At 37.7% G+C, this 57,671-nt stretch carries 39 protein-coding genes (1 of these 39 running past the window's edge); 22 read left to right on the top strand and 17 right to left on the bottom strand.

What is annotated here, in order from left to right; translation table 11 throughout:
- The 15 genes in view from KSK37_RS10640 to KSK37_RS10570 are tightly spaced (at most 58 nt apart) and all read right to left on the bottom strand, a layout consistent with a single transcriptional unit that may run on beyond the window.
- A protein-coding gene (locus KSK37_RS10640) for an acyltransferase family protein (protein WP_217201428.1) crosses the window boundary here: on the bottom strand, positions 1-766 show its 5' portion. It extends 215 nt beyond the left edge of the window; 766 of the gene's 981 nt are visible here — the first part of the coding sequence; the start codon lies at positions 764-766; its stop codon lies off the left edge, out of view.
- 13 nt (positions 767-779) lie between these two features.
- Positions 780-1,721, bottom strand: a complete 942-nt coding sequence (locus KSK37_RS10635; RefSeq protein ID WP_217201426.1) for a glycosyltransferase family 2 protein — start codon at positions 1,719-1,721, stop codon at positions 780-782.
- 11 nt (positions 1,722-1,732) lie between these two features.
- Positions 1,733-3,529 (bottom strand): asparagine synthase (glutamine-hydrolyzing), encoded by a 1,797-nt coding sequence (gene asnB / locus KSK37_RS10630; RefSeq protein ID WP_217201411.1) that lies wholly within the window; start codon positions 3,527-3,529, stop codon positions 1,733-1,735.
- Positions 3,530-3,550: 21 nt separating this feature from the next.
- The gene (locus tag KSK37_RS10625; protein WP_217201409.1) at positions 3,551-4,474 is read right to left on the bottom strand and encodes a glycosyltransferase family 2 protein; all 924 of its coding nucleotides are present in this window, start codon (positions 4,472-4,474) and stop codon (positions 3,551-3,553) included.
- Positions 4,475-4,532: 58 nt separating this feature from the next.
- A complete protein-coding gene (locus KSK37_RS10620) occupies positions 4,533-5,318 on the bottom strand; it encodes an FkbM family methyltransferase (protein ID WP_217201407.1) in 786 nt (261 codons plus the stop codon).
- On the bottom strand, positions 5,315-6,139 hold the full coding sequence (locus tag KSK37_RS10615) for a glycosyltransferase (RefSeq protein WP_217201405.1): 825 nt from the start codon (positions 6,137-6,139) through the stop codon (positions 5,315-5,317). Before KSK37_RS10615 ends, KSK37_RS10620 begins: the two co-directional genes overlap by 4 nt.
- Complete coding sequence (locus KSK37_RS10610; RefSeq protein WP_217201402.1) at positions 6,139-6,942, bottom strand: glycosyltransferase; 804 nt, start codon at positions 6,940-6,942, stop codon at positions 6,139-6,141. The genes KSK37_RS10615 and KSK37_RS10610 overlap by 1 nt, the downstream gene beginning before the upstream one ends.
- Before the next feature lies 1 nt (position 6,943).
- Positions 6,944-7,864, bottom strand: coding sequence for a glycosyltransferase (locus tag KSK37_RS10605; RefSeq protein ID WP_217201400.1), 921 nt, complete (start codon positions 7,862-7,864; stop codon positions 6,944-6,946).
- A gap of 3 nt (positions 7,865-7,867) precedes the next feature.
- Positions 7,868-8,728, bottom strand: coding sequence for a glycosyltransferase family 2 protein (locus tag KSK37_RS10600; RefSeq protein WP_217201398.1), 861 nt, complete (start codon positions 8,726-8,728; stop codon positions 7,868-7,870).
- 3 nt (positions 8,729-8,731) lie between these two features.
- Entirely contained in the window at positions 8,732-9,628 is an 897-nt protein-coding gene (locus KSK37_RS10595; RefSeq protein WP_217201396.1) for a glycosyltransferase, read from the bottom strand.
- Positions 9,629-10,405: a class I SAM-dependent methyltransferase gene (locus tag KSK37_RS10590; RefSeq protein WP_217201394.1), complete on the bottom strand. Its 777-nt coding sequence runs from the start codon at positions 10,403-10,405 to the stop codon at positions 9,629-9,631.
- A 1-nt stretch (position 10,406) separates the two neighbouring features.
- Positions 10,407-11,639 (bottom strand): ABC transporter ATP-binding protein, encoded by a 1,233-nt coding sequence (locus KSK37_RS10585; protein WP_217201392.1) that lies wholly within the window; start codon positions 11,637-11,639, stop codon positions 10,407-10,409.
- A 23-nt stretch (positions 11,640-11,662) separates the two neighbouring features.
- Positions 11,663-12,511, bottom strand: coding sequence for an ABC transporter permease (locus tag KSK37_RS10580; protein ID WP_217201390.1), 849 nt, complete (start codon positions 12,509-12,511; stop codon positions 11,663-11,665).
- Between the two features lie 42 nt (positions 12,512-12,553).
- Positions 12,554-13,522: a hypothetical protein gene (locus KSK37_RS10575; RefSeq protein ID WP_217201388.1), complete on the bottom strand. Its 969-nt coding sequence runs from the start codon at positions 13,520-13,522 to the stop codon at positions 12,554-12,556.
- A 30-nt stretch (positions 13,523-13,552) separates the two neighbouring features.
- Positions 13,553-14,863, bottom strand: coding sequence for a UDP-glucose dehydrogenase family protein (locus tag KSK37_RS10570; protein WP_217201386.1), 1,311 nt, complete (start codon positions 14,861-14,863; stop codon positions 13,553-13,555).
- A 184-nt stretch (positions 14,864-15,047) separates the two neighbouring features.
- Between KSK37_RS10570 and rimP the strand changes: the two genes are divergently transcribed.
- The 14 genes from rimP (at position 15,048) to KSK37_RS10500 (ending at position 39,473) form a co-directional block, all read left to right on the top strand.
- Positions 15,048-15,515 (top strand): ribosome assembly cofactor RimP, encoded by a 468-nt coding sequence (rimP, locus tag KSK37_RS10565; RefSeq protein ID WP_217201384.1) that lies wholly within the window; start codon positions 15,048-15,050, stop codon positions 15,513-15,515.
- A 128-nt stretch (positions 15,516-15,643) separates the two neighbouring features.
- Entirely contained in the window at positions 15,644-16,891 is a 1,248-nt protein-coding gene (gene nusA / locus KSK37_RS10560) for a transcription termination factor NusA (RefSeq protein WP_088359332.1), read from the top strand.
- Positions 16,892-16,963: 72 nt separating this feature from the next.
- The gene (gene infB / locus KSK37_RS10555) at positions 16,964-19,834 is read left to right on the top strand and encodes a translation initiation factor IF-2 (protein WP_217201382.1); all 2,871 of its coding nucleotides are present in this window, start codon (positions 16,964-16,966) and stop codon (positions 19,832-19,834) included.
- A gap of 288 nt (positions 19,835-20,122) precedes the next feature.
- Positions 20,123-22,993 (top strand): SusC/RagA family TonB-linked outer membrane protein, encoded by a 2,871-nt coding sequence (locus KSK37_RS10550; protein WP_217201379.1) that lies wholly within the window; start codon positions 20,123-20,125, stop codon positions 22,991-22,993.
- 11 nt (positions 22,994-23,004) lie between these two features.
- Complete coding sequence (locus KSK37_RS10545) at positions 23,005-24,192, top strand: RagB/SusD family nutrient uptake outer membrane protein (RefSeq protein ID WP_217201377.1); 1,188 nt, start codon at positions 23,005-23,007, stop codon at positions 24,190-24,192.
- A gap of 644 nt (positions 24,193-24,836) precedes the next feature.
- The gene (locus KSK37_RS10540) at positions 24,837-27,680 is read left to right on the top strand and encodes a SusC/RagA family TonB-linked outer membrane protein (protein WP_217201375.1); all 2,844 of its coding nucleotides are present in this window, start codon (positions 24,837-24,839) and stop codon (positions 27,678-27,680) included.
- Positions 27,681-27,697: 17 nt separating this feature from the next.
- Entirely contained in the window at positions 27,698-29,122 is a 1,425-nt protein-coding gene (locus tag KSK37_RS10535; RefSeq protein ID WP_217201373.1) for a RagB/SusD family nutrient uptake outer membrane protein, read from the top strand.
- 169 nt (positions 29,123-29,291) lie between these two features.
- Complete coding sequence (locus KSK37_RS10530) at positions 29,292-31,220, top strand: putative porin (protein ID WP_217201371.1); 1,929 nt, start codon at positions 29,292-29,294, stop codon at positions 31,218-31,220.
- A 6-nt stretch (positions 31,221-31,226) separates the two neighbouring features.
- Positions 31,227-32,813 (top strand): bacillithiol biosynthesis cysteine-adding enzyme BshC, encoded by a 1,587-nt coding sequence (gene bshC / locus KSK37_RS10525; protein ID WP_217201368.1) that lies wholly within the window; start codon positions 31,227-31,229, stop codon positions 32,811-32,813.
- A gap of 38 nt (positions 32,814-32,851) precedes the next feature.
- Positions 32,852-34,801, top strand: a complete 1,950-nt coding sequence (locus KSK37_RS10520) for an amino acid ABC transporter substrate-binding protein (RefSeq protein WP_088359342.1) — start codon at positions 32,852-32,854, stop codon at positions 34,799-34,801.
- A gap of 94 nt (positions 34,802-34,895) precedes the next feature.
- The gene (gene fabD, locus KSK37_RS10515) at positions 34,896-35,771 is read left to right on the top strand and encodes an ACP S-malonyltransferase (protein WP_217201366.1); all 876 of its coding nucleotides are present in this window, start codon (positions 34,896-34,898) and stop codon (positions 35,769-35,771) included.
- 6 nt (positions 35,772-35,777) lie between these two features.
- The gene (locus KSK37_RS10510) at positions 35,778-36,683 is read left to right on the top strand and encodes a GYDIA family GHMP kinase (RefSeq protein WP_217201364.1); all 906 of its coding nucleotides are present in this window, start codon (positions 35,778-35,780) and stop codon (positions 36,681-36,683) included.
- 130 nt (positions 36,684-36,813) lie between these two features.
- Complete coding sequence (gene pckA / locus KSK37_RS10505; protein ID WP_217201363.1) at positions 36,814-38,418, top strand: phosphoenolpyruvate carboxykinase (ATP); 1,605 nt, start codon at positions 36,814-36,816, stop codon at positions 38,416-38,418.
- 293 nt (positions 38,419-38,711) lie between these two features.
- Complete coding sequence (locus KSK37_RS10500; RefSeq protein ID WP_217201361.1) at positions 38,712-39,473, top strand: hypothetical protein; 762 nt, start codon at positions 38,712-38,714, stop codon at positions 39,471-39,473.
- 538 nt (positions 39,474-40,011) lie between these two features.
- Here the strand turns inward: KSK37_RS10500 and KSK37_RS10495 are convergent.
- On the bottom strand, positions 40,012-41,106 hold the full coding sequence (locus KSK37_RS10495; RefSeq protein WP_217201359.1) for a hypothetical protein: 1,095 nt from the start codon (positions 41,104-41,106) through the stop codon (positions 40,012-40,014).
- A 1-nt stretch (position 41,107) separates the two neighbouring features.
- On the bottom strand, positions 41,108-41,923 hold the full coding sequence (locus KSK37_RS10490; protein WP_217201357.1) for an RNA polymerase sigma factor: 816 nt from the start codon (positions 41,921-41,923) through the stop codon (positions 41,108-41,110).
- A gap of 151 nt (positions 41,924-42,074) precedes the next feature.
- Between KSK37_RS10490 and KSK37_RS10485 the strand changes: the two genes are divergently transcribed.
- From KSK37_RS10485 to KSK37_RS10450, 8 genes are all read left to right on the top strand, one after another.
- Positions 42,075-42,503 (top strand): helix-turn-helix domain-containing protein, encoded by a 429-nt coding sequence (locus tag KSK37_RS10485; RefSeq protein WP_217201355.1) that lies wholly within the window; start codon positions 42,075-42,077, stop codon positions 42,501-42,503.
- 413 nt (positions 42,504-42,916) lie between these two features.
- Complete coding sequence (locus tag KSK37_RS10480; protein ID WP_246566519.1) at positions 42,917-46,036, top strand: Eco57I restriction-modification methylase domain-containing protein; 3,120 nt, start codon at positions 42,917-42,919, stop codon at positions 46,034-46,036.
- Complete coding sequence (locus KSK37_RS10475; RefSeq protein WP_217201353.1) at positions 46,033-46,749, top strand: hypothetical protein; 717 nt, start codon at positions 46,033-46,035, stop codon at positions 46,747-46,749. Before KSK37_RS10480 ends, KSK37_RS10475 begins: the two co-directional genes overlap by 4 nt.
- Before the next feature lie 858 nt (positions 46,750-47,607).
- Positions 47,608-47,775: a DUF4113 domain-containing protein gene (locus KSK37_RS14205; RefSeq protein WP_425514015.1), complete on the top strand. Its 168-nt coding sequence runs from the start codon at positions 47,608-47,610 to the stop codon at positions 47,773-47,775.
- Positions 47,776-48,169: 394 nt separating this feature from the next.
- Positions 48,170-49,891 carry a T9SS type A sorting domain-containing protein gene (locus KSK37_RS10465; RefSeq protein ID WP_217201350.1) on the top strand — a complete coding sequence of 574 codons (1,722 nt, stop codon included), beginning with the start codon at positions 48,170-48,172 and terminating at the stop codon, positions 49,889-49,891.
- Positions 49,888-53,550: a DUF5977 domain-containing protein gene (locus KSK37_RS10460; protein WP_217201348.1), complete on the top strand. Its 3,663-nt coding sequence runs from the start codon at positions 49,888-49,890 to the stop codon at positions 53,548-53,550. Before KSK37_RS10465 ends, KSK37_RS10460 begins: the two co-directional genes overlap by 4 nt.
- A 23-nt stretch (positions 53,551-53,573) precedes the next feature.
- On the top strand, positions 53,574-57,179 hold the full coding sequence (locus tag KSK37_RS10455; protein ID WP_217201346.1) for a DUF6443 domain-containing protein: 3,606 nt from the start codon (positions 53,574-53,576) through the stop codon (positions 57,177-57,179).
- Position 57,180: 1 nt separating this feature from the next.
- Positions 57,181-57,549, top strand: coding sequence for a hypothetical protein (locus KSK37_RS10450; RefSeq protein WP_217201344.1), 369 nt, complete (start codon positions 57,181-57,183; stop codon positions 57,547-57,549).
- Positions 57,550-57,671 lie beyond the last annotated feature (122 nt).

Here is a 57,671-nt window from a genome sequence, read left to right as displayed (position 1 = left end):
TACCCTTAAATTTTAGGCTGTAATCAAAAAGCAGAAATGAAAATACAAAAAGGGATACAATAAAAAGCATGATCAGTTCATGATTTACATTGATCAGGCCCAAAAGCATTAAAATAAAAAGAAGAATTCCTGAGACAGAAATGAATTCGGCAACTTTCTTCGGGATGTAGAATTCATTCAGGAAAAGGGCAAACAGAATTCCGATGACAAAATAAAGATTCAGTGTGTTCATTATCATCAGAAGAAATGCGTTTTCTGTCTTGATAAAATGTCCCAACAGGTAAGTGAGCAGAAAAAATACACCAATAAAAAAGTATGTCTTTTCCCTGAATAATAGGGAAATTCCAAAGATAAAATAGAAGAACATTTCGTAATTTAGTGACCAGCCGAGATATAAAACCGGAAAAACATCCTTCTGCGGAAAGAACAGTAACGAGTGTAAAAGCCGTGACAAACCTCCGCCGCCGAAGTAATAGAGCCAGGTTCCGCCCATTAGAATCCATGCAAATGTAAGGATGTAATAAAGCGGAACAATCCTAATGATTCTTTTTCTGTAAAAAAGACTTAGTTCGTTCAGGTTTTGCGATGATTCTCCAAACCTTATTTTTTTGGTCGTAAAAGCCATGATAAACCCGCTGATTACAAAGAAAACGGGTACGCCAACGCTTCCTTTTCCAAATAAAAAATTTCCGATAGATAAGTTTCCGAAATTAAGATCCTCACGCGAATGAAAACAGCACACCAGCAAAGCCGCGATTCCTCTCAATATTTGAATATTGTTAAGCTTCATGATGCGTGTAGGTAAAGCGGTAACGGGTTTTTAGTATTTTTGGGTTTCGGATAATCGCTGTAATTATTTTCGAGTATCTCAGCAATCCCTTTTCATTGGCCAGCGCGAAAGATCTCCGGTTTAAAAAAATATGTTCTCGATGTTCTTTTTTAATTTCTTTTCCCTGAGCCCAATCATCAACCGATTCCCATAAAAGCAACTGTCTTTGATTGTATTTTTCCGAATATAATTTGATCTTCGTAATCCGGTTATCGTCATGAACGCCGCGGACCGCTATTGCTGCTTCTATTTTTCCCGATTTCAGATAGCAGAGATAAGATAATTTAATAATAAAATCGGTATCCTGATGTACTGTGAGGTTTTCATTGAATTCCAAGTGATGTTTCCTGAGGCTTTCGTTTCTTACCGTCAAACCATTAAGATGGAAAAATGTACCAAAACGCTTATCCAGCCCCAGTAATCCGTAAAAAACATCTTTCCCTTCGGCAGGATGATTTACAGTGGTAAGTTGAGTATCCCGAAATTTTTCCTGAAACTCGGTTCTTCCTTTCTCAGTGAGAAATTCAGTTCCAATCGCTCCGAAAACGCCTTCAATATGCGGGTTTTTAAACAGTTCTTTTTCAGCATCAAAGCGGTTCGGAAGATAATAATCATCCGCATCCAGAAAAGCAATAAAATCCTGCGAAGCTTTTTCCAGACCGAGATTTCGGGTAGCTCCGGCGCCGTGGTTTCCTTTGTCGGGATGCTGATAAAAAAGGATCTTAGAATGTTCAGCAGTTAATTTTTTACAGATTTCCAGGGAATTATCGGTAGACTGATCTTCAATTAAAATAATTTCTTTTACCTCATCAAACTGCAAAGCAGATGCTACGGCTTTTTTTAGAAAAGCTTCTGCATTGTAAACAGGTATGATGACGCTAATCATTAACATCCACAGTACAATTAAATATATTTCCCGTAATTATCTGCCCAAAGTGCCAGCTGAAGCAGGTTCCAGTGTTTTTTGTCTTTCTTCAGAAATTTCTGCGCAGCATTAAAATCAATAAAATGAAAAATTTGCTGGGTTTTATCCTTGAGTAAAACATCTGAAAGATCATTAAGACTTTTTTCTTCAAACCAATTTTCAACAGAAGAGCCAAAGCCCTGTTTGTTGCGGGTTTTAATATTTTCCGTCCAGTAATTCTGCATGGCTTCCCGGAGGATAATTTTATCTCTTTCACCATCCAGTTTTAAATTTTCAGGAAGCTTAATGCAGAATTCGGCAAAATCTTTATCAAGAAACGGTGTCCTTACTTCCAGCGAATTTGCCATGGCCATTCGGTCAGACTTTACGAGCATATTTCCGGGAACATATTTTTCCAAATCAATCCGCATCATGTCGTTCAGCGAATCAGGATCGATGCTGAAACTGTATTCCTGATGATATCTCGTCTTAATGCCCAATGCAGCTATTTCTTTAGAAGAAAAGAAGTTGCGCACTTTATTCTGATGGAAATCAAGAATGTTTTTATGACTGATGCTTTCTTTGGTGATGTAAGAGGTTTCGCGGAATTTCCCGAATTGCTTTAAGCCAAATTTCACGAGGATATTATGGTAGCTAAAATGGTTTTTCAATTTATTTTCAATGCTGTAAAAATCGTAGCCACCGAAAAGTTCATCACCAGCGTCACCGGCTAGGACCACTTTGAGATGTCTTGCGGCAGCCTCGCAGATTTTATATTGCGGCGTGTAGCTCATGTCGGCAAACGGTTCATCGAAATAGGGGGAAATTTTTAAAAGTTCAGGGGCAATATTTCGCCGGTTTTCGTGAATTTCAATATGATTGGTGTGGTATTTTGCGGATATTTCATCAGCATATTTCAGTTCACTGGTTTCGCCGAGGTAACCAAAGCTGATGGTGGTCTGTTTAGGTTTAAATTCATTCACCATCGCAACGATTGTTGATGAATCCAAACCGCCGCTTAGAAAACTGCCCACTTCAACATCCGCAACCAATTGCTTCTTAACAGCAGTTTTCAGTAAATGACTGAAATTTTCCTTTGCCTCTGACAATGTAATATGTGTATTATTTTCCGGGATGCGGTAATATCTTTCCACTGAAATTTTTCCCTTTGAAAAAGTCAACTGATGAGCCGGCGGAAGAGTAAATATGTTCGAATAAATACTTTGATAAGCACTTACATAACCGTACTGCAGGTAGTGATAAAGTGCTTCGTTATTTACTTTCGGAGTCACTAATCCTGAAGCGAGAATGGCTTTTATTTCCGAAGCGAAGATAAATTCACCATTTTTTCCGGTTGCATAATAAAAAGGTTTTTCGCCGAAACGGTCGCGTGCGCAGAATAATTCCTGTTTTTCATCATCCCAGATGGCAAAAGCGAACATTCCGGGAAGTTCATTGAGTAATTCTTTCCCTTTTTTCTGATACATCGCCAGAATAACTTCGGTATCGGAAGTTCCGCGGTAAGGATAATCCGCATAATTTTTCTTTAAATCCTGATAGCCATAAATCTCACCGTTCAGCACAATGCATTCCCTTTTATAATCCGAAAACATTGGCTGTTTTCCTGTTTCTGAAAGGTCTATAATGGAAAGTCTCCGGTGTCCTACAGCGGCATTTTCATAAAATTCATGGTGTGAGGCATCCGGACCGCGGTGCGCAATAGCATCGGTCATTTTCTGAATTTCTTCAGCGTAATTTTTAGCATTATGAGAAATTATCCCGGCAATTCCGCACATAGAAATATTTTAAAGTTCAGATTAATTTTGAAGGTTCAAAAAAGGATGAGAATTTGAAGTTAAGAATTTTTTATTGTCCTGTAAAAGTTTTTTCTGGGAACTGATCCGGCGGAATAGTTTATACATTTTTTTTGCTGAATTAAAATCGGTCAAAACTAAATTCTTAACCGTACTTTTTAATAATGAACTCCTTATTTTTTGATATTCGTCAGTCAGGTTCGGATCTAAAATTCGCGTTTCTAAACTTAACTCTTCAAACCGCTGATAATCTACTTTCTCCAGGTCCTGTTTCCCGTCATGAACTGCTTTACTTCCGGAAACCAAGAATATCTTTTTCTTGTGATAATGAACGCGGTTAATATATTCGTTATCCTCACCGTAATGGAAAAAATAGGGATTAAAACCGCCCACTTTTTCTATGGTTTCTTTAGGAATCAGCCAGTGTGCGGCGTTTACAAAACTTATTTCGTAATAAGGTTTTGGCGAATTCAGGTAAAAATCGGAAATCATCCGGGTTTTGAAATTGATAGCAATGTATTTGTCAATGAAAATATCCAGTTTTTTTTCGGTTCCATCCAGATGCACCGGACTTAAAATCCCAATATCGCTTTTGTTGGGATAGCTGTTATAAACTTTTAAAAGTTCGGCAACCGAATTCTCAAAAACCCACGCATCCTGATTCATCAGATAGAAAAAATCTGCATTTTTTCTGTAGGCTGTTTCAATTCCGATATTGTTTGCTTTTCCAAATCCCAGGTTTTTATCATTCTGAATGAGTTCTACCTCAGTGAAATTTCTTTTGATAAAATTCTGTGTACCGTCGGTAGAGCCGTTATCCACCACGAGTACATTTATCGGAACAGATGATTTCCTCAGACTTGAAAAACATCTTTCTGCCCATTGCATGGCGTTGTAAGTAACGATAATGAAGTAAATGTTTGGCATAAGCTATTGTTGGCGGTAACAGAAAATATTGAGTTGCTGGTTGAAATTTTTAGGTTCTTCACGGCAGAACGGAAACCTTATTGTTTCCCCCCGCAACTCTAATATAATACTTAAATCCCGATCTTTTGAGTAAATTAAGGATTTCACCTAAATTCTGCGGTTCACCTTTAATACCGTGGTATTCCAGAAAAAGATTTTTCACGTTAACAAGCTGAGGTTCAATGTCAAAAATAACTGTATTTTCGGCTCCTTCAATATCAATTTTCAAGAAATCGACATTTTGGGTAAGGAATTTTTTCAGATCTATCGTTTCGACTTTTGTGGTGGTGTTGGTATTTGAAAAATCGAGAACGGTAGATCCGGAAAGACCTCCGTCGGAATAAAATTCGAGCGTTGTTTCTTCTGTCCACACCGCTTTGTCATAAACTGTGATGTCCTCCGAATGAAAATAGGTTTCTACATTTTTTTTGAGTAGCTTACAAATCCCTGGATCCGGTTCGAATGCAGTAATTTTCGCTTTCGGATACTGTCTTTTGAAATAAAGAACGCTTAAGCCCATATTCGCGCCGCAATCAATGATGTAGGGAGTTTCGGTGTCGGATTTGAATAAATATAGATCTTCCAGAAAAAGTTCGTCCAGGGAATGCAGCATTGCCGTAGCACTGGAATATGAAAAAGGTTTACCGAAAATTTGAGCGGTATGGTTTTCAATAAACTGAGGTTTTAAAATTCTTTCCCTTTCGGTATCGGAAATGCCGGTTTTGCCGTTTTCAAGATTGCTGTTGAATCTTTTTTTCAGCAGACGGTAATTCGTAAAAAGTAAATCCGAAACTAAATTTTTCATTGGTGTTTATTTGAAAGTATTTTCACCGCATTTTTCAACAAACGTTTTGTGTTAAATACAAAAGTAGTAATATCTGACAATAACAGTTCGTTTTCTTTGCTGATTCCAAAATCAGAATAATTGATTTTGGAGATTCTTTTGGAATTTTGAAATGTGTCATTCATCAGATTGTTTTTGTGGATGAACTGTATGAAAAGCGGTGTTTTGTCAGCCATCACGATATTGGGATAATTCCTGTAATTCAGATGGTTTTCTTTCGTCACGGTTCTGAAATCTGTAGTTTTTTCCACTAAACTCACGAATGGATTCGCAACCTGATAGTAGTAATTGGCAATCCCTTTATTTACGCCGGTTTTGGTTATCTGAAGTCCCAAGCGCAAATCAATAACCAGATTATGGACAGGCCTGAAGCTTTTTTGAACCTCGGCGACAAACGACCGGTGAATCATGTCATCATTATCAATGTCGGTAGTAATTATATATTCAGTTTTGTGATCAAAAAATTGAGGAATCATTTCTAAAAGTCGGGTACTCATTTCCTGAAAATCCTGAACAAAAACCGGGTGAAACTGTTTACATTCCTTCTCTATATCACTTATAATTCCGACGTATTTTTTTGGAGTATGGATATCAAAGAAAACCAGCCACACAAAATTTTTCTGGCTCTGATTTTTAAAGGAAGGAAGACAGTATTTGAGAAAAATCCCGAAACGGTCTTCCAGCCATTCGTCGCTGAGCGGTTTTTTTCCTTCACGGGTCGTCGTCCATATTTCCGTAGGAACATTAAAACGGGTTGATATGATGTGCTTAAAGGTTTCCATTATAAACTGCGCTGATGTTTTCTGTACTTGATAACCTGCAAATATGTTTTTAAAATCTGAAACTGATCCTTAAGCCTGGTTTTTGAAAACGGAAAAAATTTCAGTGTAAAACAAAGATTCTTGACTGTAACCGGATAATATTTAAAGTAAAACCTGACGAAACTTTTGAAAGCAGCTTTTTCTGTTGCTGAATTTGAAGGGTGATTGAAATTGCTTCCAAGGTTCAGCCGGATTTTAATATTGTTATCTATGAACAGTTTATCCGGATTTCCGCCGGAGAAATGTTCAATTTTAATATCATGAACGATATAATTTTGATATAACTTGGACATTCTTAAACTGAAATCGCAGTCGTAGCCATGAAATCCTTTAATGTGTTCTTCGTTAAATCTTACATGATCGAATTTGGCTTTTGTGCAGCTCAGAAAAACGCCGTCCAAAGCGATGGCGAGACTTTTATTTCCTGTTATTTCTTTCTGTTGTTTTCCGATAAACCATCCTGACGGCGCTGACGGAACATAGTTAGAACCTGCGACTCCCAAAACTCCGGTTTCAGGATCTTTTAAGTGCTGAATTAATAGCGGTCCCCAATTTTTTGTCTGAAACGAAACATCGTCGTGCAGAAAAAGCAGGTTTTCAAACTTTGCCTGTTCTGCTCCGGAATTGTATGCTTCGCAGATTCCCATTGTGCCAGGATTTTCAACCTTTATTATTTCAAACGTAATCCCTGCTGTCTCTGTGATATTCTGTTCCAGAGCAGTGAAATTGTGCGGTTTATATGTTGAAATAATAATGGAAAGCATTTTAAGTTTTGATTTGAAATTTATTGGTCAACGCCCAGTAGAAAGAAGTATAATTTCGCTCGATTAAAGTTAAACTTTGCAAATGTTTTCTTTTCAGAATATCCGTTTCTCTTTCTATAAACTTTATTATGTTTTTTTCGTCATCCGGATTCAGTTTACCTTTCCAATATTTCGATTTTGCCTCGTAATATTTAAGTTTTTCCAAATTACTGCTGTTGACAAAAGTGTCATAAATTTCTTTTCTTTTCTGCCTGTTATTCTGATCGGTTCCGACCTGCTGATTATCATGAAGACGGTAAACACCCAGCTTTTCATCAACAAATCCCAGTGTATTTGCCGCGGCAAAATGCATCGCCAATTGGTAATCGTGCAATAAAAGAACTGATGAAGCATTAAAATTCCATTTCTTTTTCGGATTTCTAAAGGCAAAAGAAGCGCCTGTAGCGATATTTCCAAATAGAAACAGATAATGCTGAACGCTTATTCCGTCCGTGTTTTCGGGAAGAAAATAAATGCTTTCCCAATTCGAGGATTTTAAGATGTTGTCGTTTTCTAAAAGCTCGAGATCATGAAAAACCGCTTCTTTATCCGGATTGTTTTTAAAATAACAGAGAACGGTTTCCACTTTGTTGGGTTTCCACAGGTCGTCCTGATCACACAAAAATATAATTTCGTTTTGGCACAGATTGACGGCTTTTTCAAAGTTTTTAATTACACCCAACGGTTTTTCATTGTAGTGAATTTTAAAAACTTCCGGAAGTTTCGAGTGATATTCGGCAAGAATTTCCTGGGTTTGATCAGTGGAATGATCGTCGCAAACGATAATTTCATCTACCTGAACGGTCTGTTCAAGAATACTGTCGAGCTGTTCTTTTATAAATTTTTCGCCGTTATATGTGCAGATTGCGATCGAAGTTTTCATGACTTAATTTTTAAAAATTTTTGAAAACCTCTCCCGGAATCGCAGATAATACTTCAGAATTTTTGTGCTTTGTAGTTTGAGTATATAGTTTTTCTGGTCTAAATTGGATGTGTTTAAAGTTAAATTCTGATTATTGATTTTTTGGAAAACTAAATATTTAGTTTTATCATCGTAATGATTGAATATAAATTGATTGGCATCAAAATTATCCTGAAAAACTGAAGAGAAGTTTTTCGAAGCTCCATCCGGGTTGTGTCTGTAGTAAGCGAGTTTTTCATTGATGAATTTAGATTTCACTTTTGGTTTTCGGAAAATTTCAAGCCAGAAAATCCAGTCTTCTTTCGCTTTAAGGTTGACAGGAAAACGAGTGTTTCCAATGATTTCTTTTTTAATTAAAACACAAAGTATGGGCAGATTAAAATCGATATCCCAACGTGAAACCAGATTTTCAAAAGTGATGTCATATCTTGAAAGATCGCAGAAAGGTTCTTTTATTTCAGTGCCGAAAATCATAGCGAAATTGGTAATCATCATATTTTCGCCGTTTTCATTTTCCAGAGATTTTTTTAGTTTGTTTTGATCCAGAATGTCATCCGCATCCAGAAACTGAATCCATTCTCCTTTTGCAATGTCGAGCCCGTAATTCCTTGTTTTGGTAACGCCCTCATTCTGTTTTTTATGATAAGAAAATCTGCTGTCTTTTTCAGTCCATCTTTTTGCGGTTTCTTCTGTGTCATCCGTGCTTCCGTCATCTATTAAAAGGCATTCCCAATCGGTAAAGGTTTGGTTCAAAACCGACTCTAGGCAAGCTTCCAGGAACGCCGACTGATTATAGCAGGGAATGATAACGGAGACTTTAGGCATCGCTTATTGGGAATAGAGGTGAAAATACGTTTTAGGTAAAGTTAGAATTTTTCTGTAATCCTTTAGATGCCAGTAGAGTTTCAACAGATTGATGTTTAAATCTGACGGTTTGTTAATGAAAGCATAATGAAGGTGCTGCTGAACTTTTTGTGCAACATAATTTTCCGGGAGTTTTCTGTAGTGGTTTTTCAGCAGATATTCTTCTAACTGGTGGACAGCCGCTTCTTTTTCTTTCATGTTATCAGTTTTACCGGAAATGTTTTCGCTGCTTATTCGTACATAAACTTTTGCTCCGTGAATAAATAAAATTTCTTTGCCTTCACTGAATTCCAGCACCGCAATGTCATCCGTTCCCCAAGCGAGAGGAAAATCGCGGAAGCCGTATTTTAAGTAAGAACTCTTCCGGAAAATATGCTCAGAAAGACTCGACTGATGGCCGTGAATGTATTTTTTCTCCCAGTTTTTTATGGGTGAAATTAATTGATCATATTGGGTGAAATCTCTTATTTTATAACCTTTTTCATTAATCCAGCATTGGGAAAATTTCACTACACTGCATTTATTTGTATTGATCTCAGGTAATTTTTCATAAAATTCTTCCACAAGATTATAGGATATTAAATCGTCGTCACCCAAAATCATGAACCATTCTCCCGCATCACTGTCTCCGATGCATCTTTTCCATTGATTAACAAGGTTTTTTGAGCCGTAATTCTCTTCATATCTTTTATAAGTAAACTGCGTTGTTTTCAGCGTTTCCCTGATGAGGTTTTCGGGGTTTTCCAAGCTTGCATCGTCTCCTATAAATAAGCTGAATTTTTTGCACGTCTGCTGTTCCAAAGATAACAGCGTTTCTTTAAAAAAGGTGATTTTGTAATATGGAATAATAATGGTGAGCAATTAAAATAAGGCTTTAAATTCCTGATATGAAATTAAGTTCAGACTTTCTTTCCTGTGTTGTGAAAAAACATTGAATTCGAAGAATTCATTTTCAACGGTAGATTGTTTACCTAAATTTTTGGTTTTAGAAATCACGCCAATTCCCCAGTCCGTATCGATACAGCAGCTTGAAATATCTTTCCTTTTTCTGGCGTTAAAAAAAGCTTTCCAGGTCGTTCCGTTCCAGTATCCGCCGGAAGGTGAAAGGCGGTAATAGTAATTTTCGGAAGCGTGAAATTCTGTCGGTGGATTGCAGTCGTGCATAACGATAAAACCTTCTTCCGAGATGAAGTCAAGCGAATTACTGATGTCTTTTTTTACCTGATCCGCGAGATGTGATCCGTCAATAAATATAATATCGAATTTAATTTCAGGATTTAAGAATTCCCCTTTTCTCAACCCGTCGAAAAACTCATCACTGGTCATTTTGAAATCCACATTATTGATCTCAGATTCGTAACCGGGATCAACGCTGTATTTTTTTGTCGCATTTATCAGATCAAAATTTTCCTCAGTATGACGGACGCCTATTTCCAAATAATGGGTTTCTTTTGCAAAAGTTGCCAGAAGAAAATTAATGATATCAGACCTTAACGGCGTTTTCGCAATTTCTGCATTGGACAGCGTTTCAGCATCAGTATGAAATTTATTGTTGAGGTATTCCTCAGCCAAAGCGATCTTTTTCAACTCTGCTGTCGGTAAAACTACCTGATCTTTTTTAAGCAAATGTATTTTCATATTATTTCCATTCAAATTTTCCGAAAACGACACCGTGATGATATCCGCCGTGAATAGCAAACTGAGACCCCGTATCAATCACATCAAAATGACACACATTTTCTAACTCGTCATACCTGAACAGTTGCGGAATGTGGATAAACGCAGTAATGTTGTACGATCCTGCAGATAAAAATCTGGGTTCAATAACAAGCTGATAATGATCTTTATTGGGATTCAATGCTGCTTCCGCAGAAAAAACTCTGTTCTGAAGCGCGTCCTGTATGGTTACAAATATATTGGCTTTTTCAATCCTTTTTTTATTTAAGATTTCAAAGCTGATGATGATTTCGTCATCATAATCAAAGGAGGATTCCGATTTCTCATTTTGGTCAAGGATTGATATTTTTTTGAAGAAAACGTCTTCATTTCTGTCTTCTTCAGAAGAAAAAATAGAACTTCCTTTATCGGAGTCTTTTAGATAAAGGTCTGTAATTTTTTTAATATTTCCCTGATGTAAAATTTCACCGTTTTTAAGATAAATCCCCGATTTGCAAAGCTGGGAAACTGCTGTCATATTGTGGCTTACGAACAAAACTGTCCTTCCTTCGCCTTTGGAAACATCACCCATTTTCCCGAGACATTTTTTCTGGAATTCCGCATCACCTACCGCTAAAACTTCATCTACAATGAGTATTTCCGATTCGAGATGTGCGGCAACAGCAAAAGCGAGCCGGACGTACATTCCTGAAGAATATCTTTTTACCGGCGTATCAATATATCTTTCAACGCCTGAGAAATCTACAATCTCTGCAAATTTCCGGGTAATTTCTTTTCTTGTCATTCCGAGAATCGCACCGTTAAGGTAAATGTTTTCGCGTCCTGTCATTTCAGGATGGAAACCGGTTCCCACTTCAAGTAATGAAGCGATTCTGCCGTTGGTATAAATTTTTCCGGTAGTGGGTTTGGTGACTTTGCTTAAAAGTTTCAGCAGCGTTGATTTTCCTGCGCCGTTTCTTCCAATGATTCCCACAGCGTCTCCCTTTTCGATTTCAAAATTGATATCACGCAGAGACCAAACGTAATCGGATTCGCCTTTTGAACTCCGGTCGTTTTCTTCCCCGATTTTTAAGTAGGGGTCTTCTTTTCCCCGGATTTGGTGCCAGAAGCGGTTCAGGTCATGCGAGAGCGTTCCTGTTCCCACCTGTCCGAGGCGGTATTGTTTTGAAATATTTTCTGCTTTTAATGCGAGCATTTTTTTAAGATTGCAGTTTTAATTTAAACAGTGTCCATAAAACTTTTTTCCACTTTATTAAAAACCAGTGTTCCGACCGCCAATAAAAACAAAATGATGGCGGTACTGATCAGAAGAAGTTCTGCGGAAAAATCTCCCGAACCCAGCCAGCCGTATTTGAAACATTCGAAAATTCCTGTAAGCGGATTATAATAAGCGAGTTTTTTCCAGATTCCCGACAATGCTGAAAGCGGATAAACGACTGGTGTTGCGTACATATAAAGACTGACGCCAAATCCTAAAAGCATCTGTAAATCCCGGTATTTAGTGGTAAGCGCTGAAAAAATCATCCCCACTCCCAGTGCAAATGCTCCCATTAAGAAAATTAAAAATGGGGTTGCCAAAATCCATAAGTTCGGCTGGATCTGATCTTTTGACAAAAAATAAAAGAATGCAATAAGGAAAAGCAAAAACTGAACGCCAAATTTCATCAGATTCGATATCACTACCGTTAGCGGCATCACCAGTCGCGGGAAATATACTTTCCCGAAAATATTTGAATTATTGGTGAAAACTCCGGAAGTTCCGGTTAAGCAGGACGAAAAGTAATTCCAAAGGGTAACTCCGGCAAGGTAAAATAAAATTTTCGGTGCGCCGTCGGTAGAAAGGTTCGCGATGCTTCCGAAAATTACAAGATAAACAATAGTGGTTAAAATGGGATTGATGAAAAACCAGACAGGCCCAAGAATGGTCTGCTTAAAACTGGATACAAAATCCCGTTTTACAAACATATAAACCAAATCCCGGTACCGCCAAACCTCGCTGAGTTTCAGATCGAAGAGGGAATGTTTAGATTCAATGGTTTCGGTCCATTGCTGTTGAGTTTCGCTCATTTTTCATCATAGTTTAATCAAAAATAAGTTAAATTATTGAAACTACGTGAGTTCTGTCCTGCTAATCGCTAAAGAAATTAGAAATATCGGAATGTAAAGCCTGATTTCGTAAATTATTCCTGTATAAAAGCACATCGCAATATAAGGCAGAGAAAGTAAATGGAAAACCAGAATATGATTAACGGCTTTTTTGTCCTTTGCTAAAACTAACGTAAAAACAAAGAATACGGCCCAGAACAGTAATCCAAGAATATTTTTGGGTTCCCGGAAATTCTGAATTAAAAGATTTCCGTCATTGGTGGAGAATTTTTCATTCATAATTCTCATTCCAAAATAGATGGCGGCGAATGCAATTCCTAAAACAGCTAACGGAAAGAGAGTTTCTTTTTTTGAGCCGTATTTAGAATACAGAAATGTTGCAGCCACAGAAATTGAAAGTGCGGAAGATTCTCTGTTCAGGGTAGAAATCAGTAGGGTTACAGCTAAAATTATTAAATTCAGGTTGGAGCTTTTTTCCAGGTATTTCATCAGAAAAAAGTAGAAAACGAGAAGGAAAAAATAGCCTGAAATGTCATAAGGAACAATGACAAACTGCGAGAATGAGATCACAAAAACAGCAACTGCGGTCAACAGAATTTTCTCAGCCTGAGTAGCGATAAAAGCTTTTGATTCCGTAATTAAAGTCAACATTACTGCACTCAATATCAGGAAAAATGTATTCAAAATGAAGAATGAGAGATACATTTTAGGTTCCGAGTTGTGGTCGAAAAATTTAAGTTTAAATATCTGATAATCAATATTCAGGTATGATAATGTTTCATAAATCCAGATCAGAAAATAACCGCTGAGAACCCGGTACTGATAAATTCCTGAATTGAACTGTTGCGTGAAACCGTTATAATTTAAAATTTTTGAAGAATAAATATTTCCGAAAGAAAAATAGACGAAACTGTTGACTACGAAGGCCAATAAAGCAACGAACACAATTCTGGAGAATAAATTAAATTTCAAATTGTTGTGTTTTTAATTAAGGCGGCGGATTTATTTTACCGTTTTCCGGCCAATTGATTTATAATAAAACCCTGAGTCTTCAACCTGCTCAAGCGCAAACATATTTCGGCCGTCGAAGATGGCTTTGTTGTTCATTTTCTCAGCCATCAGATTAAAATTGGGATTCTTAAACTCGCTCCATTCCGTGGCGATTAAAAGACAGTCCGCATTTTCAAGCGCTGAATACATGTCCTGCGCATAAGAAATCTGGTCATTTAAAATCCTTCTCACATTTTCTTCTGCAATGGAATCGTACGCGGTAATGGTCGCTCCTTTCTCGAGTAAAATTTTGATATTGTCGAGCGAAGATGCTTCCCGGATGTCGTCTGTATTTGCTTTGAAAGCCAAGCCCCACATCGCAATTTTCTTACCCTGAAGATTGCCGCCGAAATATTTTTCAATCTCCGAAACGAGAATCACTTTCTGTGCCTGATTCACATTTTCGGTTGCTTCAAGAATCTGAAAATCAAAATCTTCCTGCTTTCCGGATTTGATTAAAGCTTTTACATCCTTTGGAAAACAGCTTCCTCCGTAACCAATTCCCGGAAAAAGAAAACGGTGACCGATCCTGTCGTCAGAACCCATTCCAAGTCTTACTTTGTCTACATCGGCGCCTACTTTTTCGCAGTAGTTTGCAATTTCGTTCATGAAAGTAATTTTCACGGCAAGAAATGAATTTGCTGCATATTTGGTAAGTTCCGAAGATTTCTCGTCCATAAAAATAATGGGAATTCCCGTGTTGGTAAACGGCTGATAAATTTTTGCCATTATTTCTTTAGCTCTTTCAGATTCGCTTCCTACCACGACTCTCGCAGGATTCATCGAGTCTTCCACCGCGAAACCTTCACGCAAGAATTCAGGATTAGAAACCACGTCAAAAGGGATCTGTGTTTTTCCGGAAATGGTTGCTCTCACCGTATCTGCAGTTCCTACGGGAACGGTAGATTTGTTTACGATCACTTTATATTCCGTCATCAGTTCGCCGATATTGTTGGCGACGCTCAGCACATAGGAAAGATCTGCAGAGCCATCTTCTCCGGGCGGAGTAGGCAGTGCAAGATAAATGACTTCGCTTTTATCCAGCGCTTCCTTTAAATCGGTGGTGAAAAACAGTCGCTGGGCCTGAATGTTTCTTAAGAACATTTCCTCCAGTCCAGGTTCATAAATAGGCACAGTGCCCTGTTTCATGGTTTCTACTTTTTTTGCGTCGATATCCACGCAGTAAACCGTGTTTCCCAATTCTGCCAAAGTAGTTCCTGTAACCAGACCTACGTAACCTGTCCCAACTATAGTGATATTCAAAATTCTGAGTTTTATAAATCTGTGCAAATATAAATAAATTACAGCTTGTTGCCTGATTTTCAATAATTGATTATTCTGTGAATTTTGCAGTTTTATTTAAAAGATGTATATTTGCATCGGATTTACGGAAAACAATGAAAAGGCCTTCGCAAGAATGCCTTTTTTCGTAACTCAAATTAAGAATATGGAATTTAGAAAAAGAATAGAAGAGCTGCTTCATCAGTTTTTGGAGGAAAGAGAGGATTTGTTTCTGATCGATCTGAAGTTTTCATCGGGCGACGATATCACCGTGATACTTGATGGTGACAGCGGAGTTACTTTGCAGGACTGTCTGGACGCGAGCCGCGCAATCGAATTTAATATGGATCGTGAAGAGCATGATTTTTCCCTTCAGGTGATGAGTGCCGGTCTCAGCGAACCGCTTGTTACTCTAAGACAGTTTAATAAAAATATCGGCCGTGAACTTGATATTTTACTTACCGATTCCACCCAGATTGAAGGTGAGCTGGCAAAAGTGGATGAAGACAAAATCACTTTGGTTTTGAAATATAGAAAACCAAAAGATATCGGCAAAGGAAAAGTAGATGTAGTGGAAGAAAAGGAAATTCCTTATACCGACATCAAGAAAGCACTTGTTGCTATAAAATTTTAAATAACACTGGTAATCATTTTCAGATTATCAATGATCAAAAGAATATTAAATAAATTTTAGTTTAAGGGTTTCAGATCTTTAAACTTCTCCCGGATTAATTTGGGATATTAAAAACAAAACATGATATAATGGACGGTTTAGCATTGATTGAAGCATTTGGCGATTTCAAAGAAGATAAAAACATCAGCAAGATTGATCTGATGGCGATTATTGAAGATTCATTGAAAACTTTATTAAGAAAAAGATTTGATTCTGATGATCACTTTGATGTTATCGTAAACCCTGATAAAGGGGATTTTCAGATATTTTTAAATAAAACCATCGTTGAAGACGAGATGTCCGAAGATGATGATTTGGAAATTGAAATTTCTGAAGCTAAAAAAATTGACCCTACTTTTGAAGTAGGTGAAGATTTCACTGTTGAGATCCCGATTGAGAAGTTAGGAAGAAGAAGCATCCTTACCCTGAAACAAATTTTGGCAACAAAACTTCAGGAGCATAATAACGCAATGCTTTATGAAGAGTTCAAGGACAAAATCGGGGAGATCGTTGTAGGTGAAGTACACCACATCCGTCACAAACATGTAATTTTACTTGACGATGAGGATAACGAATTTATTCTTCCAAAGGAAAATCAGATCCCGTCCGATTTCTTCAAAAAAGGAGAAAATGTAAGAGCGATTGTAGAAAGTGTTGATTTCAAAGGATCAAAACCACAGATTATCGTTTCCAGAACGGCTCCGAAATTTTTGGAGAAACTTCTGGAACTTGAGATTCCTGAAATTCAGGACGGAACCATTATTCTTAAAAAAGTGGTGAGAATTCCGGGTGAAAAAGCGAAAATCGCTGTAGATGCTTATGATGACAGAATAGATCCTGTTGGAGCTTGTGTCGGAGTGAAAGGATCAAGAATTCACGGTGTTGTCCGTGAACTGAAGAATGAAAATATTGACGTGATTCAGTGGTCGAAAAACCCTGAAATCATGGTGAAGAGAGCTCTCGGAAACATTACCATCAATAAAATTGAAATCAATCCGGAAACGCAGTACGCCATGGTGTATACGCCGGTAGAAGAGATCTCAAGAGTGATTGGTAAGCAGGGACAGAACATCAGACTGGCTTCCTGGTTAAGCGGATATGAAATTGACGTTTACAGAGAATCCAATGAAGATGACGATGTTGAACTGAAAGAATTTGCAGGTAGCGAAGCCGGAGATATCGAAGAATGGATTATCGCTGAATTCGAAAAAGTTGGTCTTACTACTGCAAAAAGTATTTTAGACAAAGAAACAGACGCACTTTTGAAAATGGTTGATTTGGAAGAAGAAACTATTGAAGAAGTTAAACAGATTTTGAAGGAGGAATTCGAAGACTAATCCTTAAAAATATATACATTAAAGGAAAAGAGTTAACTTTACCGAAAATTAAAATAAAAGTATAAATTATACATGCCCAAAATTAGATTAAACAAAGCGGTTAAGGAATTTAATATTTCGATGACAAGACTGGTAGAATTTCTTCAGTCCAAAGGAATCGAGGTAGAAAGCAATCCGAACGCTCAATTGGAAGAATCGGCATATTCTGCATTGGAAGCTGAGTTCGCCAAAGATGGTGAACAGAGAAAAGCTTCTCATGAGGTAGTGATGATTAAAGTTCCGGAAGAAAAACTGGAAATTGAACCTTCAAAACCTGAGGTAATAAGAGCCAAAGCAAGCCTGAGACCTGAAACAAAAGTTTTGGGCAAGATAGATCTTGACCCGAAAAAACCTGAAGTTCAGGAGGAAGTAAAGCCGGAACCGGCACCAAAAGTAGAAACACCAGCTGCGGAAGTTGTAGAAGCACCGGTAACACTTTCTACACCGGAAAGACAGGAATTTAAGGTTTTGGATAAGATTGATCTTTCCCAGATTGAAGGCAACAAGCCGAAGTCTGCTAAAAAAGATCAGCCTAAAAAAGAGGAAGAAAAGCCTGCTCCGAAAGCAGAAGAAACTCCTGCTCCGAAAGTTGATGCTCCGGCACCCGTTGCTGAGGCGCCTGCTGCGGTTACTGAAGCACCTGCTGCTGAAGCTGGATCCGATAAAATTGAAACAGTTTATCAAAAATTGGAAGGGGTTAAGATTTTAAAGCAAACCGTTGACCTTTCTCAGTTCAATAAGCCCAAGCCTCAGGGCGGAGCCAACAGCGCTGCTGCTAAAAAGAAAAGAAAGCGTATTGAAAAACCGAATGCTCCGGGAACTAATGCTCCGGGTCAGGGTACTCAAGGAAACCGTCCTCCAGGACAGGGTGGAAACCGTCCTCCAGGACAAGGAGGAAACCGTCCGGGCCAGGGAGGAAACCGTCCTGGTTATCAGGGAGGAGGAAATGCCGGAAAAGGCGGAAGCAGAAGAGGAGCACCTACTATGCCTGTTGAGTTAACTGATGAGCAGGTAAAAAATCAGATTAAAGAAACTTTAGAAAAACTTACCAGCAAGGGAGGTAAAAATAAAGGAGCTAAATACAGAAAAGAGAAAAGAGTTTACAGAAGAGAGCAGGATGAACTCCAACAGGAAATTGATGCAGCTGACAGAACTTTAAAGGTAACGGAATTCATTACCGTTGGAGAGTTGGCGAGCTTAATGAACGTAAGCCCAACAGAAGTAATTTCTGCATGTTTCTCTTTAGGCGTTATGGTAACAATGAATCAGCGTTTAGAAGCTGATACTTTATTACTCGTAGCTGACGAATTTGGATATAAAATTGAATTTTCTGATGCTGATCTTGAAGAATCAGCGATCGAGGAAGATACCGATACAGCAGAAGATTTATTACCGCGTGCGCCAATCGTTACCGTAATGGGACATGTTGACCACGGTAAAACTTCCTTACTCGATTATATCAGAAAAACCAACGTAATTGCCGGTGAATCCGGAGGAATTACCCAGCACATTGGTGCTTATAACGTGAAACTTGAAAACGGTCAGAGAATTACATTCCTTGATACACCGGGTCACGAAGCGTTTACCGCAATGAGAGCCAGGGGTGCACAGATTACCGATATCGCAATTATTGTAATTGCAGCGGATGATGATGTGATGCCTCAGACGAAAGAAGCGATTTCCCACGCACAGGCAGCGGGAGTTCCGATGATTATCGCATTAAACAAAGTGGACAAGCCGAACTCGAACCCAGATAATATCCGCCAGCAGCTTTCTGCGATGAATGTTCTGGTAGAAGAATGGGGAGGTAATGTTCAGTGTCAGGAAGTTTCTGCGAAATTCGGTAACAATATGGATGCTTTGCTGGAAAAAGTATTGCTTCAGGCAGAAATGTTGGAATTAAAAGCCAATCCCAATAAAAATGCTCAGGGTGTTGTGATCGAGGCTTCTTTGGATAAAGGAAGAGGGTATATTTCTACCATTCTTGTTCAGAGCGGAACTCTTAAAGTAGGAGATTACATTCTTGCCGGAAAAAATCACGGTAAAGTGAAAGCAATGCTTGATGAAAGAGGGAAACCAATGGAGACTGCCGGTCCTTCAATTCCGGTTACTATTCTTGGTCTTGACGGCGCGCCTACTGCTGGAGACAAATTCAGAGTTTTTGAAGATGAAAGAGAGGCGAAAACAATCGCTACCAAACGTGAGCAGTTACAGAGAGAGCAATCGATCAGAACTAAAAAACACCTTACGCTGGATGAACTGGGCAGACGTATTGCTCTTGGAGATTTCAAAGAACTTAACATTATCCTTAAAGGTGACGTGGACGGTTCCGTGGAGGCGCTTTCAGATCAGTTACAAAGGCTTTCAACCGAAGAAATCAGCATCAATATTATTCATAAAGGAGTTGGTCAGATTACCGAATCCGATGTACTTTTGGCAGCTGCATCCGATGCGATTATGATTGGATTTAACGTAAGAGCTGGTGTCAATGCAAAAGATCTTGCAGACAAAGAAGAAATCGAGATCAGAACTTACTCCATTATCTATAAGGCAATCGATGAAGTGAAAGAAGCGATGGAAGGAATGCTTTCTCCGGAAATTCAGGAGCAGGTGATCGGTAACGTAGAAATACGTGAAACCTTTAAGATTACCAAAGTCGGTACTATTGCAGGCTGTATGGTTCTTACCGGAAAAGTGACCCGAAATTCAAAAATCCGATTACTGCGTGACGGTATCGTGAAGTTTGACGGAGAGCTTGAAAGTTTGAAGCGTTTCAAGGACGACGTAAAAGAAGTTACGAAAGGATATGAATGTGGACTGAACATTAAAGGATACAACGATATTGAAGTTGGGGACATCCTGGAAGTGTATGAAGAAGTTGCTGTAAAAAAGAAACTGAAGTAAAAAATCCTTCTATATATTATAAAAACCTGCTTTTTGCAGGTTTTTTTGTTGGCGCTAAATATTGAAATAAAAAAAAGTGAAGAAAAATCAAAATATTTTATTTTGAGCTTTTCGAGGCTTTTGGTAATGAAAAGGAAATTTATTTAAACAATTGTTTAGTTAACCTTATCGCCCTCTCGAAAACCTTATGAATAATGCATTTCTCCGTTTTTCGGAAAGCCGTTATGGGTTTGTTATTGTTAAATTTAATTAACATATTTGTGCTGATAATATTAAAAAAGTGTTAATATGAATGTAAAGTTAAAAGTTTTAACTGCAGGAGTTTTGTTTTTTACAGGACAGGCAGTTATGGCGCAAAAAGATTCGTTAAAAACGGAGAATATTGATGAGGTAATACTTGTTGGTTATGGAACCCAGAAAAAAGCAGATGTTACAGGAGCGATCGCAACAATCAAGAGTGAGGTTTTGCAGGAGCAGCCGGTTGCTTCTGTTGAGCTTGCACTACAAGGTAAGGCACCTGGAGTTCAGGTAGCAAGTACAGGAGGAAGAGCCGGTAATACTACCAAGATCAGTATTAGAGGTAACGGTTCACTGAGTGCTTCAAATAATCCACTGTATATTATAGATGGTGTTCCTCAGGAAAGTTTAGGAAATCTTTCCCCTGAAGATATTGTAAGTATGCAGATTCTTAAAGATGCTGCATCAAGTGCAATCTATGGATCACGCGCGTCCAATGGTGTAGTTTTGGTAGAAACGAAATCCGGTAAATACAACAGTAAACCAACTGTTACTTTCAATACCTCGTATGGTATACAGGAAATTATTAACAGACCAGACCTTTTGAACGGAGACCAATACAAGCAGATTCATGATGTTGCCAGACAGAATTATCTGAATGATATCGCAAAAGGAGTATTGGCTAATCCTAGCGCAACTTCCCCGGGCGGGATGGCTCTTAATAATCCCATGGTCGCTACAGGTGTCAATACCAATTGGATGGATCAGATTCTGAGAACCGGAGCTATTACAAATAATCAGTTAGGTTTTACTGCTGGTAACGAAAATTCCAAAGTATACTTTTCTGTTTCTCATGTGAGTCAGGAGGGGATCATCAAGCAGGATAAATATGAAGTTGCAAGAGTAAGACTTAATGTAGAACAAAAGATGACCGATAAATTTAAAATCGGGATTAACTCTTACTATACACAATCTGATGCAGTGCCAATCGTAGATGATAACAATACTTATCAGCCTTACAGCAATGCAATGGCAGCAGCTCCTAATAAAACTCCTTATGATGCTAACGGTAAAATCAACCGTAATTTGAGCACAAATAACCCTTTACACGCTTTTGAAAGAGTTGTTACTGATAAATGGCAGAGGTTAGGTGCAAATTTCTTTGCTGCCTATAATCCTATCAAAGATCTAACTTTAAAGACCTCGATCAGTGGAAATCTTTCTGTAAACAGATATAACCGCTTTGACGCACCTAATACAAGAAGAGGTGAGCTTGCAGGAAAACCATACGGTTATGGTTATTACAGTACTCAGAATAACAGAGATTACTTAATTGAAAATACGGCAACTTATAACAGCAAGTTTGTAGACGGGAAACTGAATGTTAATGCTGTTGTAGGACAGTCTTTTCAAAGGTGGGATTATGAAGATTCTTATTTACAAGGAGAGAACTTCCCGTCAAATGAATTGCAATGGTTGGTTTCTGCCGCCACAATTAACGCAGGTAGAGCATATCCTTCTTGGATGTCTCTTGCGTCTTTCTTTGGTAGAGTTCAGTTCAACTGGGACAATAAGTATAACTTGATGCTGTCTACCCGTTATGACGGTTCTTCAAAATTCACAAATGACTATAAATGGGGTAATTTCCCGGCAGCGTCAATTGGATGGACTGCTTCTAACGAATCATTCTTTAACGTTCCTGTTATTAATGAGCTTAAATTCAGAGCATCTTACGGTTTTACAGGTAACCAAACCGGTATTCCATTCTCTGCTGGACTAAATCTGATCAGCGCCGGACAAAACCATAACCAGAATCCGGGAATGGCTGTTACCGATCTGTTTAACCCTAACTTGCAATGGGAAAAAGGAGAATCGATGGATGTAGGTATGGATTTATCAATGTTCAAGCGAAGAGTGAACCTTAATGTTGATTTGTATGATAAAACAACAAATGAACTTTTATACAGAATTCCTGTAAACCAGGAAACAGGTTTCCTTAATATGCTTAGTAATGTAGGCTCTATTAATAACAAAGGAATTGAAGTTGCTTTGGATACTAAAGTGATCAAGGGCTCAAAATTCAGCTGGGATCTGGGAGCTAACTTCTCTTACAACGAAAATACTGTAGAAAAAATTGGTACAAAAGCCGGATTGTTTACGACTGGGTTTGCATCAATTGTTAAAGAAGGTGAATCCTTAGGTTCTTTCTATCTGATTGAAGCTTTAGGTGTTGCTAATGAGCGATATGAATATAAAAACGCAAGTGGAGCCGTTACTAAAGTTGTTCAGGCGGGTGATATGATTTATAAGGATGTGAACGGAGATGGTCTGATCGATTCTTCTGACCGTCAGATCTTCAATGGAGGTATCGCACCAATGTATGGTGGTATTAACACAAGAATTGCTTACGGAATTGTAGATTTATCAGCTAACGCACAGTATTCTATCGGGAAAAAAATCTACGCGATGTATAAAGAAGATCAAGTAGGTGGTGCAGCAATTGGTTACCCTTCATTCTCTGAGAATATGATCAGCGAGCAAATGAATTATTGGACTCCAGAAAATACCAACACTAACGTACCGAGACCTCATTACGCAAGTGCAATTTCTTCTTGGAATAATCAAAGATCGACAAGATTCTTAGAAGATGCAGATTATCTTAGAATCACTGATATTACTTTGGGAGTAAACCTTTCTAAAGAGCAACTGGGCTTTGTCAAATCAATGAGAATTTATGCTCAGGTTAGAAATCCATTTACATTCACAAAATATTCAGGTGTTGACCCGGAAACTTATTATGTAGATCAATCAGTCAATGCTACTCAATCCGTTGCTGATACCACAAAAATTGCATCCGGTGTAGATATGAACGGTATTCCGAACGTAAAAGTTTACAGTTTAGGAATGAACATTAACTTCTAAAAATTAAAAAAATGAAAAAATTAAGTATATTATTACTTGCATTTGGTATGCTTTTTACCTCATGTGACAGAGCGTTAGAGGCAGAATCGTTTGCGTCACTTGATGCTAATTCACCTCTATCGACCAGTGATGTAGATAAATTATTAACTGGGGCATACAAAAGAATTATGGAGCCTAGCGGTTACCCGTATTTTAACGTGATGGCTCCTGAAGTTATGGCTGACAACTTTAAGCCGGTTAAATTTCAGTTTGTCCAACTGCAGTATTTGTTCGAACACGTAGTTCCTCCGGGAGATATTTTGTTGAGTTACTACTACAAAGACTTCTATACAGCGATTTCCAGAGCGAACACCATTATGAAAGTGCCATCCGCCTCTGCTGCACAAGTAGGTAAGGCTAGATATGTGAGAGCACTTTCTTACCTGAGACTTTATGATTTATATGAAGGAGTTCCTTTGGTTGACGAGAATACTGCTCCTGGCCCAATCAAAGCAAGTACTGGCCCTGAAGTATTGGCATTTATCATTGCTGATTTAAAGGCTGCAAAAGCTGCTATTGAGCCTTTCGATGCATCGAATGCAGGTTTGGTTCAGTTAACCCCAACCAGAGAAGCTGCTCAGGCACTTTTAGCTAGAGTTCTAAGAATGAACGGCGATATCGCTGGTGCTGGTGTAGAAGCAGAAGCGCTTATTAACAGCGGGAAATTCAGTATCTCTGCTGATCCTAAAGATTATAAATCCGAAGTAATCCTGAAATTTGCTGGTAACAAAGCTGAAGAAAACGGATCTTGGGGATGGATCATGAGCTATGATGCAAGAACATGGAATTGTTTTGCGGCTGCTGATGATTTATTAGCTTTATTAGGTGCAAATGATACAAGAAGAAGTTTGTTTGATATTGCTGAAGCTCCTTCAACAGGAGGGTTTGTTTTTTCAAACAAATATAGCCCAAATGACGATTCAGATTTGTTAATCTCTAGAATTCCGGAGATGTACTTAATTTCTGCGGAAGCCGGAAACACTGCCAGATTGACAGAACTGCAAAATATCCGTAATTCAAGCTTATCACTGGATAATGAAAGAAGATTAGAGCTTTCATTCGAATGGGTAAGATGGTCTGATTTAAAGCTTAAAGGTGAAAAGTATAAACTGCCTTTCCCTCAAGGAGCGATGGATGCTAATGAACTTTTAGGGAAATAATTGATTTCCTAGTTATAATAAGGCTGCTTCACATAAGTGAGGCGGCCTTTTTTATTTGATTTTCGAGTGATAGTGTGTAAGGTATGTGGTGTTACAATTCATCTGTACATGCATTGAAAATCTTCTATTCACTGCTAACGAGCTAATTTTTAAAAGTCTAAATTACAGAATGCTATATCTGTTTTTCTCGGGACCAATTATGCACCTGTTGTAATCAATAACCTTATTACAGTTCCGGCAGGTGATAAGAGATGGACATGGTTGCTTCCTCAGGCAGAAATAGATGCCTCAAAAGGATTGGTAACTCAAAATGATCTGTAATATTTAATCAGATTATCATTTAAATTTTTTAGTAACTGCATCAATTTTTTTTGATGCAGTTTTTTTGTGCTCGAACGTAATTTGGAATTAATAATTCAATTTGAAGGTGTTTTTGTTAGCTATCTTTCAATTACAATGTTGGTTTTTGAATTGCTATAAATATTTGTTTTTAACAGTGTTTATTCTGAATGTTTAATATATCATCTATTTCTATAACAAAACATCAATGTATTTCTTATAATTTGTTATTTTTAAAAATTTACACTTGTATATGTTAAATTAAATTAACATATTTGCCCATTAAAATATTAAATAGTGTTAATATGAATGGAAAATTACGAGTTTTAAGTATTGGGGTACTGTTCTTTGCGGGACATACGTTAATGGCTCAAGCAAAAAAAGACACGGCTACCAAAACAAGAGACATTGAAGAAGTAGTAGTCTTAGGATCTTATGGTATTAAAGAGTCTCAGGAACAGAAAGTAGGTTCCTATTCTTTAATTACTTCAAAAGTTCTGGAAAAACCGAACGCTGTTTCATTGGATTTAGCAATTGCCGGCCAGGCATCAGGTGTTGTCATTAATTCTAACAGTGGGCAGCCAGGCTCAAATGCACGGGTTTTGATTCGTGGTATCAGCAGTTTATCGGGTAATACTCAACCATTATATATTGTAGACGGTGTTCCTGTGCTTACCGGTGATGCGGCGGGTATTGCAACCACTTCCAACGCGCTGGCCATGATAAATCCGGCGGATATTGAGTCTATTGAGGTTTTGAAAGATGGTGTAACTACCTCTTTGTATGGATCCCGAGGTGCTGCAGGTGTTATCGTTATTAAAACGAAGTCTGGAAAGAAAGGCGGCAAATTTAGTTTTAACTCTGAGGTAGGAGCTGGAACTGAAGCTTATGAAAAGTATGACCTACTGGATGGGCCCGGTATGGTGAAGCTTCTTACCCTTGGCTACGTCAACCAAGGCTTCAGCCAAGCTGCAGCAAGTGATAAAGCAAAATCCTTTTATAATTGGGATGGCGTTACTAATGAAAACTGGCAGAAAGCTACCAGAAATTCAGCTCCTTCATACAACCGGAATGCAATTAACTATTCCGGCGGTAATGAAGTTGCCAATATATATGCATCATTAGGTTATACAGACCAACAGGGTATTGCCAGAGATGCCGCATATAACAGGTTAAATGCCACTTTGAAAGGCACGTGGAAAATGTCTGATGTATTGACAGTACAAATGTCTAACATGTTATCAAGAGCAAATCAAAAGGGACCGCTTGATTATGGATATTTTCAAAACCCTATCTTAGGCGCAAGATTTATCAATGGGACACAGCCTATTTATAATCCTGACGGCTCTTATAATTTAAGTTTAATCTCCGGAATCGGGACCGATTTTAATTTAGTGGGGATTCAGGATGTAAATAAGAGGAAATCAACTTTTACCAAGATTTTATCATCCTTAGGAGTAGATTATAATTTCGCAAGAAATTTCAGATTCTCGTCCAATATTGGGATTGATTACAATTATTACGACGAATTCGAATGGCAAAATCCCGATTTTGCTGATGGTGTGAATGCGCAGGACCCATTGGGAGATGGAAACGGTATAAAAACAGATTTCAGCTACTCTACGTGGAACTGGTCTAATTTAGTTCACTACAGTGTCAAGTTAGGAGAAGATGACGATCATGACATTAATATTTCTGCAGGTGCTGAAGCTACAAACAGACAAGATAAAAATACTTTTGTCATCAGACAGGGTTATCTTTCAGGACACTGGGATCAGAATACTTTGGCCAATGCGGCCAATATCGCAGACGGGAATTCCGACTATACGGAATGGCATCTTATAGGATATATCGCCAGAGCATCTTATGGCTACAAAAACTTATTTAATGTTACTGGCTCTTTCCGACGTGATGGATATTCGCATTTTGGGGATAATATCAAATACGGTAATTTCTGGGCTGCGGGTGCGAATGTGAATCTGCATAACTTTGGAAATATTTCAAACTGGTTTCAAAACTTTCAGGTACGGGGAAGTTATGGAGAAGTTGGAAATACAGGAGGGGATGCATTCCTCTACAGAAAATATAACCGTTTAACGCCAAACACTTATCTTGAAGAATCAGGAAACAGTATATCTCCTGGTAATCAGGATTTAGGTTGGGAGAATTCGAAAAAACTGAATTTCGGTGTAGATTTAGGCTTCAGCAGTAACAGATATCGTATCTCTGTTGACTGGTATAAGAATGACGTCGTAAATCAGCTGACCAGTGATGTGCCGAACCCCGGTTCAACAGGATTCCCTACATTATTAGGTAACGCTGTATCTTCAGTTTCGAAAGGAATTGAAACTACACTAAGTGCTGATATTTTTAACACGGAAAATTTTAAATGGTCTTTAACAGGAAATTATTCCTACAACGATTCCAAGATCACAAAATTATTGAGTCCCTTTGTTGACAGATCTTTCGCAAAGCATTTTCTTGTAGATCATAACCCTACCGAATGGTATTTATATTCGTATGCGGGAGTGGATCATTCAAATGGAGATGCGTTATGGTATACTAACGAAGCACAAACCGAAACCACTAATAGTACTTCAAAGGCCCTGAGAATGATGACCGGTAAAAATGCATTACCAACACATACTGCTGGTTTAACAAATAATTTCACCTATAAAAATTTAACGCTTTCGTTCTTATTTACTTACATGGGAGATTACTATGTATATGATTTATGGCAGAGATACTTCAATAATGATGGACAGGATATTCAGGGGGTACAGGTTGCTGATGCTTTAAACAGCTGGACACCAGATAATCCTACTTCTGACCGACCTAAGTTTATTCCTGGTAATACAGCTACGAGGCTGCATTCAACAAGATATCTTTATAAAGGAGACCACATAAGAATGAAAAGCTTGGAATTAGGCTACAGACTGCCAAAATCGATATTGGGCGAAAGTGGCCCAAAAGGACTTTATGTGTATGCCCGAGGCGTAAATCTCTGGACCTATGCATTTGATAAAAACCTGCCTTTCGATCCTGAAGCGAATTCCAATACAATGGGAACTATCGGAGGAATGGGAGTATATGATCAAACCCAGCCAAATATGAAACAGTATCTATTTGGAATTACGATTGATTTTTAACTAAACAAATTAGAAAAATGAAATTCAAAAATATTTTTATTGCAACTACTGTTACAGTATCCGCATTAACTTCATGCTCGGACAGCTTCCTTACCGATTTGCCGCCCAGCGCTACTATTATTACGCCTACAGGGGCTTTAAAAACGAAAACCGACCTTGCCGTTGCTGTTAACGGATTGTATGCCACAATGAATTCAGCTGCTGCTTTCGGATCCAATCACCAAACTTATCAGGAGCTGACAGGTGATCTGGCATTTGTAGGTGCTGTAAATTCCGGCCGTTTTACTCAGACAAACGGATGGGGACATATCAGTCCGGCTGATGGTGTAAGCGACGGGTTGTGGAACAGTCTTTATAATATCATCGCGAATGCAAATTTTATCTTAGGCTACGAAGGTCAAATTCCTGAGGACGAAAATGGTACAGCGCCTGTTGCTGATTTATTTGCACATGCGCACGCAGTAAGAGCTTATAGTTATTCTGTGTTAATGGCGTATTTTGCACCTAATTACGGTGAAGGAGATCAATCTCTCGGCGTTCCGTATCCCACTACTTTCGACATCACTCAGAAATTACCAAGATCTACCGTAAGTCAGGTATATAATGCCATTATCAACGATCTGAATATCGCAAATGCAAATTTTGACCCAGGCTTCAGTTACGGAAAAAATAAGTTTAATTCAGAAGCATCACAGTTGCTGACTGCACGGGTTTATCTTTACATGAAGAATTATCCAATGGCAATTCAGTATGCAAACGAAGCTCTGAGCGGACCTACTCCTCTACTTCCAAAAAATAAACTTTCGTCTTATTTTTTAGGTGATGATGACACCAACGAAACTTTATTTCAGATTTATGAATCACCGAATGTGAATATCGGTGCTAACGATGCCATTTCTGGAACATGGTCGTCCGCCGGAACTTATAAACAGAACTGGATGAGAAGAAGTTTCTGGGATACATTTCCAATAACTGACGCAAGAAAAACATTCTGGTATACTTCAAGCGGGTTTGTGAACAATTTGACTGATACTCCAAAACCTATTGATGTTAGGAAATACACTTCGCCAGCTAAAGATGTCGTTCTGTTCAGAAAAACAGAAGCTGAATTTATTTTGTTCGAGGCAAACTACCATCTAAATCCGGCACAGGCTGCTGCAGGTTTACAAAGTTGGGTAAGAGAATACAGAGATGCCGCTTACACAGTTCCGGCTGTTTCCGGTCAGGCGTTGCTGGATGAGATCTTAAGACAGAAAGGATTTGAGTTCTTTTTGGAAGGACATAGGCTTACCGACCTTAAGAGAAATCATAAGAAAGTAGACAAAAGCGGGCAAAACGGCAATACATTTGTTGCGGAAGCCGACAATTATAAATTTGTTTGGCCAATACCATTGTCTGAGATACAGACCAATCCTAATGTTATTCAAAATCCTGGTTACTAAAATCAGTTTTCATGATAAAAAAAACCCTGCTTTTCCGCAGGGTTTTTTATTTCCCCATATTTCTTACATTTGTAGTCGAAAGTAAAAATGAGACGCAGGATGATTTTTTCAGATCATGAAAATTCTCTGGCGTGCCATCTGAACTCATTAAAAAAACAAATACGAACGGATGAAATATCTTCTTCTCTGTATCTTCTTATGTGGGGTTTCTCTTAGCGCACAGGTCGTTAATAAAACCGATTCCAACCGGGTGAAACCACAGGATACGCTGGTGATCGATTCCGGACGGAAAGATTCACTGGTGATCTTTAAGCCTACGATTTACGATTATCAGTATCAAACTCAGTTTTCTGAAAAAAAGATATTTGATACGGTTTTCACCCACGACAAAACGTTCATTTTTTCACAGTATAACAACCGTGATAATTTCGGGAAGATACAGTTTGCCAATATCGGTTCAGGGTTTCAGTCCCTGGTTTTTGAGGTTAATCCGGAGCAGAATCTTTCTCTGCTTCCCACCCGAAAGTCCTATTTTATCCTGGGCATCAATGATATTAAATACTATGATGTAAAAACTCCCACCACTGCTTTTATTTATCATAATTCCGTGAGCAGCGGTGCCGCACTGCAGTCAACTTATACGCAGAACATCGGCAAAAACTTCAACTTTTCGGTGGAGTATATGGGACTCCGTTCTCTGGGCATGTATCAGCATTCCCTCGCTTCCAATAACAATGTGATATTTTCCGGGCATTATACTTCTAAAAATAACAAATACGAAGCGTTCGCCCATTATATTCACCAGAATGTCAACAATCAGGAAAATGGAGGTGTAGCTGATATCAATCTTTTCCTCGACGGAAACAGCAATTTCAATAACAGGCTGAATCTTCCGGTAAACCTCAATTCTTCAGATTCCAGATTTGGCTACAGAAGATATTATTTCAGCCAGCAGTTCAGGCCATTTGCTTCTGAAAAATTCCCGTTCAAAATCCGTCACACGATCTTTCATCAGGGAAATAAATACTATTACAATCAGTCGGCGCCGGAAGCCTACTATTTTGATAATGCAGCCGATTTAATTGATTATCCGCTTTCTTCAAAAAAATATTCCAAAAATCTGAGCAATACGGTAAGTGTACTTTTCGATAAAGAAAATTTCAAGCTTGATGCCGGGGTCCGCCATCAGCTTATTAAACTCGGAATGGGGACGGCAGTGCCAGATTCGCTGAATATTCCGCAGGAGCTTTCAGAGAACAGGATCGGGGCAGTAGGGAACTTATCTATTAAGCTCTGGAATAAAATTGAACTCAATTCAAACCTGGAGTTTTCAAACGGAAGTGAATTCGGAACGTTTATCCGTTCTAAGAATTTAATGAAGTTCGAACCGGTAGAAGGCTATTTCGCGAATGCAAAAGTGAACTTTCAAACCGCTTCGCCGAGTTTTAACTTACTGATGAATCCTTCGGTGTACAAACGGTTTAATTATTATCTGAAAAATCCGAACAATGAGACCATTACAGAAATCGGCGGCGATATTAATCTGAAATGGTTTAACAGCAGTGTTTTTGCGAATTATTTCAGAATTAATAACTATACTTATCTCGATGCGCAGGCAATGCCGCAACAGAGCGCTTCTTCTCTGAATATTTCGCAGATTGGCGGCGAGGCTACATTTTCTTACGGTAATTTCCATCTGAATCCCAAAGTGCTTTTTCAGAGTGCGATTGGGAATAAAGATCTGCTGCCGATGCCTAATTTTGTCGGAAGAGCAAACTTTTTCTGGCAGTCGAAAGCTTTTAAAAAAGCGGCAGAAATTCAGGCCGGTGTTAAAGTGTACTACTTCACCAAATTTGCCTCCCGCGAATATTTTCCGGTGCTGAATGAATTTATTTTACCCAACGCCAATTCCTATTCTATCGGTGGGCAGCCGATCGTGGATGTTTATTTCAACTTAAAAGTAAAAAGGATGTTCTTTTTTATCGAAGCACAGCATCTGGACACCACTATTATGCAGAACAAATCTTTCACGGCGCCCAATTATCCCATCTACGATTTCCGTCTGAATCTGGGAATCGTATGGTACTTATTCAGCTAAAATATTTTGAAAAAAACTACCAACATACCTTTTTCAGATCTTGAAAGTATTCCTCTGCTCATCAAAGATTTTCTGACGCAGAAAATTCCGGGTTTCGAACAGTATATTTTTAATCCTGAAAATATTGAGAAGCAGTTTGAACTGAAAAAAGCATCCTTTGACAGGGAAAAAAGAGCAGTGCTGTGTAATGTTCTGAATGAACAGCATTCAGCGCTTGAGATCAGTGAAAGGCAAAAACATAATTTAGCATCTCTGCAGAACGATAACACTTTTACGGTGACGACCGGTCATCAGCTCAATCTCTTTTCCGGGCCGGTGTTCTTTATCTATAAAATTTTGCAGACGATAAAACTCGCGGATTTTCTTAATGAAAAATTCCCGGAAAGAAAAACGGTTCCGGTATTCTGGATGGCGACCGAAGATCATGATTTTGAGGAAATCAACCATTTCAAAACGGAAACTCATTATTACGAAACCAAAGCCAAATCTGGCGGTGCAGTCGGCAGAATTCATGTCGAAGATGATTTTTTCATTTCAGAGTTCGAAAACGAATTTAAAGATTCTGTTTTTGGAACCGAATTGATCCTGCTGATGAAGAAAGCATACAGAAAAGGCAATACACTTTCTGAGGCCACGAGAATTTTAGTTCAGGAACTCTTCGCCGATTACGGTTTACTGATTATCGACGGTGATGATGCCCGTCTGAAAAACGAAATGAAAGCAGTTTTTAAAAATGAACTTTCACATCAAAAGCTTTTTGAATCCACGCAGGAAACCGTAGCGCTTTTAACTGAAAAATACGGAAAAGTTCAGGTGAATCCAAGAGAGATCAACCTGTTTTACCTCTCTGACACGAGAAACAGGATTGAATCTGACGGTGAGAAATTCAATATTGTTGATAAAAATATTTCTTTCACTGAAGATGAAATTCTTGAAGAACTCCGTAGTCATCCTGAAAAATTCAGTCCAAATGCACTGATGAGACCGGTTTATCAGGAGGCCGTTCTGCCCAATCTGGTGTATATCGGCGGTAATGCGGAGATCATGTACTGGCTTGAACTTAAGAATTATTTCCAATCACTTCAGCTTCCTTTTCCGGTTCTGATTCCGAGAAATTCTCTGCTTTTCATTGAGGATAAATCTTTGAATAAAGCGACGAATCTGGGTTTAAATATCAAAGATTTCTTCAGGAATTTTGCATCTGTAACCAAAGGTGTTTTACTGGAAAACAATGAAATACTTCCGCTGCTGAATGAAAGCGAAACTGCCCTGAAAAATCAGTTTGAACAGATCGCAGCAAAAGCAGAATCCACCGAAAAAAGTTTTGGAAATTTAGTGAACGCTGAACAGACAAGACAGCTGAAATCGTTTGAAAGAATGAGGAAGAGGCTTCTGCGTGCGGAGAAAATCAAGCAGAATGAAAAGCTGGAAAGGCTTGAGAATTTGTTTTTAAAAATTCATCCCGGTAAGATCTGGCAGGAGAGGGTTTATAATTTCTCCGTCTTCTATGCAGATTACGGAAAAGAATGGCTTCAATATTGTTATGAGGAAATGGACGTGGAAAAGTCGGAACTAATTATTGTTTCCATTTAATTTTAAAGCAGTATTTTTGTAAATATTTATCATAAAAGATGTTCAAAAAATTATTCATCATATCAGGTTTAATCGCTGTTTCGGGAGTTTCTGCCCAAAAGACCCATACCGTTGCGAAGGGTGATACCCCGTATAATATTTCGAAAAAATATGGGTTGAGCGTGGACGAATTGCTTGCCCTTAACCCCAAAGCCAAAGACGGAAAAATTACTTTAGGCGATCTTTTAGTGGTGAATAAAAGCGCTGTGCCGGCAAAATCCGGAGGTGGGGAAAGTTCAAAAACCCAGCCTTCCAGAAATGCAACTGCTACCGGCGATTTAGGTAAAATAATACTGCAGCCAAAGCAAACCATTTACGGTATTACCAAGCAGTATCAGATCTCTGAAGTAGAATTGAGAAGACTGAATCCGGATCTTGATGCACACATGAAGATCGGTGATGAAGTGGTGTTGCCTTTGGAAAATATTAAAAAATTTGGCGGAAGCCAGGTGGTGTTTGCAAAGCCTGCGGAAGTGAAAACTCCGGCTCCTGCAGCTGAAGAAAAACTTGAAGTAAAAAAAGCATCCGACGATTCTTATGTTATCGAGGCCAAAGACAATTACTATAAACTTACCCGAAAGTTCAATCTTACCCAAAAGGAACTTTTTGCCCTTAATCCAGGTTTAGAAGCGAAAGGTCTTCAGCCAGGTGAATCCATTAAAGTAAAGGGAGAAACTACAGTAACTGCTACAACGGTAAATGAAGAGCCAAAAGCTGCTCCGGCTGCACAGACTGAGCAGGTAAATTCTTACACCACGACTTCAGTTGCGGATGATTACGTGACGTATACTGTTCAGGCTGGTGATACTGTTTTCGGTATTGTAAACAAATTCGGGATTTCACTGGATGAATTATTAAGTTTAAATCCAAATCTTTCTCAGGGTTTAAAAACCGGTATGGTATTGAAGATCAAAAAACTAGACGCAGCTTATATTAAGAAATCAGGCGACGCGCTGAATGTGGTTATCATGCTTCCATTTGGTTTTGATACGGATGATGCCAAATTCAGAACGCTTTCCCTTGATTTTCTTTCAGGAGCCAAATTAGCCATTGAGAGAAACGCCGGGAAAGGCCAGAAACTGGATATAAAAGTGGTAGATGCGGGTAACGAAACCAGTTTCAAAAACTCATTAACGCAGATTAATGCGAATAATACCGATCTTATTATCGGGCCATTTTTCAAATCAAGTGTTTTACAGGTTCTTGATTATGTAAAAACGGCGAAAATTCCTGTTGTAGCACCATTTGCAAATTCGGACGATCTGCTGAAATATGATAACTTAATCCTTATTGAAACAAACGATCTTGTTTATGCAGACCGCATTGTAAAGGAGGTTAAGGATACCTATTCCGACCAGAAAATCTATATCGTTGCTGATGATGACAGAACGAATGCAAACTATCTGAAAACCAATCTTCAAAAAGAGCTGAAGAATCCGGTTGTAGAGATCGTTAATTCCGCGCAGGACATTCAGGCGGATAAGAATATGATGACAGGTCAGTCGGCTCCTGTGATCGCTATTTTGGCGAATAATAAAGATTCGGTAGGAGATGCGTTCGGAAGCAGAATGATTGCCCTGGCCGGTGAAACGAAGAATGTGAAATCGTTCAGCATGTATTATTCACCGATTTTCGAGAAAAAAGTAGACGAACTCAGCCAGGCCAATCTGGTATATTTGATGGACAGAAAAATCAATACTGATGGTGATTTTGAAAAAGAAATCCTCGCCGCATACAAACAGAAGTACTGTAAAGTACCTTCTAAATATTCGGTCATCGGTTTTGATGTGGTGAACGATATGCTGAGCCGCGAAAATAAAAAAGGGGAGATCTTCAAGCAGATGAATAAGGTGCAGACACAGCTTGCTACCAAATTCGAGTTTGAAAGAACCAAATCCGGCGCCTATGTGAACAAGGGTTACAGGGTAGTGCGTCTGGTTCCCAATTAATAAGACACAATATCCGAAAGGATCAATGATAAATAAAATATTAGGCTGACCATTCTTAGCGGTCAGCTGATTCAATTTTTTCTAAATTTACTATATGAAAGCACTTGTATTTCCTGGGCAAGGTTCACAGTTTGTCGGGATGGGAAAGGAATTGTATGACTCCAGAAAAGACATCAAAGATCTTATGGAGTCTGCGAACGAAATTTTAGGTTTCGATATTCTTTCCATGATGTTTAAAGGGACAGACGAAGATCTTAAAAAAACTGAAGTTACCCAACCTTCGATATTCATTCACTCTGTAGCTGTTTTAAAAACAGTAAACGGTTTGGGTGCAGAGATGGTTGCGGGCCACTCACTCGGCGAATTTTCCGCACTGGTTGCTAATGGTGTACTGTCTTTCGACGACGGTTTGCGTTTGGTTTCAGCGCGCGCAAAAGCAATGCAGGAAGCCTGCGATGCAAATCCAAGTTCAATGGCAGCCATCCTTGGATTAGCTGATGAAAAAGTGGAGGAAATCTGTGCAGCGACAGAAGGAATTGTTGTTCCTGCAAATTATAACTGTCCCGGTCAGCTTGTGATTTCAGGCGAAACTGCTGCAGTAGAAATGGCCTGTGCAAAAATGAAGGAAGCCGGCGCGAAAAGAGCTTTAATGCTTCCCGTAAACGGCGCATTTCATTCCCCTCTGATGCAGCCTGCACAGGAGAAACTGGCAGCAGCGATTGAAAATACCAAGTTCAGAAACGCGATGATTCCGGTTTACCAGAATATCACTACAACCGCTATTTCAGATCCGGAAGAAATCAAGCAGAATTTAATCAAACAGCTTACAGGTCCTGTAAAATGGACACAGTCTGTACAGAATATGATCAAGGACGGCGCGGATACTTTTATTGAAGTAGGTCCGGGAAAAACACTGCAGGGTCTGATTAAAAAAATCAACAGTGAAGTAGAGGTTTCAACAGCAATTTAAAAAATAATGGGTAAAATATTCTCACCGGGAAAATTATTGCTCACTTCAGAATATGTCGTCCTTGACGGCGCCTTAGCTCTTGCCGTACCTACCAAATGGGGGCAGGAGTTTTTTTTTGAGGAAACTCCGGATGGTAATGCCGTCATTCTCTGGGAAGCCTACCATCAGAATCAGCTGTGGCTCAAAGCAAAGATCGATTACAGAACCTGGAAAGTTATTGACTGTAATTTTCTTCAACCTGCCGAATTTATCCTTAAGGTTCTTAAAAACGTCCAACAACTGTCCGGTGTAAAATTCAGGGACCACTCTTCTTATCATTTAAAAACAAATCTTCAGTTTCCTGCCAATTACGGTTTGGGAAGCAGCTCGACGCTGATGAACAATCTTGCCGAATGGGCAGGAAATGATGCTTTTGAACTGAATGAAATGAGCCTGGGAGGGAGCGGTTATGATATTGCTGTAGCAAAAGAAAAATCTGCTCTTCTTTATCAGATTTCTGAAAAAGGACGCTCGGTTGAAACCGTAAATTTCAGCCCTCCATTCAGGGAGGAGCTTATTTTCATCCATCTCAATCAGAAACAGGACAGCAGGGAAGGGATTGGACTGTACCGTTCGAAAACAAAATCTCCGGAATTAATTGAAGCATTTTCCCGGCTTACCAAAGAAGTGCAGCAATGTGAAGATTTAGAAAAATTTTCGCAACTGATGGAAGTTCATGAGCGAAAACTGTCAGATTTTCTCGGAATTGAAACGGTGAAAGAAAAATATTTTGATCAGTGCCCTGTATTTGTGAAAAGTCTGGGTGCGTGGGGAGGCGATTTTGTGATGAGTTCAAAATTTCCCGGTTATGAGGCCTATTTTTCGGACAGGGGTTTTTCTTCCGTTTTTTCATGGAATGATTTAATTGCTTAAAAATCAAATTGTTATAACTTTCCGATTTTCTTGTGAATTCTGACGAATATCAGTAGTTTTAAAACCACATTAATAACCTATAATAGGTAAATTTGTTTTTTAAAAAGAATCAGAAAATTAAAAAGTCATTATGAAGAACATCAGAATCATCCAGCAATTACATGATTTAGGCATCACCGGTTATGAAGAGGTCGTTTACAATCCAAGTTATGAGGAGCTTTTCAAAGCTGAAATGTCCACTAAAAACCAGGGATTTGAAAAAGGCGCGTTGACAGAGTCTGGTGCTGTTGCCGTAAAAACCGGAATTTTCACTGGACGTTCACCGAAAGACCGGTTTATTGTAAAAGATGAAGTTACCGAGAATACGATTCACTGGGACGGTAATGTGAATCTTCCCACTACCCCTGAAATTTTCGAGAGCTGCAAACTTTTGGTTCTGAAACAGCTTTCTTCCTCTAAAAAAATATATGTTGTTGATGCTTTTTGCGGCACCAATCCAGATACAAGACTTAAAGTAAGATTCATTATGGAGGTGGCATGGCAGGCCCATTTTGTGACCAATATGTTCATCCGTCCTTCCAATTTCGAACTCGAAACTTTCGGTGAGCCTGATTTCATCGTTATGAACGGTTCCAAAACCACCAACCCGGACTGGAAAGAGCAGGGACTGAATTCTGAAAACTTCGTGATGTTTAACTTAACACAGAAAATTCAGATTATCGGCGGAACCTGGTATGGCGGAGAAATGAAGAAAGGAATGTTTGCCATGATGAATTATTACCTTCCTCTGAAAGGAATGGCTTCTATGCACTGTTCGGCCAACGTTGGTGAAGACGGGGATGTTGCTTTATTCTTCGGTCTTTCGGGAACAGGAAAAACTACACTTTCCGCAGATCCTAAAAGATACTTGATCGGCGATGACGAGCACGGCTGGGATAATAACGGCGTTTTCAATTATGAAGGCGGCTGTTATGCCAAAGTAATCGACTTAACAGAAGAAAAAGAACCGGACATTTTTAAAGCCATCAGAAGAGATTCACTTTTAGAGAATGTTGTGGTCAACGAATACGGTGAAGCAGATTATACCGATAACTCTATTACTGAAAACACGAGAGTTTCCTATCCGATTTACCATATCAGCAAAATCGTTCTGCCTTCAAAAGCCGGACACGCCAAGAAAATTGTTTATCTTTCTGCTGATGCATTCGGTGTATTGCCGCCGGTTTCCATTCTGAACGAAGATCAGGCGCAATATCACTTCCTTTGCGGTTATACCTCAAAACTTGCAGGAACTGAAAGAGGAATTACAGAACCACAACCGTCATTTTCACCGGCGTTCGGTGAAGCGTTTTTGACGCTGCATCCAACCATGTACTCTAAAACCCTCATCGGGAAAATGAAAGAGCACGGTGCTAAAGCTTATTTAGTAAATACGGGCTGGAACGGAACCGGAAAAAGAATTTCCCTGAAAGATACCAGAGCGATCATCGATGCCATTATCGACGGGTCTATTGATAAAGCGGATAAAACCATTATCCCGGTTATGAATCTTGAGATCCCGACTGCATTGCCTAATGTAACCGACGGCATTCTTGATCCGAGAGCTACTTACGCTCATGTTTCAGAATGGGAGTCGAAAGCGAAAGATCTTGGCGCGAGATACATCAAGAATTTTGAGCAGTATTGCGACACGAAAGAAGGCCAGAGACTGGTTGCTGCAGGGCCTCAACTTTAGAATTAATCAATTGTTTTGTATAGAAATTCCCCCGGCCAAAAGGTTGGGGGAATTTTTTTATTAATTACTCAGGCAGGATCTCCTTATTTCCTGCAGGATCATAAAAAAATTGTAACTTAACAGCGTATTGGGTTCATTCATTTTATGCGGAAGTTTTTTTATACGTGGTAATGAATGCCTGATACTTTATCCATGAAGTAAAGTCGGCATAAACTACAAGTTGCCATGAAGGGGACTACAAGTTGCCGTGAAGGGGACTGCAATGAATAGTGAATATCATAAAAACTATACCTATGGCTAAGCCGATAGGGCCACTCTTTTTTGTAGGAACAATGAGGGGCATTAATTACTATTTCCGGGAAGGTGAGCCACTCACGCGCCGAGCGGGGGGAGGTTTTTCGCGTAAGAACATCAAGGAAAGTCCGAATATGGAAACGGTAAGGAAAAGCAATACTGAGTTTGCGCACTGTTCCAAGGTGAACAAAGCCTTTAAGCTTGCTTTGCAGCCGTATCTGTCGGGTTACAAAGACGGTACTTTTCACTCCAGGCTGATGCAGCTTTTTCTGAATATTAAGGACTGTAATTCAGTTTCTGAACGCGGGAATCGTAAAGTAAGTAAGGGGATTGCGACCACTACAGGGCAACAGTTGGTGAAAGCATTTGTTTTCATACCCGAGCGGCCGCATCTCTTTGGTGGCCACTGTGAGTTTGAGTGGAATCCGCCTGTGTTTAAGGTCAGTGATTTTAACATTAGGGAAGCCCAATTCCCAAAGGAGGCTGATTGTATGGAGATCAGCGTCGGTTTGCTCCGCTTTGATTTTGAAACCCTCGCTTATGAGCATGTTTCTGCAGATCCGTTGGCTATTGCACGCGATTTCCAAAAAGATGCTTTTACCATCCCATGTCCGGATGTGCCGGGAGGTGAGGGTATGCTTTTTTCTGCAGTGCGGGCTTCCTTTTACCAAACTGTTAACGGTGAAAGACATTTGGTGCCGGACACCGCACATACCGGAGTCCGCATTATCTCTGTTTTGGTGGATAGAGGAGAGGGCTAATTTCTTCAAAACTCCGTCAGCTATTTTCAGTCCAGGCTCAAGTATTAGAAAAAAATGAGCCCACGCCGTTGTATATACCTTTGGGTATTCAGTGAGTGTTCATGACCTCACCCTACGGGTGTACAAGCACCCTCATTATTTTTTTAATTACCCGATGATCAGTTCGATAGCCGCGTTTCTGCTTTGTGTTTTATTTGGTCGGCAGGTCGCAGTAATTCCAGTTGAGATGCACAAATTCCTCTTCTTTTGCAACGCCTATTCTAAATTCTGCCTTTATAGCAAAAAAAGAAAACCGCCCCGTTGTATATACCTTTGGGTATTCAGTGAGTGTTCAAGACCTCACCCTGCGGGTGTACAAACACCCTCATTATTTTTAATCTGTTTCCTATCCACAGCGGGTGAACTGAAATAAACATTCATATTCTTGCCTTTGTTGCATCAAAAAGAAAACCGCTCAGTTGTATATACTCTTCAGCATTCAGTGAGTGTTCATGACCTCACCCTGCGGGTGTACAAGCACCCTCGTTATTTTTTTCCGCTATCCGATGATCAGTTCAATACCTGCCTTTTCGGCTTTGTATTTTATTTTGGTCTGCAGGTCGTAGTAACTCCAGTTGCGGAGCACGAATTCCTGTTCTTTTGCAATGCCGATTTTATCCTCCTGATTTTTAAGAATCAATGTGCCTGCCTGTTGCTGAATACAGAAATCGATCAGCTTCCTGCTGTACAGATGTAGCCGGTGGCTTACATAGCGGCTTTCCAGGTTTTCTGTTTTGTACAGTGCCTTTTGTTTGCGTTTGGCTCCATGTCCGGAACGGGCGAAGGCGATGCCAGCCTGAATTCTTTTCTGACCTGCCTGAATTGCCAGCCTGCGGTATAAGAACTCCTCTTTCGAGCCAATGTTGATTCTTACGTTGTTGGCTTTTGCTACGATGGGATGTTCCAGAGACAGGGAAGCTTCTGCGATGATTTCAGGTTTTAGCAGATGTTTTTCTTTTTCAAATTCAAATACGGCGAGCCAATATATTTTCCCGGCTTTCAGCTGGACCTGTGAGGTACAAAGCTTTATCTCTTTTCTTAAAAGCCGTTCCATGATCAGCCGCTTATCAGAGAAATCTTTCCCTAAATAGGTCTTCACCGGAATAGCAAACATATTAAAACAAAAGGCTTTCTTTTCAGGATCATACCGCATTTTGGTTACGCATTTCACCGGAAGCGGTATGGGAAGGTCTTTTTTAAAGTTTCTTAACGATTTTGAGCCCTGCCAGTAGTCGGCTCTGTCTTTAGAAAAGTTGGACTGGATTGTATTGTTCAGGCTTCCCAGAATATCTGTTGGGATCTCTCCCCTGAAGCGGTCGAAAACCATGCGTGCCGTTGTGTTTGTTTTCGAACGGTTAAACAATCCCATTTCATCTTTCTTCACATCGGCGAGCTTATATTGGATTTCTTCAGTGAAGTAAAAGAAATCCTTGATCATTTCCTGTACGTACAAGTGGGAAACAATGAAATTTGCCGCCCGGAAACAGCGGTTCTGATAGCGATAGAGTTTTTCCCACATCGCGTTCCGTTCAGCTGCAGGAAGGTCGATCAGCAGCTGAATTTTTCTGGTTAGTGTCATGGTTGATTTTTCCATCTCAAAAAGCTATTTCAGGTGTATTTTGATTTTGGAGCTGCTGATAGGCCATCAGGAATTCCCGGTGGACTTCCTTTTCTGAAAGTTGGAGTTCGCGGGCAATCACTGTGAAAGAAGATCTCTGCTGAAACCGTCTTTTTAATATTTCGAGCTGTTGACTGCTGAGCTGACCTGACTGACCGGGATCACTGTGCGTTTTTTTCTGAGTCTGGTCAAAAGAACTTTCTTTCAGGATTTTCCGGAGATCATCTATGGCTCTGCTCACCTCATTGCTTATACCTGTCACGCTGCTTCCCATTGCTTCTGCGATTGGTTTGTAGTGAAAACCATATTCAAGGCAAAGCTCAATCAGGTGTTTTCTTTTGGGATTCAGTAGATTTAAAACCCTCTTTACTTCATCCAATTTTTTTTGATCAGATTCGTGAGTGAGGAGGTGTTCTTTGTCCTGCTGAGGATCATAACCGGCAAGATAATCCTGATAATTCTCAAACCTTTCGAGGGAAGCGGTTAAGCGGGTGAATTTATTTTTAGGAGCATTAAAGTATGAGATGCAATCCCTTTTCAGAACCAACTTTAAAAAGCAGACCACATGGTCCGGGGTTTCAATGGAGGCGCGGTGCAGCCAGAGTTTAAGGAAGGCATCCTGCACGAGCGTTTCGACTGCGAAATCATCTTCAAGCATTTGTTTTCCGAGCCAGAACAGCAATCTTCTGTAGCGTAGATGAACCTGTTCCAAAGAGGAGGGATTGCCTTTTTTCAGCAAAGCGTATAGCTGATGATCGGTCAACTTTCGGGGCAAAGCGTCTGTCTTTTTCATAGGCATTGTTTTTATCTACATTGCTCAGCAAGTTGGCCATAAAAGCGCCGGTACCGAACCACGGTCTGGTGTATTATACAAAATAGAGGTGTAAAAAACCGGGCTGTCATAATGGTTAATAATTTTATATCTTTGTTTTAAATCTTTTACCATGGAATCTACAGCACACAAACATATCGGGAGGAATATCTCAAGAATCAGGGAAATGCGCGGTATGAAGCAGGAAACTCTGGCCGAACTTTTAGGCGTAAGCCAGCAAAAAGTATCTCAGCTGGAAAACGCCGAAGAACTGGAAGACACCAAACTGGAACCTGTTGCCAAAGCTCTAGAAATTCCTCTGGATGCACTAAAGAATTTTTCGGAAGATGCTTTTTTTAATATTATTTCGAATACCTTCAATACGAATGATAATGGCATCGCGATTTTAAGGACAGATATTTATCAACCCACATTCAATCCGCTAGACAAACTGCTGGAATCCTATGAGGAGAATAGGAGATTGTATGAGCGACTGTTGGAAACGGAACGGGAGAAGAGTAGGGTGATTGAGGAGTTGGTGAGGAAGGTGATGAGGGAGTGAAGAATTCTATAAAAGGAGGCTGCCATTTTGGACAGCCTCCTTTTTTTGAAAACATAATGTAAGTTTTTAAATATTGTTTTTTTATGAATTAAGGCACAGGTATAACCTAGGCTCTCCACTATTAGTACTTATCATACAATAACTTTTTCCTTGATATTACTGATGATTTCTTATGATTGGGAACAATTTTGCGAGGACGAAGGGATTGGAAAGCGAAATCCATTTGGAATTATTCTTCCTCAAAGATTAGCTTTTATTTATATGACTCATCTTGCTAAAGAAATACTGATTTAGTTGTTTATGTATCCGATAAGAATACTACGGTTATTAAGAAAGTGTATTTTACGTAATTCGAGGATGATGTTAAGTTTTAAATTGACTTAAATATATTAGATTTGTAAAAATATTTTTTCTTGAAAAAAACTCAATTACATAATTTCTTAATTCAATTAAATTTGGAAGAAAAGGTTATCTTTAGAAATAGAGATAATAACACCTATGCTATTGATTTTCATAAAGATATTCGGCAGAAAATAGAATCAATTTTACCAGATGCTGTTTACATTTTTAATTCCCAACCCCTAATTTTATTTTTTGACCTTACAGAAAAAAATAGAGATTTAAATGATTTATACAAAAAAGTATGGTCGTTTGATAATACATCAATAGTATTTATCATAAAAGATTCAGGAATTGAAATTTTCAATGCCTTAAACTACATTAAGGATAATAAACAGAACACACTTGAAAGAATAGATTTATCTGAAAAAGAAATAAAAAGACTTTTCAATCTTTGGGAATTAGAAAGTGGCAAAACTTGGAATTGGTTTCAAAAAAAATACATAGACAACCAAAGAGGAAAAAATCATAAAAAAAGGGTAAATGACCGTTTATTTAGTAATATTAAGGAAGTTAGAAACTATTTAACCTATAATAATTCACTAGATGAAAACGAAGCAAACTCATTAATTTTAAGATTAATATTTATTCGCTATTTGATTGATAGAAAAGTTAAAATTGATGATAAATTAATTCCTGGAGACGTTCTAAACCCAAATGAAAGACGCAAAAATTTCATCCAACTTATTAGAGAACCTGAAAGACTAAATGAATTATTTAGATTACTCAATGACCGTTTCAACGGTGTTTTGTTTAAGGAAGAAGATTTTATTTTAACTGAAAATCACTCGGAATTTCTATCTTATGTTTTTGCAGGGGAATTTGATGGAGAAAGCTCTTTGTATAGTAATTATAAAGAATTTTATTTTGAAATTTTCGATTTCTCCATTATTCCAGTAGAGGTTATTTCGGGAATTTATGAATCTCTAATTAATGAAGAAACAAGAAAATTAGATTCTGCGGTTTATACACCATCTTTTTTAGTAGATTATATTTTAAAAGATACGGTTGATGAATTTTTAAAATATAATAAACCGGAAGACTGCACCATTTTTGAGGTTGCAGTGGGTTCCGGAATATTTCTAGTACAATCATTACGAAGAATGATTGAAAAGGAAATTGAACTGAACGGAAATGCAGATAAAAATTTATTTAGTGAAAAAATAAAAAGTTTTGCAGAAAACAATCTTTACGGGATCGATATAAATCCACAGGCATTAAAAGTAACTTGTTTTTCCATTTATATCGCATTATTAGATTATTTGGATCCGGCGGATATTAATCAATATCTCTTTCCAAAACTTCTAGAAACAAATCTTTTTAACTCCAATTTTTTTGGGAAATTAAATGATATAGATGGATTAGAACCTGCCGATTTTGAAGAAAAAATTAAAACAGTAAAACCGAAATTCATTCTTGGAAACCCGCCTTGGAAAAGTAAAAAAGATGATTTAGTACACACTAAATGGCTAAAATCCAACGGGAAGACGGTTGGTAGATATGAAATTGCACAATCTTTTTTATTAAGAGTAAAGGATTTTATGAATTATGAGACAAATAGTGCGCTAATATTAACCAGCACAATGTTTTATAATGTTTCAAAAACAACACAAAAATTCAAGAATGAGGTATTAAATACTTATTGCGTAGACAAATTTTTTGATTTATCCGCAGTAAAACAATCTCTCTTCGAAACACAGGAAAGCCCCACCTCAATAATATTTTTTAGATTATCAGAGAATACAAATCACTTAAGTAATATAGTAAAACATCATAGTCTAAAAGTAAATTCTTTTTTAAAGAATTTTAGGATGTTAGTTATTGAAAAGTTTGATCAAAAAGAAATTCTTCAAAAACATTTTATTGAAAATGATTGGATGTTTAAAGTCGCATTATATGGTAACACTTTAGATTTTCATTTTTTAAAAAGGTTTACAAATTATAATAAAATTACAGATTTAATAGACAATAAAAATTTTTATGCAACTTCAGGTATTTTAAGAGGAAATAGGAAAAATAAATATCCTAAATTACAAGGATTACCTTTTATAGAAAATAAGAAAGTGCAGAAATTTTTCACTTATGAAAAAGAAAATTTCGTTAAGGAAAAAGACTTATTTTTAGAAGCAGGAAGGAAGATAGAAAAATTTGATAAACCTAAAATACTTTTTAAAGAACAAGCAGTTGATTGGACGGACTTAACCATTTCCTTAAATCAACAACCTTCTGTATTTGTAAAAGGTGTTTTTGGCATTGCGAGTTTGGATAATACAAAATTGATAACTTTGTATTCAAAATTAATTACTAAATTTTATACATATTATATTTTTTCCATTTCTGGTGGTTGGGGCGTTGCAACTCATCCACAAACCAAATGGGAAGATGAATATTTATCATTCCCGATAATTGAAACCGATGATGATACAAACAACAAATTAGTTTCATTGGTAAATAGTTTTTTAGAACCAATAAAACAGTTTTACGAAGATCAATCAAATAAGGAAGAGGAAGAATTTGAATTAAAACCAATAAATTTAAAAAATTTAGACACCCCTCCAATAAATCAGAATATATTAATCCATATTAACGATATAATTAATGATATATATGATATTAAAGAATATGAAGAGGATTTGATAGATTATGTTTTAAATGTTTCAAGATACCAGTTTCAAGAAAGTAAACAAGATTTATTCATTTATAAAGTAAATGATGATATTGATTTTTTGAGAAAGTATGCTGAAATTTACCTAAATGAGTTTTCAAATATATATATAGATGAGTATATTCAAGTAGAGGTTTATCCTTTGGAACATTTTATTGCAATGAACTTTGTGATGAAAAACGAGAAACCAAAAGAATCTATTATTTATTCTAAAAATAAAAATATTGAAAGTGTTTTAAAAACTTTAGCAAATAGCTTAAGTATTTCAGAAATAGTTAACACAGAAAATCCCGAGAAAAATTTATTTATTCAAAAGGATATTAAAGGGTTCGAAGACAATTCATTTTATATTATTAAACCGAACGAATATAAATGTTGGCATAGAGCAATGGCGTGGTATGATGTAGCAGAATTTAAAAAAGTAATACAAGAAGCAGAAATAAATGAATTAAATAAATCTGTTGAATGAACTTAAACGCCTCTAATTTTATTAAAAACAGACGAGAAAAAATATCTTTGACTCAAAAACGTGTTAAAGATATTTTGATTTGTGTGATTAATAGTTATGATAAAATCATCAAAGATAAAGTGACTTATGATTTATCAAAAAAGATAATTGGAAAAATAAAAAAAGAAGATTATTTAAGAAACCGTTTAGTCGACGACTATTTAGAAAAAGAACTCAGTGTATTAGAAATCAGAACAGAGCGATTTACAGCCAATAAAGAAGTATCTGAGGAATATATTAGTTTGGTAGACAATGAACTGCATAACGACCCTATTGACATCCATATTGTAGATAAAGCGCAAAAAGATTCGTGGGGCAAAACAACTAAACCATATTTTGCAATTGAGTGTAAAAGATTTACATCCTCTACTGTCGCAGAATATATAAAAGATACAAAAAAATTTACTGAGAGAAATTATACAAAATTGAGATTGCCTTTTGAAGGTCAATTAGGTTTTATAGAAAATTCTTCTCTAACTCATTTAATACTATCTGAAAAAATAAACCAAAACCTTTCTTCAAATTCTGCTATCGAAACCACTAAAGCACTGGAAAATCACATAATCAAAAATGGTTTTGATGGTTGTTATTTATCCGGACACAAGAAAAAAGACAACTCTCAATTTTCCATTTTTCATCTATTTTTTGATTATTCTAAAATAGTTTTGAATTAATATTTATACTAATAAAAACAAGTAATCAAGATTATGCTGCCATTACTTAAACGGAAAAATCTGCAACTTAAAATTTTAGAGCGAATTTTCATTACGGAATGGGAGCAGGTTTTGGATATCGACATCAAACTGTAATCTTCCCCAAAAAGAGGAACATTTGAAAATATAGTTTTTACATTTGGAAGACTATGAAAACCAGTAAATTTTCAGAGTTCAGATCATCAAGATTTTATTTGAACAAAATCAAGGTATGAAAATTATATATAATATACCTTATCGGGTATAAAAAGTTGAGTAAGGCACAATATTATACACGATCGGGCCTATCAAACTTTGATATGTGAGAACAAGGTGGGAACAGAAACAGGGGTAAAAAAAAACCACCGGTTTTACAGGTGGTTATTTAAAGATGATGTGGAGTTGGAGGGACCACAAATACATATTGATAATCAATTGGTTATTCAATAATTGTAATAATAGTTTGTAATAAACAAAATTACTGCTGTTGATTATCAGTGATTTATGAATTGCTTATATTTGTCATAATATTCGTTGCTAGGGTACAGCAAGTCTCCGATAAAAACCTACAAAAAAATATTTTTGCATCTATTTCTGTTGTAGAAAAGTAATGTAACGTTTCATTAATTTTGGCATATTAATGCGACACCGGTTTAAGCATGATTAAATGCGTACAGCAAATCAATTACTCTTACTCTAGCATACCCTTCTATTAATTGGGCAATAGACCTGTCCCAACCCGCTCTAAAGGCCTTTATACCATATTTATCTCTCATACTTCCGATATAAAACTAACATAGTTTTGTTCCTGAAACTGAGTGAAAGACCAGCTTATTTGAAATAGATAATTTTGATAAGCACAAACGGTTATTACAGGTCATGGAGTATGTGAATCGCAGATTGGGAACAGAAAAAATCAAAGTGGCAAGCATGGATATTCAGAAGACTTGGAAGATAAACCAAAAGAACTTATCTCCCAGATATATCACAGAATTAAACCCATCTTAAGTTAAAAACTTACTACGGGAAAAGGATTTTATTTGATTGAGCAAATTTCCATTTATAACAATTATCGATTCTTTGAACGCTTTTCAACGCCGGTTCAGGAAATTCTAGTTCAGAGTTGCAGTATTTTGTTAATTAAGGATGCTATATTATGATAAATTAATGATAAAATTTTGTTAATGAAATACGGACTTTATAAAAAATAACAGGTGTTCCGTAAAAACAAATTATATCAATACTGTTTCTGTTTAATTCGTATTTATCTATTCCACAGATTGTTATTAGTCTGGAGTGTATTGCTGTTCAATTTTTTTTTCGTAGAAAAGATAAAGAGGAGTGATTTAATCTTCTTCATGTTACAATTTTTATCTACTTTTTGTGAATTGAAAATCAACCTATGAAAAACATTTCTATCGGTGTTTTCTTTTTGTTTAGCCTCCAGTTTTTCGCACAGGAAAGCAAAACAGTCTGGCAAAAAGACCTCAAATCCTCCACTCAGGACTTTCTTTCAGCAATGACTCCCACCTTAGACCGGCAGATTCTGCTTGCAGGGAGTTCCATCAATCAAAAACCAAAGCAGCTTGCCACAGGCCTGCAACAACAGAACAGAGGTTACGATTACCACGTTGTAAAACTGGATCAGAACGGAAACACTGTTTGGGACAAATACTTCGGAGGCACAAGGCACGATTACCTGATCTCATCTGTTGCTACTCAGGAAGGCGGTTTTCTCCTCGCCGGCACCTCCTTTTCAAATCAGGCGGGTGAAAAAAAGGCAAGTAATATAGGAGGTTCTGATGTATGGATCATTCGTCTGGATGAAAATGGAGAAGAACTCTGGCAGCAGACACTGGGCACCACTGGCAATGATGAAGCCTCTGCGGTAGTACAGGCGGCAGATCAGGGATTTTTTGTGGCCGGAAACATCAGTTCCAGCAAACAGTTATTTGGGTCGAAAGATGTCTTTGTTTCAAAACTGAACAAAGACGGGAAATTAATGCAGACAACCGTCTTAGGAGGAAAAGGTCTGGATGAAGTAACCGCTATGATCCCGACAGAAGACGGAGGAAGTCTCATTGCGATTTATTCCACTTCAGGAACAACAGAAAATAAAGTTTATACCTCTCCCGCCGGTCAGCACTACCCTACTTCTGCAGAAAAACCAGATTCTAAAAGTACACAAAATTTTGCAGCGGATTTATTGATGTCTTTACAGCAGACATCGGATCAGGGAAGCCAGCAGGCACAAGATCCTATTCAGCTTCAGGGTAAATCTGAAGATAATTTTGGAGCAGGAGATTACTGGATCGTAAAACTGGACAAAAACGCTAGAATTCAGTGGCAGAAAAGCTATGGCGGGACACGGGATGACCGGCCCAAAAGCCTTGCATTTACGGAGAAAGGATATTTAATCTCCGGAGAAAGCCGCAGCAGTTCGTCAGGCAACAAGAAGGAAAACATCAAAGAAGGAACAGATATCTGGGTCATTTCTCTGGATAAAGACGGCAATGAACTTTGGCAGAAAAACTACAGTTTTGGAAACCGCGATATTGCAATGAGTCTGGATGTATTCCGGAAATCAGGAAAGAATAACCAAAGTGAAGATAGAGGGTTCTTAATAGGAGGCTATACACAGGCAGAAGAAAAAATACATTCTGATGATGAAAAGTTCTGGATGCTTTACATCGACACCAACGGAAAAGAGGAATGGCGCAAACATGTGGAAGGGAAATCCAGAAAAAAAGAAGAACGCCTAGTATCTGCAAAACTGCAGAATGACGGTAATTTTTTGTTAGCTGGAACAAGTGCAGAGGAATTGGGACAGGAAAACTGGAAGATCATCAAACTGGGAAGCAAAGAGTTGGAAAACCTTATCGAAAAACAGGAGATCAGAATCTATCCTAATCCGGTCGAGGATTACGCTTATGTGGAAATTGGATTTGAATTTCAGGGCGAGGCGGATATATCCTTACACGACCTGAGCGGAAAACTGGTCCAGACCCTGAAAACTCAAAAAGGAGTAACCAAGATCAATACTAGCAGTTTGTTGCAGGGATTGTACATCGTCACTGCTAAAACGCAGAATAAAAATGTTAATGTAAAAATCATAAAAAAATGATCGCTAAAAAAATTATAATATTAATTTCTCTGGTGGTGTTTGTACATTGTTTAACGCAAGCTCCTTCACACCGTGAAAATCTGCAGTTTTATTTTAAAAACTTTCCAAATTCGCCCTCGACTGCAACATTTTTAAGATATGGTGATATCCAAAATAATGAATTTGTAGGTGCAAATACACCGCAGGTACCAATATACAATATTAAGGAAGGAGCTATTGAAATTCCTTTATCTCTGGATTATATTTCAGGCAACGGTATAAAAGTTGCTGACGAGTCGGGGAGCGTCGGATTAGGTTGGAATATAGGATTGCCGACTATAACACAATCTGTTATGGGTTATGACGATTTCGATGTAGATGAGAACCATCAGAATCTTAAGATTGATTTACATTACGAGAATACTCCTTGGCCAGCACTCAATTTCTCAGGAAAATATCTTGAGTCAAAGGAAATGCCTGAGCCCCCCGGCTATATACATGCTCCGCAAAATGATAAATTCGCCTATTATTACTCGTCTAATTATTGTTTACCGGTTAATAATCAATTTCACAACTATAGCACTGGTCAACAATATGATGTGTCGCCAGACATATTTTCATTAAACTTATTTGGTCAAAAAGTGCAATTTATAATTGAAAACCATAAAGATATTGAAACGCAAGGAGTTGTTCGGCAATTTACATCGTTAAATGCTAACGGCTACAAAATTACTTACGAAAATAATTCATTCTTTAAGATTATAGCTCCAGATGGTTTAGTTTACGAATTTTCAAAATCTGAAACCATTAAGATATTTGGTGTCATTTCACGTAATTATCTGTTAACAAAAGTTGTTGATCTAGATAATAATACTATTAATTTGATGTATGAAAATTATACGGACATTATAAATTTAACTCCTTTTTCTGGTAATCTAAATTATACTTATAGTCTAACAAATAGCACAAACAGTTGTGGTGGAATACCTGCATACTGGGGTAATATATATGTCGCGACAGGCAAGCTAAACCGTTCAGACTCCAGCTTTCCATTTGATAGTGGACCAGAGGGAACTTTTAGAATCCCTATTACCCCGAATTATGGAAGTAAGCAAAATTATTTACTGATATCAGAAATTTCGGGAAATTTCGGGAAAGTGAAGTTCAATTATAGCAATAGAGATGATTTTCCCACAAAAAAAGTCGACAACATTTCAGTATATTCAACTGATGAAACAAAAAGTATAAAATCAATTAACTTTAACTATGACTATTTTGTTTCTCCGGATTATGCCTCTAATCCCGACAACAGACTAAAAAAAAGATTGAAGCTAAGATCCATGAGTATCAACCAAGATGAACAGTATCGTTTTGAATATTACGAAAATAATCAACTACCTGCAAAAAACTCTTACGCCGTAGACTATTGGGGATTTAGCAATGGCGGAATTGATAACAAGACCTATTTCTTAAATCCACTTGATTTCGGTTTTCCAGAATACTACAACTTACCAATTCATAACCAGTTTAATAATAACAAAAAGAAAGCGGATATCAGCTATTGTGTCGCTGGCACCATAAGCAGAATTATTTATCCTACTCAAGGATACTCAGTATTTGAATATGAGTTAAACAATGCGAGTAATCTATTTGTATCGAACTATTCACCGAAGCTAAATGAAGGAAAGGGCTTACGAATTAAAACCCAAAAAAATTACGATTCAAATGATAATTTATTAGGAACAACGAAGTTAATTTATGAAGGTGGATTTTCGACTAATCCACTAGATTTAATAACAAGGTATACTTACCGATATAATTTCACTACAGAATCTGGAGCTGTAAATGGAGGATTTAATGCTTCCGTTTTATCAATGAATGCAACGAACAATTACAGCGCGTCTCCACTATCATCAGGAGATTATGTAGGTTACACAAAGGTCAGAAGGATTGAATTAGATAAAAGCAATAAAGATAATGGACAAACAATTACAACGTATAGTTTTACTCCAGATCAATTTTATAAATTTTTCGATGATCAGCTGCCCGTCAATATACCTTCGGTAAAGGGTACTGGAATTGAAAATGGGAAAATATTAGAGCAGTCAATCTATAACAAAGACAACAAACTCTTGAAGCTAATCACAAATCAGTATATCGAAAGATTCTCAAAAAATTACTATGGTTCTACACTATCGATGATAAATGAAGGGTTATATGTTTGTACTTGTATCACAAATGGTGGCTCGTGTCCCGCAGGTAATCCTAATCCAAACCACTTCATCAACCTTTCAGTTGTTGCTCACTTCCCAATATTTCATAAAGAAAGTTTACTTTCCTCCTCAGAAACAAAAGAATATCTTGATGGGGGAGTGATAATAAACAAAGTTACGACAAACTACAATAGTTATAATTACCCGGAAACTAAAACAACCTTTGGTTCATCTGGAGATATTGTGAAGGAAACAACATTCTACACAAGTAGAATTCCGAGGTTTTTCACTAATAATGTTTTTTCTAAAATTTTCGCAAAGGAATTGGTGAAAAATAACACATTAATTTCAAAACAAACTTATAATTATAACAACTTCACCCATTTAAATTTGACATCAATAGACGAGCTTATCTTACCCCAAAATATTTATACTACATCTCGGTTCGACCAATATGACAAGTACGGTAATCTTCAAGAGTATGCCTTGGATAACAAGATTCCTGTCGCAGTAGTGTGGGGCTACAACAATAAGTTACCAATTGCAATAGTTGAAGGTGCAACCTATCCCGATTCGAATGCTCCACAAGGGAGCGGATTAGAAACTGATATCCCTGATAATTTTATTAATACAATCATAAATGCATCAAACAAAGATAATAACCCAGCATACTTTGGTTTAACATCTTTAGAATCTGAACAGCTATTATTAGATGCATTAATGGATTTTCAAAAGAAACCAGAATTATCTAAAACACAAATTACTGCTTACACTTATGATCCCTTGATTGGAATAACTAATATTATAAAACCCAATGGGATTAAAGAAAAATACACGTACAATGCTTCGGGAAAGTTAAGTTCCATACTTGATACTGATGGAAATCCTGTAAAGGAATTTCTATACAATTTTAATTCTCTTAGTCCTTCTCTATTACATTTTAATACTATTCAAGAACAAACTTTTACTCGAAGCAATTGTGGAATTGGATATACTGGTGGGCAATTTACATATTCAGTGCCTGCAAATAGATATTCTTCGTTCATTAGTCAGATAGATGCCGATCAGAAAGCAATCGGTGAGATTACATTAAATGGACAAGTGATGGCAAACCAACTCGGAGAATGCATAGAGAACTTATCTTGTGGATTTTTGAAAAATCCTTCTCTCAGTGTTTGGTCCGGGACATTTACAAATATAAGCAGCAAGATTTATGGTAATATTGCCCTAAATCCACCTGCAACAAACTGGAGTACAGAAGTGTATTTAGGAACCATCCAAGACTCGTGTATTCCTGCTACTCTAAAGACCTTATCATATGTTGAAGCTCATGATTCAATTTATAGGCAATGGGAAATTAAGATATATCCTTCGGGGAATTTAACGGTGCGTTTAATTTATGGAAGTGTGGTTCCAAATACAGGTATTCCCATTCTACTTAACAATTTTATTTATACTAAGAATTAAGTTTAAAAAAAAACTTGTAGAACATGAAAAAATTATATCGTACAAAGGTTATTTTTACGGCTTTCCTAATATTTTTAATGTGTGGCATTTTACCGGCACAACCAACACCAACCGAGAATTATATTTATACAAAAAGTTATTTATCCACATCCGGCGATACAAACCCAAAATTGCCAATAATCGGAGTTCAATATTTCGATGGTATAGGACGTCCAAAACAGATAGTAAATGTAAAGGCTTCTTATTCTGGCAAGGACATAGTCACACCCATAATTTATGACGATTTTGGGAGGCAGAAACTAGATTACCTTCCCATTCCGCAACTAGGATCTAAAGATGGGGGAATCTATCCACAGAATTCAAAAAGTGATCCGATAGTAGCATTTCCAGTTCCGGATTCACAAAATGTTTATAAGGGAGAAAAAATCTACTCGGAAAAATTTTTCGAAAACTCTCCATTGAATCGTATTTCACAAAAAATTAACGTAGGCACCAGTTGGTCTCAAAATTCGATTAATTTTGGCTTTCTAACAAACGGGGAGTTGGAGGTAAGAAGGTATGTTGCAAAATTTTACTACGGTTCTGGGACGCTCTTTGGATATGTGGATGGGTATTTTGCCCCTAATCAACTCTATAAAAATTCCATAATGGATGAAGATGGAAATGAAGTGTTTGAATATAAGAACGAGCAAGGGCAAATTATACTTGTCAGAAAAATGATTAGCGGCACAGAAAAAGCTGATACCTATTATGTTTACAATGAATATAATCAGTTGTCATTTGTTGTGCCTCCATTGGCAGCAGTAGCAGCAACAATTTCAGACTCAAGCGTTCTTAATAATTTGTGTTACCAATACAAGTATGATGGCAGAGGGCGACTTGTAGAAAAAAAGCTTCCCGGCAAAGGTTGGGAGCATATGTTGTATGATCAACAAGACAGATTGGTAGGAACGCAAGATGCCAACTTGAGATTGGCAGATCAATGGCTTTTTACCAAATATGATCAGTTCGGAAGAGTTGTTTATACCGGATTACATAATGATCCATCAGACAGAGCAACACTCCAAAGTTCTTTAGACTCCAATAATAGCAATGCAAAAAATAGCGAAAGCAGAAGTACTGCCCGTATTGCCAATTCGGGGATAGCCTTATATTATACCAATACTGCATTTCCTATAATTAATGCAGCCACCAAACTGCTTTCTGTTAATTATTACGACTCTTATCCTGTAGGTTCACCACTTTTTGATAATATTTTGGCTCAAGTGCCTGCACCAAAATTACTTACTGAAAATTATACCACATACGGAAATTCTGTTAGAAGCACTAAGGGATTACCCACTGCAAGTTTTGTGAACAATATAGAAGCAAATAGATGGACGAAGAATTATACCTTTTATGATATTGAAGCTAGGCCAATTGGTGTTTACAGTTTTAATTATTTGGGAGGTTACACCAAAACCGAGTCTGAGTTGGATTTTGTCGGAGTTCCGCAAAAAACATTTACCTACCACAAAAGATTGGATAGCGATGCTGAAATAAAGGTAAAAGAACGATTTGTTTATAACCAGTACACCAATGCTTTAGAGAAACACTATCACCAAGTCAATACCCAACCAGAAGAATTACTAGCAAATAATACTTATAATGAAATTGGTCAGCTCACCAATAAGAAAGTAGGTAATAATATTCAGAGCATTGATTACGCATACAACATCCGCGGATGGATGACCGGGATCAATCTGGACAGCAGCGGAAATTTTCAAACAGGAAAACTGTTTAATTATAAAATAAATTATAACAATACTTTACAGGGATTAGCCAATCCTGACCCGGATTTTTCTACTGCTATCAAACCAAGATACAATGGTAATATTGCCGAAGTTTTGTGGCAAAAAGATGGTGATACCCACATCAACAGGTATGGTTATGTGTACGACGGACTCAACCGCCTTTTAGCGGGGCTTTACCAAAGTGATTTAACACAAACCTCAAAAGAACATTCCGAAAGATTAACTTATGACCTGAATGGGAATATCATTACTCTGAAGCGTTCTGCCTATTTCATGGGAACGGCTGCCGATCTTATTGATGATCTTACTTACAAAGGTTATGTGGGTAATAAATTTACTTCTATTATTGATGATTCACATGACAGTAACGGCTACGAAGGCGGCGGAAGTCCAATCAACTATGATAATAACGGTAATATGACCGATATGCCGGATAAGGGCATAATGGCTATTGCATATAATCACCTTAATCTTCCGAAACAATGTGATATTAACCCGGATAGCAACACGACTACCTTAATTAAAACCGGCTACCGTGCTGACGGGGTAAAAATAAAAAAAGAAAACATCACTACTATAGGTGGAATACGTGGGGATCTTACCACGGTAAATACCACCGATTATTTAGACGGCTTTCAGTATCTTGAAAGCAGAAAACCATCTGATGGAGGCGGGTCACAAGGACTTATGGGAGAACTTGAGACAGAAGTGGCAATGGAAAGAGAAGCCTTTTCACCCGAAAGCAGGGCAGTAATTGCTCCACCGGGAGGTGGTAGCACTGACAATGCCATATTGCAGTTTGTACCCACTGCCGAAGGATTTTACGATTTCGTAGAAAATAAATATATTTACCAATACAAAGACCATTTGGGAAACACCAGAGTAAGTTACGCGTGGAATACCACCACCAACAGCATAGACGTTCTTGATAAAAACGATTATTATCCATTCGGGATGAACCATCTTGACCCACTTGCAGGTTCTTCCTTCGGACAGGGTAATTATAAAAACTACAAGTATAACGGTAAAGAACTCCAAGAGACTGGAATGTATGATTACGGATGGAGAAGTTACATGCCAGATACAGGACGTTGGATGCAATTAGATCCATTAGTTGAAGATACTGAAGATCCTTATGCTTATGTTTACAATAATCCTATAAAGCTGAACGATCCCGATGGTAGAGCTCCTGAAGATGGTGTAGAAGATGGATGTTGTAGTGGTTTAAAAGGGTTTGGGTTAGCTGTTATAGATAATATAACTGGTGGAAATTTAGCTCAAAGATATAATGATGGATCAGTATCCTATAATAATGGTGTACAATCAGGAAATGTTGCATCTGCAGTTTCAGGAGCAATATTGACTGCAGATGGGACTAGGAATATTACTGCTGGAGGAGTGGGCTTAGTTGCATCCGCAGCAGTATCAACAACAGGAGGAGGAACCGTAATTGGAGGACCAGGTGCTGCTGTTAGTGGGAGCTTAATATTGAAAGGTACAGCAGAAGTTATTGTTGGAGCATCTTTAATGAGCAACGCTTCTAAGAATATGCAGAGTAATAAGAATTCCAGTACCTCGTCAAATAAAAGTAATAATTCATCTAATAATAATTCAAAGTTATCTAAAGTTGAAAAATCAACAACTACAACAACCATTGGTAAGGAGGGAAAATATACCAAAACTACGGAAGTAAGACCAGGTAAAGGTCCAGGACAATCACGTGCTGAATATATTCGCTACAAAAATCAAGATGGAAAAGTGATTAAAAATGTTAAAGATTCTTATGATAGAGCAAATAAAATTCAACATAGAAAACCTAAAGAATTACCTAATTAATATGAAAACATCTGATATATACTTAATTTTAACAGAAAAGGAACTTGATAAAGTCCGCAATATTTTTAATACATATAATAAAGATTTCGAACAATATAAAAAGGAAATATTAAAAAAAGGTTCATCGGTTAATTTCAATATTAATAAAGATAAAAACTTTGTTTTTACAAAATTTCATTTATCCAATCTCTGTAATCTTTTCATAAATGATATAATTGATGAGTTAGAATTAAATTTTATTGTTGATTTAATAATAGCTTCGATTAATTCTTTTGAAAATATTGAAATATTAGAAAAACTAGAAACTTTAACAGATCCTGAAATCAATGGATTCATAACAAAAGAATATGCCAGCACAATGATATTATAGTTCCCCCCAAAGTTTGGACAGTAAATTGTAAAAGTTAAGTTTGATTTTGTTTGTTTTGAGGGTAACAGTTTTGCAAATTTCCACATAGGGAAAATCCCTTCAAAGATTTTTCCGTGTAGTGT

It is taken from the genome of Kaistella soli, assembly GCF_019038595.1.
Classification (GTDB): Bacteria; Bacteroidota; Bacteroidia; order Flavobacteriales; family Weeksellaceae; genus Kaistella; species Kaistella soli.
The sequence above is the reverse complement of the archived record's forward strand: the minus strand, read 5'-3'. Positions and strand labels throughout refer to the sequence as shown.

Bases quoted from the DNA above. Each gene is read 5' to 3' on its own strand.
- KSK37_RS10530 (WP_217201371.1), top strand. From the start codon at position 29,292: ATGAAATATCTTCTTCTCTGTATCTTCTTATGTGGGGTTTCTCTTAGC.
- KSK37_RS10610 (WP_217201402.1), bottom strand. From the start codon at position 6,942: ATGCTTTCCATTATTATTTCAACATATAAACCGCACAATTTCACTGCT.
- KSK37_RS10495 (WP_217201359.1), bottom strand. From the start codon at position 41,106: ATGGAAAAATCAACCATGACACTAACCAGAAAAATTCAGCTGCTGATC.
- KSK37_RS10510 (WP_217201364.1), top strand. From the start codon at position 35,778: ATGGGTAAAATATTCTCACCGGGAAAATTATTGCTCACTTCAGAATAT.
- KSK37_RS10460 (WP_217201348.1), top strand. From the start codon at position 49,888: ATGATCGCTAAAAAAATTATAATATTAATTTCTCTGGTGGTGTTTGTA.
- nusA (WP_088359332.1), top strand. From the start codon at position 15,644: ATGGACGGTTTAGCATTGATTGAAGCATTTGGCGATTTCAAAGAAGAT.
- KSK37_RS10590 (WP_217201394.1), bottom strand. From the start codon at position 10,405: ATGAAAATACATTTGCTTAAAAAAGATCAGGTAGTTTTACCGACAGCA.
- KSK37_RS10475 (WP_217201353.1), top strand. From the start codon at position 46,033: ATGAACTTAAACGCCTCTAATTTTATTAAAAACAGACGAGAAAAAATA.
- KSK37_RS10540 (WP_217201375.1), top strand. From the start codon at position 24,837: ATGAATGGAAAATTACGAGTTTTAAGTATTGGGGTACTGTTCTTTGCG.
- KSK37_RS10585 (WP_217201392.1), bottom strand. From the start codon at position 11,639: ATGCTCGCATTAAAAGCAGAAAATATTTCAAAACAATACCGCCTCGGA.
- KSK37_RS10465 (WP_217201350.1), top strand. From the start codon at position 48,170: ATGAAAAACATTTCTATCGGTGTTTTCTTTTTGTTTAGCCTCCAGTTT.
- KSK37_RS10625 (WP_217201409.1), bottom strand. From the start codon at position 4,474: ATGCCAAACATTTACTTCATTATCGTTACTTACAACGCCATGCAATGG.
- infB (WP_217201382.1), top strand. From the start codon at position 16,964: ATGCCCAAAATTAGATTAAACAAAGCGGTTAAGGAATTTAATATTTCG.
- KSK37_RS10635 (WP_217201426.1), bottom strand. From the start codon at position 1,721: ATGTTAATGATTAGCGTCATCATACCTGTTTACAATGCAGAAGCTTTT.
- KSK37_RS10490 (WP_217201357.1), bottom strand. From the start codon at position 41,923: ATGAAAAAGACAGACGCTTTGCCCCGAAAGTTGACCGATCATCAGCTA.
- fabD (WP_217201366.1), top strand. From the start codon at position 34,896: ATGAAAGCACTTGTATTTCCTGGGCAAGGTTCACAGTTTGTCGGGATG.
- KSK37_RS10500 (WP_217201361.1), top strand. From the start codon at position 38,712: ATGGCTAAGCCGATAGGGCCACTCTTTTTTGTAGGAACAATGAGGGGC.
- asnB (WP_217201411.1), bottom strand. From the start codon at position 3,529: ATGTGCGGAATTGCCGGGATAATTTCTCATAATGCTAAAAATTACGCT.
- KSK37_RS10605 (WP_217201400.1), bottom strand. From the start codon at position 7,864: ATGAAAACTTCGATCGCAATCTGCACATATAACGGCGAAAAATTTATA.
- KSK37_RS10455 (WP_217201346.1), top strand. From the start codon at position 53,574: ATGAAAAAATTATATCGTACAAAGGTTATTTTTACGGCTTTCCTAATA.
- KSK37_RS10615 (WP_217201405.1), bottom strand. From the start codon at position 6,139: ATGGAAACCTTTAAGCACATCATATCAACCCGTTTTAATGTTCCTACG.
- rimP (WP_217201384.1), top strand. From the start codon at position 15,048: ATGGAATTTAGAAAAAGAATAGAAGAGCTGCTTCATCAGTTTTTGGAG.
- KSK37_RS10580 (WP_217201390.1), bottom strand. From the start codon at position 12,511: ATGAGCGAAACTCAACAGCAATGGACCGAAACCATTGAATCTAAACAT.
- KSK37_RS10545 (WP_217201377.1), top strand. From the start codon at position 23,005: ATGAAAAAATTAAGTATATTATTACTTGCATTTGGTATGCTTTTTACC.
- KSK37_RS10600 (WP_217201398.1), bottom strand. From the start codon at position 8,728: ATGCCTAAAGTCTCCGTTATCATTCCCTGCTATAATCAGTCGGCGTTC.
- KSK37_RS10535 (WP_217201373.1), top strand. From the start codon at position 27,698: ATGAAATTCAAAAATATTTTTATTGCAACTACTGTTACAGTATCCGCA.
- KSK37_RS10520 (WP_088359342.1), top strand. From the start codon at position 32,852: ATGTTCAAAAAATTATTCATCATATCAGGTTTAATCGCTGTTTCGGGA.
- KSK37_RS10620 (WP_217201407.1), bottom strand. From the start codon at position 5,318: ATGAAAAATTTAGTTTCGGATTTACTTTTTACGAATTACCGTCTGCTG.
- pckA (WP_217201363.1), top strand. From the start codon at position 36,814: ATGAAGAACATCAGAATCATCCAGCAATTACATGATTTAGGCATCACC.
- KSK37_RS10550 (WP_217201379.1), top strand. From the start codon at position 20,123: ATGAATGTAAAGTTAAAAGTTTTAACTGCAGGAGTTTTGTTTTTTACA.
- KSK37_RS10485 (WP_217201355.1), top strand. From the start codon at position 42,075: ATGGAATCTACAGCACACAAACATATCGGGAGGAATATCTCAAGAATC.
- KSK37_RS10450 (WP_217201344.1), top strand. From the start codon at position 57,181: ATGAAAACATCTGATATATACTTAATTTTAACAGAAAAGGAACTTGAT.